Genomic DNA, 57,671 nt, shown 5'->3' on the forward strand with positions numbered 1-57,671 from the left:
TGCCTTATTATTGGCTCCTATTGTCCAAGAAGTTCTATCTACTAAGTATTGATATCCTAAAGAAATTCCAAAGCCTTTTAAGGTAGAATTTTGATTAAAATTATAGTTTAACCAACCATTGGTAATATGTTTAGCGTGTCCTGCAATTCGCGTTCCTACTACGTTTGATATGTTTGATTTTGCGATTTCCACATCTGTGTTAGCATAATTTAATAATAAGTCTAATTCACTTGTAATGTGCGCTTGCATATCAAACTCAAAACCTTTTGATTCTACTTCTCCAAGTAAAATGCTAAACTGACGAGTAGGGTCGGTAGGATCGCTAGTAGTAATGTTGTTTTTATTGATAATATATGCACTTAAAGAAGCGTTTATTTTGCCGTTTAACCAATTGGTTTTTAAACCAGCTTCGTAAATAGTTCCTTCAATAGGGTCAAACCTCTTCCCTGTATTATCAATAGCATCATTTGCTAAAAATGATTGATCATATAAACCGTACGCAGTAATTTGTGGAGTTATATCAGCACTCAAACCAATTCTTGGAGTAAATTTTTTAGTTGTAATATCTCCTTTAGGGGTTAATTGAGTGTACCTACCCGCTAATGTCAAACGTATTTTATTCTCTAAAAATCCTATTTCGTCTTGAGCGTATATAGAGTTTATTTTTGTTCCGTAAGAGTAAGAAGGGGTGCGGTCTTTTAAAGGAGTACTTCTATCGAATACAGGAAAAACACGATCCCCGTAAGTTGGATTGTATATATTAAAAGGATTTGTAGGAGTGTCTACTGCACCACCTTGATAAAAATCAGCAAAATACTCTTTATCCGTATAATCAAACCCTCCCATAACTTTATGGGTTACTGCTCCGGTATTAAATTTACCATTAGCATATAGTTGAAAATATTCACTTTCAGAAATAGCATCCCAAACACTTATAGTTCTAACAACATCACCATTATCTTGTACACCACTTTTCGTATCTATCCATGCAGAAGCGCCTTGTTGAGTATACAACATAGTAACATATTTTGCTTCTACTGACCAATTATTATTAAAGCGATGTGTTAGTTGGTTTAATAAACTAACTTCCTTAATATCAGTGTCAGGAAAATTACTGTCAACCATAGAAAAGTTTTTAGGAAGGCTCCCAAACCCTTTATCTAAAGGAGCAAAAATATAAGCAGATCCCAAAAGAGTGTTTAGTTTTTGAAAAGAAAACTCAGTTAAGAAGTCTGTTTTATCACTTATTTTATATGATAATGAAGGAGCAACACCAATACGTTCACTATCCTCAAATTTTCTATGACTTCCTGTGTTTTGATATAAAACATTTAAACGAGCTAGTAAACGCTTATCACTTGTTAAAGATCCACCAAAATCTGCCGCAGCTCGATATGTATCAAAACTGCCTGCCATTAAGTTTATAGACCCTATTTTTTCTTCAGTAGGTTTTTTTGTAACTACATTATAAAAACCACCAGGTTCACCAGCAGCCATCATAAAGCCTGAAGGTCCCTTGACAAATTCTATACGATCTATCATAAACGTATCTTCAGACAAAGGTCCCCAAGAGTCTTGAATATTTACACCATTCCTAAAAGCAGGTAATCTAAACCCACGCATGTTAACACGTGCGAAATTTCCCCAATGCTCTATGTTACTAACCCCACTTACATTCCTAAAAGCTCCCTCTAGCATATTTGTTACAAGTTGATCTTGTAAAACCTCTGAGCCAACTACCTGAATGTTTTGAGGTAGTTGTTTAATAGGTGTTTGTAAGCGTAAAGAATTAGACACCTTCTTCTTAGCGTATCTGTTTTTTACTCCATTAATGGTGATTTCGTCTAACTCATCGATAGCCTCTTTAAGAAGAATCCTGCCAAGATTTTTAGATTCGTTATTTTTAAGTCTTACTGTAATTGATTTTCTCTCAAAACCAACCATTGATAAATTAATTACATGTTTACCTTTTTTTAAATTTTTAAACTCAAACTCCCCTTTTTCATTACTAATAATTCCATGACTTGTAGAGCTTAAAATTATATTTACAGAAGAGAGTAAATCATTGTTTTCTGATACAATAACACCCTTAATAGAGTTGTTTTGAGCGACTATTGATGTTGTAATAAATAAAAACAATACCAACGATATGGGTATGATTTTTTTCATCTCTTTTAACTTATTTAGATTTAATAAAAATTGTTTTTACGGCGCAAATGTATTCTAGGAAGGTTGAGTATCAAAATTTATTTAGATTAATTTTAAATAAAAAAATCTAAAATTTTGAAATTTAATGAGATATCAACATCTTTTTAATTTTGGTATATTTGTAAAACACAACTAAAAACCTATTAAAATGCATTGGAAAGATCTTTTAGCGCATTTAAAATTCATGATAAAACGGAATCCGGAGTAGCTATTATTGATTAATTTTTAAATCTAGTCACTGCTTACATAAAAAGCAGGGTGAATTGACTAAAGAAAAAAAGAGTTAATTGTAAAATTAACAGATTGTTGAATCATCAAATTAATTAAATATGCCTTTTTATCATAAATTAGGAAAAATTCCACACAAGCGACATATTCAGTTTCGTAAAGAAGACGGAAGTTTATATTACGAACAATTATTTGGTACAATTGGTTTTGACGGAATGTCAACTAATAGTTATCATGAATATAGACCAACGATGGTTAAAGAAATTCGGAAGCAATACTCTATTGCTCCGAAAGTGGCGAAAGAAAATAATATTCAATCATATCGCTTTAGAGGATTTCAAGTTCCACCAGAAAACGATTACTTACAAAGTAGAAAAGTAGTACTTACCAACTCTGACTGTAATATCATCTTATCGGCTCCAAAAGAGTCTACCAAAAACTATTTTTATAAAAATACGGATGCAGATGAGGTAATTTTTATTCATAAAGGAACAGGAAAATTACGTACAATGCTTGGGAACTTAGATTTCAAGTATGGAGACTACTTAGTAATCCCTCGCGGAGTTATTTATAAATTGGATTTTGATATAGAAGATAACAGATTGTTTATTGTAGAATCGTATCGTCCAGTGTACACTCCAAAGAGGTACCGTAACTGGTTTGGTCAATTATTAGAGCATTCACCATTTTGTGAGCGTGATATTCGAAGACCAGAAGAGCTAGAAACACATAATGAAAAAGGAGATTTCATTATCAATGTAAAAAAGCAAAACGAAATTATTGAAATGGTATATGCAACACATCCTTTTGATGTTGTTGGGTATGATGGATATAACTATCCTTATGCTTTTTCAATTCATGATTTTGAACCAATAACAGGGCGTATTCACCAACCACCACCAGTACACCAAACATTTGAAACAGATGCTTTTGTAATTTGTAGTTTTGTTCCGAGGTTATATGATTATCATCCAGAGTCAATTCCTGCACCATACAATCATAGTAATATTGATTCTGACGAAGTATTGTACTACGTAGATGGTGACTTTATGAGTAGAAACGACATAGATGCAGGTCATATTTCATTACATCCAGCAGGAATTCCACATGGACCACACCCAGGGGCTGTAGAAAGAAGTATTGGAGAAACAGTAACCGAAGAATTAGCGGTGATGGTAGACACTTTTAAACCTTTAAAAGTAACCGAAGAGGCTATGAAAATAGCAGATGAAGATTATTACAAATCTTGGCTAGAGGAATAGAATAGAGAAAAAAGAGTAAAGAGAAGAGACAATTCCTAACTATGAAAAGACATAACTATAAAAACCTTAAAATTTGGAATATTGGGATAAATATAGTTGAAGGTGTTTTTAAGCTTACGGACAAGTTTCCTAAGGAAGAAAAGTTTGGGTTAGTTTCCCAAATAAATAGATGTTCAGTTTCGATACCTAGTAATATTGCAGAAGGTTCATCAAGAACAGATAAGTCCTTTTCTCATTTTATTGATATAGCTTTAGGTTCTTCATTTGAATTAGAAACACAACTGATTATAGCCTATAAAAGGAATTATATAACACAACAAGAATTAACATTGATTGAAGAAAAGATAACAGAGTTTCAAAAAATAACGATGGGTTTTCAAAATAAACTCTAAAAGTCTAGATTCTCGTTTCTCTTTTCTCGTATCTAAAAACGAATAAACATGTCAAAAGAAATAAAATCAGTAAACTACGGTTTAGAAAAAATATTTGAAGGAGCGCAAGACTTCTTACCACTTTTAGGAACAGATTATGTAGAGTTTTATGTAGGTAATGCAAAACAAGCTGCTCACTTTTATAAAACAGCATTCGGATTTCAATCATATGCATATAAAGGTTTAGAAACTGGATCAACAGAAGAGGTGAGTTATGTGTTAAAGCAAGATAAAATTAAATTAGTTTTAACAACACCATTAAACAGTAAATCTCCAATTAACGACCATATTGTAAAACATGGTGATGGAGTTAAAGTAGTAGCACTTTGGGTTGAGGATGCAAGAAAAGCGTATGAAGAAACAATTTCTCGCGGAGCAAAATCATATATGGAGCCAACTGTTGAAACAGACGAGCATGGAGAAGTTGTAAGAGCAGGAATTTATACTTACGGAGAAACTGTGCATATGTTTGTTGAGCGTAAAAATTACAACGGAACATTCTTACCAGGTTTTCAAGAGTGGAAATCAGATTATAACCCACCTGTAGCAGGATTAAAATATATCGATCATATGGTTGGTAATGTTGGTTGGAATCAAATGGATGTTTGGGTAAAATGGTATGAAGATGTAATGGGATTTGAAAACTTCTTATCGTTTGACGATAAACAAATTCATACTGAATATTCAGCTTTGATGAGTAAAGTAATGTCTAACGGTAATGGAAGAATTAAATTCCCAATTAACGAGCCAGCAAAAGGAAAGAAACGCTCTCAAATTGAAGAATATTTAGATTTCTATGAAGGTGCAGGAGTGCAACACATTGCTGTGGCTACCGACGATATTATAAAAACAGTAAGCCAATTAAGATCTCAAGGAGTAGAGTTTTTATCAACTCCACCAGAAGCATATTATAAAGCAGTTCCTGGAAGGTTAGAAGAATTTAGTCATGAATTGAGAGAAGATATTGAAAAGCTAAAATCTTTAGGAATTATGATTGATGCTGATGAAGAGGGATATTTATTACAAATCTTCACAAAACCAGTAGAAGATCGTCCAACTTTATTTTTCGAAATTATTCAAAGAATGGGGGCACGCGGATTTGGAGCAGGAAACTTTAAAGCATTGTTTGAATCAATTGAAAGAGAACAACAATTAAGAGGAACTTTATAGACTAAGATAGATAATAGAAAAAAGAGAAAAGAAAATAGATAGTTAGACTGTCTGTTTTCTCTTTTCTCTTTTCTTTTTTCTCAAAAAAACAAGAAAATGAGTAAAGAAGAAATATTAAAAGCAATAGAAGAAAAATACGATAAGTTAGGAGTTCCTGTAGAAGCAATGTTGGAAGGGTTGCTCTGGAGTGAACCTATAACCTATTGGGATTATATACAAACAGATGCACTTTTAGGGTTGCAAATTCCTAGAACTACTTTACCAGATGAAATGGTTTTTATCATGTATCATCAAGTAAATGAATTGTTGTTTAAAATGATATTGTGGGAAATTGAACAAGTAGCAAAATCTTCTGAAATTTCCGCAGAAAAATTTTCAAAGCACTTAATGCGTGTTAGTCGTTATTTTGATATGCTATGTAGTTCCTTTACGGTTATGGGTGATGGAATGGATGTAGGGCAATACTTAAAATTTCGAAATACACTAACACCAGCAAGTGGATTTCAAAGTGCACAATATCGTAAGATTGAGTTCGCATCTACTGATCTTATCAATTTAATAGATGCTCGTTACCGAGATACAATAGATAGAAATTCATCGTTTAAAAACGCCTATGATCATCTATATTGGCAAGCAGCTGGTAAAAACTATAATACAGGTCAAAAAACAACTTTATTAACGTTGTTTGAGAAAAAATATATGGGTGATTTTATTGATTTTATGGAAGATTATAATGATTGTAATCTTTCAAAAAAATTTCAGCAACTACCTAAAGAAGTTCAAGAAAATGAAGAATTAATCAAAGCAATGCGACATTATGATTATACAGTAAATGTAAAATGGGTAATGGCTCACTACAATGCAGCAGGAAAGTATCTGGGAGGAAGTGATGGTGATTTGGAAGCAACGGGAGGAAGCAATTGGCGTAAATATTTGCATCCGAAGTATCAAAGAAGAATTTTCTTCCCATATCTATGGAGTGAAGAAGAATTGAAAAATTGGGGAACTTTTTAATCTCTGATAACAATAAGATAAAAGCTGTTTAATGTTCTGTTAAACAGCTTTTTTGATTTTTGGAACGGTAATTGTCCATCAATTTTCATAAGTTTGAACATTATGAGGAAAAGAATATTGTTTTTTACATTTTTAGTTATTACACAAAGTTTTTTTGCGCAAAGTAATACAAGAGCATACAAAAGCGGAGAATGGCTTCGGTTTGATATGAGCTACAGTGGGTTTTTAAAAGCAGGAACAGCTGTTTTGCAACTAAAAGAAAAGAGTTTAAATAATAAAAAAGTGCTGCATGCCGTGGGTACAGGGAAAACATCAGGAGTTATTAGCTGGTTCTTTAAGGTTGATGATAGGTATGAAAGTTATTTTGGAATTGACAAAGTTGAGCCTTATTTATTCAAAAGAAAAATAGATGAAGGCGGACATAAAAAGAATCGTCATATAACTTTCAATCACGAAAAAAACACAGCGTATGTTCAAGATTTTCGTAAGCAAAAAGATACGTTAATTTCTGTTAGGTCACCTCAAGATATGATTTCTACCTTTTACTTTTTAAGAAGTCAGAATACAAAAAAATTAAGAAAAGGGGATGAAATTAAACTTGATATGTTTTTTGATAATAAAAGCTACCCATTTAAATTACGGTTTTTAGGCTATGAAACAGTGAAAACAAAATTTGGTAAGGTTAAAACACAAAAGTTTAGACCATTGGTACAAGCAGGTAGAGTTTTTAAGGCAAAAGAAAGTGTTACCATTTGGATTTCAGCTGATGATAATAAAGTACCAATAAAAATGAAAGCTTCCCTAGCAGTAGGTTCACTACGTGCAGAATTAGATGCTTATAAAGGGTTAGCAAATCCTTTTGAAGTAATAGTTGATTAAAAAAATGATATAAGCTGTTTAAGAATTGTTAAAGTGGGAGGAAAAATAGTATTTATTTGTACTTTTGCGCATAAACTCAAATCTAAAGCAGCTTTTTTTGAAAAAACTCATTCTTACATTCATTATTTTATGTCTTTTCTTTTCGTGTAAAGAAGAAAAGAAAGTCGTCGTACAAGAACCAGTTAAAGTTGAAAAACCGAAGCCCATTAAAATTTACGGTTTTAATTTAGATAACTATAAGGTCATTAACGACACAATTAAAAGTGGAGAAAGTTTTGGAGTTATTATGGATAGACACCATGTAATGTATCCGAAAATTAATGAAATAGCAACCAAAATTAAAGACACTTTTGATGTAAGGAGAATACGATCAGGAAAGGCGTATACAATTTTAACTTCAAAAGATAGTTTAGATCAAGCCCAAGTTTTTATCTACAAGCATAACAAAGTAGAAGCTACAGTTATTGATTTTAAAGACTCAATAATATCTGCATATAAACATAGAAAAAAGATAAAAACTGTTGAAAAAGAAATAGCAGGTGAAATTTATTCTAATTTATCCATAACAATGGATAGCTTACAGTTAAAACCAACACTAACAAATACGGTTGCAGATATTTATGCTTGGACCTTAGATTTTTACCGTTTGCAAAAAGGAGATACATTTAAGTTAATTTTTGAAGAAAAGTTTATCAATGATACTATTTTTGTTGGTTATGGTAAGGTAAAAGCCGCTATTTTTAAACATAATGGAGAAGATTTGTATGCTTACAGATTTGTTGCTGATTCGATAAGAAAAATTCCTGAGTATTATGACCAAGACGGAAACATGCTACGAAGAGCATTTTTAAAATCACCAATTAAATTTCAGTATCGAATTTCTTCACGATATAATTTAAGAAGAAGGATTAAGTTATACGGTAATAGAGTAAGACCACATAAAGGAACTGATTTTGCAGCTAGGTATGGAACTCCTATTATGACAACGGCAAGTGGAACAATTGTTGAGTCTGCAAGAAGAGGAGGCAATGGGAATTATGTAAAAGTAAAACATAATAGTACTTATACGACTCAATACTTACATATGAAAAGGCGAAAAGTTAGAGTTGGTGAGTATGTAAAGCAAGGAGATATTATAGGTTGGGTAGGTATGACAGGCAACACTAGTGGACCTCACGTTTGTTATCGCTTTTGGAAAAATGGACGGCAAGTAGATCCGTTTCGTGAAAAATTACCTTCTGCAGAACCTTTAGATCCTAAAATAAAACCTACATATTTAGAGTATATAAAACCACTTAAAAGACAATTAGATAGTATAAAGTTACCACAACTTGAACCACTTTCATTTAAAGAAAAAGAAATTTTAGCTACGAATTAATTATGCCCTTACAAAATATAAACCCAACAGAGACCACTGCTTGGGATAAGTTAACAAAACATTTTAATGAAGCGAAAAATTATGAGCTAAAAGAACTGTTTCGTAAGAATAAAAACAGACAAGATGACTTTTCTATTTTGTTAGATGAATTAAGTGTTGATTATTCTAAAAACAGAATAACTCAAGAAACAATCGATCTATTAATTTCTTTAGCTGAAGAAGTTCAGCTAAAAGAAGCTATAGAAAAATATTTTTCAGGAGACAAAATTAATGCTACAGAAAATAGAGCAGTATTGCATACAGCTTTAAGAAGTAGTTCAGATACTCCTATTCTTGTAGAAGGAAAAGATGTAAAGCCTAAAATAAATACAGCTTTACGAAAAATGAAAGCTTTTAGTAATAAAGTTACTTCAGGAAAGTGGAAAGGGTATACTGGAAAATCAATAACAGATATTGTTAATATAGGTATTGGAGGCTCTGATTTAGGACCTAAAATGGTTGTAGAAGCGTTGCAGTTTTATAAAAATAAATTGAATACGCACTTTGTTTCTAACATTGATGGTGACCACGTTTCGGATATATTAAAAACAATAAACCCAGAAACAACACTTTTTGTTGTAGTTTCCAAAAGTTTTACGACTCAAGAAACAATTAACAATGCTAATACTATACGAGATTGGTTTTTAAAATCAGCAACAGTCTTTGATGTATCTAAACATTTTGTTGCAGTTTCATGTAATACCAAAGCAGTTGATAATTTTGGAATTGATAAGAAAAATATATTTCCAATGTGGGACTGGGTTGGTGGTCGCTTTTCACTTTGGTCAACTGTAGGTTTATCCATCTCTCTATCCATAGGTTTTGATAACTTTAAAGAATTACTAAGAGGAGCTGAAAAAATGGATGACCATTTTAAGGCTTCTGATTTTGATAAAAATATACCAGTTATCTTAGCTCTTTTAAGTGTTTGGTATAATAATTTCTTTGATGCGGAAACGGAAATGGTACTGCCTTATAGTGAATACTTGGAAAAACTTCCAGCATACTTACAACAAGCTGTGATGGAAAGTAATGGTAAAGATATTGATAGAAACGGAAATGAAGTTGATTATCAAACAGGGACTATTGTTTGGGGAGGAACAGGTGTGAATTCTCAGCATGCTTTTATGCAATTACTACATCATGGAACTAAATTAATACCTGTTGATTTTATAGGTTTTAAAGAACCCTTACATAGCTTAGAAGATCATCATGAAAAATTGCTTGCAAATTATTTTGCTCAACAAGATGCATTAGCTTATGGTAAAACTAAAGAGGAAGCACATCTAGACTTAAAAACAAATAATCAGTTAAATCAGATTAATAAGCTTTTACCATATAAGGTATTTAAAGGGAATCACCCTAGTAATTCAATACTCTTTAAAAAACTAACTCCTTTTTCTTTAGGAATGCTTTTAGGTATGTACGAACATAAAATTTTTACTCAAGGCGTTATATGGAACATATTTTCATACGACCAATTTGGTGTAGAATTAGGAAAAGAATTAGCCCAAAAAAAACTTATAAACGATTAGATTTTAGTTAATCGTATCTCTTTTATATTTTTTAACCTATATATAGGTTTTGTTAACAAAGCCTTTAACGTGTAAGTTGTTGTAAATAAGAGATTAGATCTCTTTTTTGTATGTATTGTTGTCTTAAATTCTTGTTAAAACTTAACATTAAGTTAATATTAACACTAATGAAAAGCAGGATATTTGCACCTGCATTTAATAACAATTAGATTAAAAAATGAAAACATTTAAAAATGTATTACTTGTAGCTTTGTTCTTTGTAACAGCTACAGTTTTAGGTCAAACAAAAATTACTGGTACAGTAGTTGACGAAATGGGGGAACCATTACCAGGAGCTAACGTTGTAGTAAAAGGGACTACAAACGGTTCGGCTACTGATTTTGATGGAAAATTTATGCTAAACGCTAGTTCTAACTCAGGGGTAGTAATAGTATCGTTTGTTGGGTATACTAACAAAGAAGTGTCTTTTTCTGGAGGATCAGATTTAGGAACTATCGCTTTAGAACCATCTAATGTTTTAGAGGAAATCGTTGTTACTGCATCAGGAGTAATTGACCTAGCAGAAGATAGAAAAACTCCAGTAGCAGTGTCTACTATTAAAGCTTCTGAAATTCAAGCTAAGTCTGGAGCATGGGATTTACCTGAAGTATTAAAATCTACTCCTTCTGTACAGAGCATTAAAGCAGGAGGTTTTGGAGACGGTCAAATGTTCTTACGTGGATTTGATCAAACTAATACGGCTTTCTTATTAAACGGACAGCCTATTAACGGAATGGAAGACGGTAAAATGTACTGGTCAAACTGGTCAGGAGTTATGGATGTAGCTAACGCAATTCAAGTTCAACGTGGTTTAGGTTCTTCTAAATTGGCTATTTCTTCAGTTGGTGGTACAGTGAATATTGTAACAAAGACCATTGATAATAAAGAAGGAGGTTATGTGAGACAAACAATAGGTAACAATGCATACACTAAAACAACTGCATATTATTCTACAGGAGTGTCTGAAAAAGGATGGTCTTTCTCTGGAATGTTTGGTCACTGGCAAGGTGATGGTTATGTAGACAATACTCACGGTCAAGGTCAAACATATTTCTTATCTGTAGGATACCAACCAAATGAGAATAACACATTCAATTTCTTATTAACAGGAGCTCCTCAATGGCATGCTGCTGCTGGAAGAGGAAGTATTCAAACATTCTTAGATAATGGTATTAGATATAATGACTGGAATACTAATAACGTAAATAGCCCTAATACATTAGGAAGTTCTAAAGTATACCCTGGAGGGCGTAACATATATCATAAACCAGTAGCAAACCTTTCTTGGGATTGGACAATTAATGAAAAATCATCTTTATCTACAGTATTATACGGTTCATTAGGTAGAGGCTCTTTCGCTTCTTTAATTACAGATAGAAATACAGGAGAAGCATTATATGCTAGAGGTTCATTTAACAACCATAACTGGTATGGTTTAGTATCTAACTATTCTACAAAATTAACAGATAACCTTGATTTTAATGTTGGTGCAGATGTAAGAGCATATAACGGTATTCATTTTAGAGGTGTAAATGAGTTCATTGGAGTTTCTTCATTAGATGAGTCTAGTGTTTTCTCTGGTAACTATACAATTACTAACTCTTATGGAGGTATAAACCCTTGGTCTGCAGTATTTAACCCAAATTCAGACCACGATCAAAGATTAGGGTATGATTATGAGGAAGATATTACTTATTATGGATTATTTACGCAATTAGAATATTCTAAAAATGCATTCTCTGCTTTCTTCCAAGGAGCTGTTTCAAATCAAGATCACGTAAAAACGGATTATTATAATTTTACTGAGGGAACTGATTCTGAAAAGGTTTCTAATTTTGGATACAATTTAAAAGTAGGAGCAGCATACGAAATAAATGAAAGCCATAAGGTTTTTGCAAACGCAGGTTATTATTCTCGTCAACCATTCCATGATGATCTTTTTGAAGAAATTAGAAATTCAAATATTTTAATTACTCCAGCAGTTAAAAATCAAGAGATTACAGGGTTAGAATTAGGTTACCAGTTTGGTAGTGAGTATGTTTCGGTTAACTTAAATGGTTACTATACTAAATGGGCAAACAGAACATTATTAAGTAATAATGGAGAAACTTTTGATACTCCTGCTTATGAGTCTTACCAAACATTTGGTGTAGCACAGCTTCACTCTGGAGTTGAGTTGGAAATAATGACAAATCCTTTACCAGGTTTAAAATTAGATGGTTATGTGTCTGTTGGGAATTGGGAGTTTGATGGTAATGGAAACCAAAGAACTTTTAACTCAGATGGAAATCAAATAGGAACAGAACAAGAAGTGGTATTAGATGGGTTTAAAGTTGGTGGAGCAGCTCAAACAACTGCAGGTGTTATGGCTAGCTATAAAATACTACCTACTTTATCTATAGATGGTAACTGGAACTTCTATAAAAATCTTTATTCAACAGGTTCTTTAACACAAGCTACAGTTAAATTACCAACTTATAATTTAACTGATTTAGGTTTATCTTTTAGCCCTAAATTAAAAGAAGGTACTTATTTAAAAGGTATTAGCTTTAGAGTTAATGTAGATAACGTATTTGATGAATTATATTTAGAATCTGTAAGCGGAAACACTCAAGCTTCTAATAATCCATTAGAAAACTGGAAAGGTGTAAATACTAGCAATAATGGACGTTTTGGTTATGGTAGAACATGGAACGCATCTGTTAAATTAAGCTTCTAATAATTTTAATTAGAAACAAACTCAAAAACCACCTCACACGAGGTGGTTTTTTTATGCAGAAAATTCAGTACTTTTACAAGTACAAAAAATTAACAAATCATGATGAAAACTTTGCACTCTTATTGGGCATACATTGTATTAGTAGTTTTAATATTTACGGTGGTAAATGCTATTATAGGCTTAATACAAAAAAAAGAATTTACTCATAAAGAGTTTCGTTTAGGGCTGTTTACTTTAATTACAACTCATATTCAACTATTAATAGGTTTAGGGTGGTATTTTATGTCTCCTTGGTATCAAATGTTAAAAGGTAATGTAGGAGAGGTGATGGGCGATTCAGATAAGAGGTTATTAGCTGTTGAGCATCCAGTATTAATGATTATTGCTATTACATTAATAACTATAGGATGGTCAAAACATAAAAAGAAAGTAAAAAGTGAAGCTAAATTTAAAACCTTTGCTATTTTTTATGGATTAGCACTAATAGCAATATTATTAATCATTCCTTGGAAAAATTGGGTTCCAAGTCTGTTTTAAGATAAAATTATAGTCCCGCTTCCGCGGGATTTTCTATTTTTGCGCACTAGTAAAGTTTTAATAATGAAATCGGTATGATTTATAACGATTTTAACCTATTAAATAATAGAACCAAACAAACAACAAAATAACTATATAGAATGAAGGCTTTAAGTTATATACTCTCATCAATCTTTGCATTGGTGTTTTTTTCTTTATTATTAATCTTTCACCCATTACAATGGGTTGGGTTAAAGCTTTTTGGTCAAGAAGGACATCAGAATGTGGTAAACATTATGAACTGGTTTTTGATAAAGTCTTTATTGATTTTAGGAATTAGAGTTCAATTTGAAAATAAACACAACTTACCAGAAAACACAACATTAATTTTTGTAGCAAATCATCAAAGTACATTTGATATTCCGCCAATTATTTGGTATCTTAGGAAACACTACCCCAAATTTGTATCTAAAAAAGAACTAGGAAAAGGAATTCCTAGTATTTCTTTCAACTTAAAACATGGAGGCGCTGCTTTAATTGATAGAAGAGATGCTAAACAAGCCCTGTCAGAATTAGGAAAGTTTGCCAAAAGAATTAATAAGAACAAATGGTCAGCGGCGATCTTTCCAGAAGGAACAAGAAGTAAAACAGGAAAACCTAAGGCGTTTTCTGTAAACGGACTTAAAATGTTAGCTAAATACAACCCAGAGGCCTATGTAGTTCCGTTATCAGTCAATAACTCATGGAAAGTATTTAAATACGGAAAATTCCCGTTAGGAATAGGAAGCCCAATAAAGATAATAACTCACGAGCCAATAAAGGTAAATAGTTTACCGTTTGAGGAGTTAGTTTCTAAGACAGAAGCAGCTGTAAAATCAGCTATATACTAAACAAAAACAAACAACAATAAATATAAACCCTTAACCTAAATTATGTCAATACAAAACATTAGAAAGGAAGTAATGCAAACGCTGGAAAAAAACATTGACAGTTTTGTAGACAGGTTCTTAATGCCAATTGAAAAAATTTGGCAACCGACAGATTTTTTACCCAATTCACAACAAGATTCTTTTATAGAAGAAGTAAAAGAAATTCAAGAACTATCAAAAGAACTTGACGATGATTTTTGGGTGGTTTTAGTAGGTGATACTATTACCGAAGAAGCACTACCAACATATGAATCTTGGTTATTAGATTTAGATGGAGTTACCCAACAACCAGATAATGGTTGGGCAAAATGGATACGAGCTTGGACAGCAGAAGAAAACCGCCATGGAGATGTGTTAAATAAGTATTTATACCTTTCAGGTAGAGTAAATATGCGTGAGGTAGAAGTATCTACACAACACTTAATTGCTGATGGATTTGATATTGGTACTGCTACCGACCCGTATAAAAACTTTATATACACAAGTTTTCAAGAATTAGCAACGTATGTTTCACATAATAACGTAGCTAAAATAGCCAAAAAACAAGGACACAAAGCATTAGCTAAAATGTCTAAAATTATTGCAGGAGACGAAATGCGTCATCACATGGCATATACAGAATTTGTAAAAGAAATTTTTAAGATAGATCCAAGTGAGATGATGTTAGCGTTTCAACACATGATGAAATACAAAATAGTAATGCCTGCAATGCACTTAAGAGAATCATTTGGAGAAAAAGGAAGCTTATTTGATGATTTCTCAACAGTAGCACAAAGAGTAGGTGTGTATACTGGTTTTGATTATGTAGATATTTTGAGAAAATTAAATACTACTTGGGAAATTGATAAGATTACTAATTTAACTCCAGAAGCAGAAAAAGCACGTGATTTCTTAATGAAATTACCAGACAGAATGTACCGAATAACTGAACGTATCTCAGTACCTGATACAAAGTTTAATTTTAAATGGATGATTCCTGCATAAAAATAAAAAAGCAACCGAAAGGTTGCTTTTTTATTGAAGTATAAATTCGTCTCTATCATCTAAAAAGCGAAATCGATTACGGATTTTTGTTTGCTCTTGTTTGTTTAACTCAACAATTAATATTTCCTCAGTTCCTTCACTATTTTTGGCCAAACAATTGCCTAAAGTATCGTAGCAAACCGTATTTCCAGTATATTCATAATTATTGGCATCTACTCCTACTCTATTCACACCAATCGTATAACTCATGTTTTCAATAGCACGCGCTTTTAATAAACTGTCCCATGCTTCAATACGTGGTTTAGGCCAACTCGCTACATATAACAATAAATCATAATCTTCAGTATTTCTAGCCCATATAGGGAAGCGTAAATCATAACAAATCAACGGACAGATTTTCCAGCCTTTGTAATCAACCATAATTCTTTCAGTTCCTGCGGAAAAAGTTTCATGCTCACTAGCCAAGGAAAACGTATGCTTTTTATCATAAAAATCGATTTTTCCTGAAGGATGTACAAATAACAAACGATTGTAAAAAGTAGAGTTCTCACTAATAATGATACTCCCAGTAATGGCAATAGATTTTTTTTGAGATAAATCTTGTAACCATTGCACCGTTTCACCTTCCATTGTTTCAGCAACAGCTGAAGCATTCATAGTAAAACCTGTAGTAAACATTTCAGGTAAGACAACTAAATCGATAGTAGTAGATAACGAGTTAATTTTCTGCTCAAACTGTTTTCTGTTAGTTGTCGGATTTTCCCAAACTAAATCCGATTGAATCAAAGCCACTTGTAAAGTATTCGTTGTACTCATGAATATACGTTGTTTGTTCTATCAAAAATAGGATAAAAATTGTACTTTGCTTACAATAAAATCAAGGTATGCAGTCTTTTATTTCAGAAACATTAGATACTATTTTACAAAACACCAAATCGTTTGAAAACGTTGTGTTTATACTGCCATCTCAGAGAGCAGGGGTTTTTGTAAAAGAAACATTTAAAAATAAAATTTCTGCAGGTTTTTTACCAAAGATTATCAATATTGGTGATTTTGTTGAAGAAATTTCTGAAATGAAAAAAGTAGATTCCGTACAGCTCCTTTTTCATTTTTATACGATTTATAAAGAACAAGAAGAGAACCCAGATTCGTTTGATGTGTTTTCGTCATGGGCATTTACAGTGTTACAAGATTTCAATGAAATCGATCAGCATTTAATTAATACACGAGAAATATTTGTGTATTTACGTGATATCCACCGTTTACGAAAATGGTCAGTAAAAGGAGAGTTTCATGAAACAGAATTGATGAAAGATCATTTTTATTTTATGGAAAAACTGAACAAATATTACGATACTTTTTATCAGTTTTTAGTAAAAAATAACATCGGATATCAAGGAGTTTTGTACAGAGAAGCGACCAAAAAAGTAGCGAACTTTATTAATAAAAATCAACAAAAAAAATATTTTTTCATAGGATTTAATGCCTTAAACGCTGCAGAAGAATTATTGTTTGAACAGTTTTTATTAAACGGAAATGCAGAAGCTTATTGGGATGTTGACAGAACTTTTTATGAAAGTCAGCACCAAGCAGGAAGTTTTTTAAGGAAATACAAAACTCGCTGGAAGTATTATCAGAAAAATCCAATTCAAACTATTAAAGAGTATTTTTCAGAAGAGAAACATATCGAAGTAATTGGAGCGTCCAAAAACATTACGCAGATAAAATACGCAGGCGAAATTTTAGCAAAACTCCCTAATTATAATAATACAGCATTGGTGTTAGCAGATGAAACACTATTGCCAATCACTTTGAACTCATTACCAGCAACTGTAAATGCAGTAAACATTACAATGGGATATCCGCTAAAAGATATTCCGACAACGAGTTTAGTATTTGCCATCTTTCACTTGTTCATCAATCAAGAAAAGTTAGAAAAGAAAGAAAAGAATCTTTTTTATCACAAAGATGTGGTTCGTTTGGTGAAAGATGCAACTATTTATACATTATTGCAGTTAAATGAAGAAACAAATATTGCTGATATAATTTCAGAATCTGTAGCTAAAGAAAATAATACATTCATTAGTCAAGAAAAAATAGTAACATTTTTATCTCCTTTACCAGAGGAAATAAAAAAAGTTATAATAACTATTTTGAACCCATTTTCATCAATTAGTGAGTTTTTAAGTAGAATAATTGAGTTGATAAACTTATTAAAAGAGGGAGCAAATGAGTTAGAAAAAGAATATTTATTTCGTTTTTATACCACATTTACTCAGTTACAAAACTTGCATAATGAATTTGGCTATGTACAAGATTTAAAAACCTTGCATCAATTTTTTAGACAATTAATTCAGTCGGAAAGTTTATCATTTCAAGGAGAACCGTTACAAGGATTACAGCTAATGGGAGTGTTAGAAACACGTGTGTTAGATTTTGAAAACGTAATCATAACTTCAGTAAATGAAGGGATTTTACCAGCTAACCAACAACAAAACACCTTTATTCCTTTTGATGTAAAAATAGAGTTTGGGTTGCCAACGTATAGAGAAAAAGACGCATTGTTTTCATACCACTTTTTCCGATTGTTACAACGGGCTAAAAATATTTACATTTTGTACAATACGGAACATGATGTTTTTGGAAGCGGAGAAAAAAGTCGTTTTGTAACACAGTTAGAAATGATGCGAGATGATATTACAGAAAAAATTATCAGTCCGAAAGTAGTAACGTCGCCTGTTCAGTTAAAAGAAATTGAAAAGGATGAAAAAGTATTAGAACGGTTACGGGAATTAGCAAACAAAGGAATTTCTCCGTCAGCATTGACCAATTATTTGTACAATCCGATAGCCTTTTACAAACAGAAAATTTTAAAAATTAATGAGCTAGAAGATGTTGAAGAAACTGTTGCAGCAAATACTATGGGAACTATTGTACACGATACTTTAGAAGAATTGTATAAACCTTTTGAAGGAAAATTTTTGCATGCAGAAGATGTTGAAAATATGCAGAAAAAAACGAAAGAACTGGTAAGTTTTTATTTTTCGAAGCACTTTAAAAACGGAGATCTAACCACAGGAAAAAACCGATTGATTTTTGAAGTTGCAAATCGTTTTGTAGAGAATTTTTTAGCAAAAGAGAAGCACTTGTTGAAAAATGAAAACAATCAACTGAAAATAGTAGCTACAGAGCAAGAGTTGTCCTCAGAAATTAAGGTAGAAGGAATTGACTTTCCTATAAAAATAAAAGGAATTGTTGACCGAATTGATGAGTTAAATGGCGTTACCAGAATTATCGATTATAAAACAGGAATGGTTGATAGTACAAACTTAAAAGTGCTCGACTTTGAACTTATACGCGATTTAAAATATCACAAAGCTATTCAGGTAATGTTATACGCTTTTTTATATACCCAAGACACACAATTTAATTTTGAGAAACCATTAGCAGCAGGAATAATTTCGTTTAAAAACTTAAAAAGTGGTTTTTTACAAATGAACTTTTCATCCAACTATCGAACTCCAGATAATGCAATAACAGAAGAAAAATTAGAGGAGTTTATGACAGAAATAAAGAATCTATTAACAGAATTGTACAATCCAGTAATCAATTTTGTGGAGCCTGTTGATTTACCGTATTAAATAGTGGAGCATATCGGAGTCGAACCGATGACCTTTTGACTGCCAGTCAAACGCTCTAGCCAACTGAGCTAATGCCCCAATTAAAATTCTTATTTCCAAATATACTATTTTTAAGGATGTGCATTTACCCAAACCTCTCCATCTTCAAAAAATTCTTTTTTCCAAATAGGCACTGTTTCTTTTAAAGTATCAATAGCATACTGACAAGCATCAAAAGCCGCTTTTCTATGAGGAGAAGAAACTGTAATAATCACTGGAATATCACCAATAGCTAACAAGCCTTCTGCATGGTGAACGGCAATTTTTTTTATATCAAACTTATCCAAAGTAGCATCTGCAATCTTTTGCATTTCCTTAAGTGCCATAGGTTTGTATGTAGAAAAATCAAGCTGTGTAACTTCCTTGTTTTGAGTAGCGTCTCTTACAGTACCCACAAAAACAGCAATTCCGCCGCAAGAAGGGTCAGTTACAAAATCATAACACTCTTGTAAATTGAGTTTTTCAGATGTTATTTTTATAGAGGTTGTATTCATACTGTATGTAAGTTTAACAAAGATATAAGATTGAAAGCTCAAAAAGAATAGAAACCAATCAGATTTAAATAATTATTTTTGTTTGCTGAAACAAAGAACACAACTTAGATGAAAACATTGAACGATTTCAATTTCGAAAATAAAAAAGCGTTAATCCGTGTAGATTTTAATGTACCCTTAAACGATACTTTTGAAGTAACTGACAATACAAGAATTCAAGCAGCAAAACCAACCATTATTAAAATACTAGAAGATGGAGGTAGTTGCGTTTTAATGTCACATTTAGGGCGCCCGAAAGGAAAAGAAGATCAATTTTCGTTACGTCATATTGTTAGTAGTGTAACAGAAGTATTAGGTGTGCAAGTGAAATTTGTGGATGATTGTGTCGGTTCAATAGTTGAAGAAGCTGTGGCAAACTTAAAAAGCGGAGAAGTTTTATTGTTAGAAAACTTACGTTTTTACCCAGAAGAAAAAACAGGAAATGTTGCTTTTGCTGAACAGTTATCTAAATTAGGAGATGTGTATGTAAATGATGCTTTTGGCACTGCTCACAGAGCCCATGCATCTACCGCAATTATTGCACAATTTTTTCCAGAGAATAAATGTTTCGGAAATTTGTTAGCAACAGAAATTGAAAGCATTGATAAGGTATTGAACAACTCAGAAAAACCAGTAACTGCTATTTTAGGAGGAGCAAAAGTGTCGTCTAAAATAGGAGTGATTGAAAATATTATTGAAAAAGTAGATCATATTATTGTAGGTGGTGGAATGACGTTTACGTTTATCAAGGCTTTAGGAGGAACGATAGGGAATTCGTTAGTGGAAGATGATAAATTAGAATTAGCGTTAGATATTTTAGCGAAAGCAAAGGAAAATAATACAGAAATTCATTTACCAGTAGATGCGATTATTGCAGACGCTTTTTCAAGCGATGCGAATACACAAGTGATAGATACTAATGAAATTCCTGATGGATGGATGGGATTAGATTGTGGACCTAAAACCGCAGAAAAATTTGCAGAAGTTATCGCAAAATCTAAAACTATTTTATGGAACGGACCTTTAGGGGTTTTTGAAATGGAAAAGTTTGCACAAGGAACGATTGGCTTAGGAAATGCAATTGTAGAAGCTACTAAAAATGGGGCATTTTCGTTAGTAGGCGGAGGAGACTCAGTTGCTGCAGTAAAACAATTCGGGTTTGCGGATAAAGTAAGTTACGTTTCTACAGGAGGAGGAGCGATGTTAGAAATGTTAGAAGGAAAAACCTTACCAGGAATTGAAACGATTTTAAAATAATTTGTCATTCCGAACGAGGTACGAGGAGGAATCTCATTCAACATAGTAACTTACGTTTTTAAGATTTTTCACTTTCGTTGCATTTAAGTTCGAAATGACCGTTGTTGTTTTGTTAAACAAATCAATAATAACACCTTTAACAATTACAGAATATTATGAAATATACAACACTACCAACTACAGATATTAAAGTTTCTAAAATTTGTTTAGGAACTATGACGTGGGGAAGACAAAATACCGAAGCAGATGGTCATGAACAAATGGATTATGCCTTAGAACAAGGGGTAAACTTTTTTGATACTGCAGAATTGTATTCTGTTCCTGCGACTCCAGAAACGTATGGTGCAACAGAGAAAATCATTGGTTCTTGGTTCAAAAAAACAGGCAACAGAGAGAAAGTAGTGTTGGCTTCTAAAATTGCTGGAGGAGGTGATTATACGGCGCATATTAGAACAGGTGGTTTTAATAGAAAGAATATCGGCGAAGCAATTGAAGATAGCTTAAAACGTCTACAAACAGATTATATCGATTTATACCAATTACATTGGCCAGATCGTGGGGTGAATTGTTTCGGAGTACGTGATTATCCGTATAAGACTTCAACAGAAGAAGCTGAAAAGCATTTAGAGATTTTAGAAACCTTGAATGACTTTGTAAAACAAGGAAAGATAAAACACGTTGGTTTATCTAATGAAACACCTTGGGGAACGATGAAATATTTACAAACAGCAGAACAACATGATTTGCCTAGAATGGTAACGATTCAAAATTCGTATTCGTTAATTCATAGAGGGTATGAAGTGGGAATGTCTGAAGTCTCTATGCGAGAAAATATTGGTTTGTTAGCGTATTCTCCGTTAGCACAAGGAGTATTAACAGGAAAGTATATTGATGGAAAAACTCCTGAAGGAGCGAGAGGAACCTTATTTCCACGCTTTATTGCACGATATAAAAACGAAGGCTCAGAAAAAGCGGTTTTAGAGTATCAAAAAATAGCAAATAAACACGGATTAACGTTAACAGAGTTATCGCTAGCATATATTAATCAGTTACCATTTGTAACGAGTAATATTATTGGAGCTACTAAAATGAGTCAGTTAAAAGAGAATATCAATTCAATTAATATAGAATTGTCTGATGCTATTTTAGCTGAGATAGAAGCTGTGCACAAAGCAATTCCAAATCCAGCTCCTTAATTTATAAGAGATATGAGATAAAAAAATCCGAAGTAAGCTTACTTCGGATTTTTTTATCTGTTTTCTAAACTTTGTATCTAAAATCTATTCCTCTATTATTTTAAAAGAGGTAGCTTTAAATCTTCCGTTTTCAACTTTTCCAGTAACTTCTGCTTTTCTAACTACATTACAGAAACCAATATTTTTATCGTGAGCATCTCCAAAATCATCTATGTGAGCACCATCAATAAAATAAGCTTTTTCGTCAATTTTCACGGCTAAATCACACCCTTGTTGGCTGTCTAAACCAAGTTTACATTGACCACATGAGGCTTCTACGATTTGTTTCTTTTCCTTAGGAGAGTTGCAAGCAACAATTCCAAAAAATGCAAAAATTATCATTTTTTTCATAGGTTAAATATACATAAATAAGCGTAAAAAACCCAGAATAAATCTATTCTGGGCTTAATTAATTATGGTATTTAAACGTCCTAGCTCTCTTCTTCACCAACAAGTTCTCCTTGTGTGGTTACAGAGCCAGTAGTTGCGTTTCCGTAAACAGGAGTTTCATTTCTTAGAATGTCAATCACTCTTGCGAAATTATCTGCTGTCATATATGGAGTTTCCTGTCTTTTCCCCTGAAATGTCGTAAAGTAAAATTTACCTAAATCAATTTTAGGATCCCATAAAGCTTGATAGCCTTTTAATTTTGTCCATCCTGTTGTTCCTTGTGCATAATGTGGCATAATATGTTAGTTTGGGTTAATAGTTGTGTAAAGTTATCAAAAAACACAATCTAATAGGGTTACCTATTTCCCATTTTTAACAGGGATACATTCCTAATTTTTTAAGGATAGAAGGACTTATCTATTAAGGGGGGTATATCTAATTAATATCCTATTTTACCTCGAACTCTTTGTAGTACATCTTTTGCAATTACACGAGCTTTTTCTGCTCCCACAGCTAAAGCTTCGTCAATTTCATGACGGTTTTCCATATAGTGACTATACTTAGCACGAACATCAGCAAATTTATCAATAATTAGTTCATAAAGTGCTTGTTTAGCATGTCCATAACCATAACCACCATTTTCATAATTCGCACGCATTACGGCAATCTGTTCTTCTGAAGCTAATAATTTATATATGGCAAAAACATTGTCAGTATCTGGATCTTTTGGGTCTTCTAAAGCTTTACTGTCTGTTTGAATAGCCATAATTTGTTTACGTAACTTTTTATCTGGTAAGAAAATATTGATAAAATTATTTCGAGATTTGCTCATTTTTTCACCATCAGCTCCCGGAACTAGTTTCGTGTTTTCATTTATCTTAGCTTGAGGCGGAACTAGAGTTTCTCCAACAATATTGTTAAACCTATTGGCTACATCACGAGTCATTTCTAAATGTTGTAACTGATCTTTTCCAACAGGAACAACTTCAGCATCGTATAATAAAATATCTGCAGCCATTAACATTGGGTAAGTAAACAAACCAGCATTTACGTCAGCTAAACGATCAGCTTTATCTTTAAAACCATGTGCTAAGGTTAAACGTTGAAAAGGAAAAAAGCAACTTAAGTACCAGGTTAACTCGGTAGTTTCAGGAATATCACTTTGACGATAAAACACGGTTTTGTTAATGTCAAGACCACAAGCAAGCCAAGTAGCCGCAACACTATAGGTGTTTTCTCGCAATTCGTTTCCGTCTTTAATTTGGGTTAAAGAATGCATGTCGGCAATGAAAATAAATGATTCGTTTTTTGAATCATTTGCCATTTCAACTGCAGGTAAAATTGCTCCTAATAAGTTTCCTAAATGTGGGGTTCCTGTACTTTGTACTCCTGTTAAAATTCTTGACATAAGTCTGTTTTGAAATGTTTTTAAATAAGTGCTTGCTTAAGTGAGCAAAAATAAGCTTAAAATTTATCAAACAAAAGAAATTACTACATTCGCATATTAGAGGAACCTTGTTCTTAAAGTTTTCTTGAGAAAAAGAAGTATAAGGTTAGGTAGTTGATTGTAATTTAAAAGATTTGAAGTATATATTTTTTCCTGTTCGGTTTATTTGGCGTGTTTGGTTCTATGTGTTAATTGTAATTTCAATATTGTTAATGGCACCTTTTATGCTGGTTTTAACTTCAGATGAAAAATATTATCCAGTTTTTTGGAAAGTAGTGAGAGCTTGGGCCTTCTTTTTAATTTATGGGATGGGGTTTCGATTAAAAGTTGAAAAAGAGCAAGAACTAGATCGAAATAAAAGTTATATGTTTTGTGCTAACCATGCGTCGTTTATAGATCCATGGATTTTAATAGCTATGAGTAAAAATCCAATAGTTTTTGTAGGAAAGAAAGAATTAGCAAAGTTTCCAATTTTTGGTTTTTTTTATAAAAAAGTAGTAATTGTAGTTGATAGAAGTGATTTAGAAAGTAGAAAAAAAGTCTATGAACAAGCCCATAGCAGATTAAAAAATGGAACAAGTGTTGCTATTTTCCCTGAAGGGTTAGTACCTGCTGAAAATATCGTTTTAGCACCGTTTAAGAATGGGGCATTTAGTTTAGCTATAGAACATCAAATACCTATTGTACCACAAGTGTATTATGATGGAAAACGTTTATTTTCTTGGGATTTTTTCAAAGGCAGTCCAGGAACACTAAGAGTTAAGCAATGTAAATTTATAGAAACAGAGAACTTAGCTACTGGTGATAAGAAAAAGCTTAAGGAGCAAACATATAATGTGATATACAATGAATTGGTAAATGATGAGTTGTATATGAAAGACACCAATCGACTAAACAATGAGCGAGAGTTTAAATCACCATTATAGTGAAAAAGAAGAAAAGTTAAATATACTCACCCACGGATTTGGGTTACTGCTTAGTATTGTAGCTTTTCCTTTTCTTGTACAAAAATCACTTAGTTATCATAGCTTCTGGAAAGTAGCTAGTTTTTGTATTTACGGATTGAGTTTAGTAATTCTATATGCAGCATCTACTTTTTACCATGCTTCTAAAGAACCTAAACTTAGACGGAGGCTTAATATTTTTGATCATGCTGCTATTTATGTATTAATTGCCGGAACGTATACGCCCTTTTGTTTAGTTGTACTGTCACCAAAGCTGGGTTGGTATATGTTTGTTTTTGTGTGGTTATTTGCTGTTACTGGTGTTATATTGAAGCTTTTTTTTACTGGACGGTTCGATAAATTGTCAACAGCTTTATATCTGTTAATGGGGTGGCAAGTTATTTTTATAATAAAGCCTTTAATGGAAAACTTATCAAAAGAAGGGTTGTTGTATCTTTTTCTTGGTGGGGTCTTTTATACTGTTGGAGCGATTTTTTATTCCATAAAAAAAATGAAATATAACCATGCAACCTTCCATGTTTTTGTGTTATTAGGAAGTTTAAGTCATTTTTTAGCGGTTTTTTATATTGATTAATTTTGTTTTACTGTTAAAAAAAAGAAATATCTGTAAATTTAAAGTTAAAATAATACTAATAGGTAATTTACTGTCTGTATTGGTTAGTATTGTATTAAATTGATTTGTTTTATAACTGTAGGTTTGTTTTAAGTAATTTAAAATCAATCAATTATGAAACAAAAAATTATTTTGTTACCCTTCTTCTTTTTGTTGTTTTTCTGTGTTGAAGCTATACTGGCTCAAGACTGTAAGGTTACAAGTGAAAATCAAAAGGTATTTTTAAAATACCCTGAATCAAAAAAAGAATTTGACAAATTTAATAACTACACAAAAAATGTAGTTAGAAAAAAACAAACTTCGCTTTTAAATAGAGCAGAAGAGACCTATACCATTCCAGTGGTTGTGCATGTTTATGGTTCAGTTCAACATGGACAAACCGTAACTTATGAAAAAATAGAAGTTGCGTTAGATAAACTGAACGAGGATTTCAACGGGCTTAATGATGACTTCAATACTGTTGATCCCATTTTTTCAGGAAGACGAGGTACTCTTAGTATTCGATTTGCTTTGGCAAAAATAGACCCTAATGGAGGTAGTACCAATGGTGTTGTATTTCATCCAGAAAAAGCTGGATATGGAAATGGTTCAGGTTATGATGCCCAAATAGCAGCCGATGCTTGGGATAACTATAAGTATATGAATGTATACATTATGGGAGATTTGTATGCTGATGGAAGTGCGACAAACTCTGGAGTTGCATGGTACCCTAATACAGCGATGTCTGATAATAATACCGCTAGAGTGGTTTATAATGGGCGTTATATTCATGGTAATACAAATAAAGAATTTGCTTCGGTATTAACACATGAATTTGGTCATTGGTTAAACCTTATACACACGTTTGAAGGTGGATGTAACGACCCAAATGGAGACTATGTAGACGACACACCAAAAGAAGATTCTAATTCTGGAGATGATGGCTGTACCGTTGGTGCTAGTGATTGTGGTAATTTAATTAATTATGAAAATTATATGGGCTATGACGCCGCTGCTGGCTGTGGAAAAATGTTTACTCAAGGACAAATAGATAGAATGCTCACGGCATTACAACATCCAGCACGTAAACCTTTATGGCAACCAGCTAACTTAACATCTACAGGGGTAGATTTAACAGGAGCGTCTTTAGTCGTAGATAGTCCAATAGTGGAAGAAGCATTATCAAACAATGGAGCGATAGTTAATGAAGCTAAAAATGTTACGCTTCAAGGAGGTGCTTTTACCGTTAGTTCTGGAAGTTTATTTGAAGGAACACATTTTGATACAAGTCTACCTCAAGGGGTATCAGCACAAATTACGGTAGTAGATAATCAAAAGTTAAATGTAAAATTTACAGGTCAAGTATTAAATCATGCTAAAGCTGATAATTCAACAGGTACAATTACCTTTAAAAATGCAGCAATTTCAGGAGGAACGCCCTCTTTAAATTCTGATAAAGTAACGTTTAATTTCTCTTTTTATGATCCTTATAAAGTGGTGTATTTTGATAATCAAGATTACACAGCTAACTCAGGAAATACATGGACATTTTTTACAATAGATGGTGCTAGTAATAATAGATTTGGAACGTTTTATGAAAATAATTCATTGATATTAGAGACGTATAAAAAAGCATTAGTATGTCAATCAGGAACTAGAAATGTAAAACCAGTTGACCTAAATACAGTAATTGATGAGCAAAGTTCTTGGGTAGACGGAGGAGGATATCCTGATTTGCATGTAATTAGAAATGCTAGTTACACTTCCTGGGATGGTAAAACCGCTTACATAGGTTTTCAATTAGAGTTATACCCTGGAAAAACTAATTATGGTTGGTTCAGAGTTAGTGTTAACAACAATGGTACTTCGTATAGTTTATTAGATTATGCATATAGTACAGAGCCTTATGGAGCCATTAAGGCAGGAAGCAAAGTTTGGGATGGAGGATCAACTTGTAATGATGGCATTCAAAATGGAGACGAAACAGGAGTTGATTGTGGTGGTTCATGTGAGCCTTGTGTAATAACCTATTGTGATTCTAACGGTAAAAGTGTTAATGATGAATTTATTAGCAACGTGCAGTTAAATACGATTAATAATAGTTCTTCTGGTTCAAATGGAGGATATGCAGATTATACATCTACAGTGTCAACTAGTTTATCAAAAGGAGGTGACTATTCAATAACCATAACACCAAGTTGGAGTAGTACTATTTATTCTGAAGGATATAGTGTTTGGATCGATTATAATCAAGATGGAGATTTTACAGATTCAGGAGAGCAAGTTTGGAGCAAAACTGCTTCTAAAGACACTTCGGTAACAGGAGAGTTTACCGTGCCTAATTCAGTAATTTCTGGAGAGACTAGAATGAGAGTGTCTATGAAATACAATGGAATTGCCACAGCTTGCGAATCGTTTAGTTATGGTGAGGTGGAAGACTATAAAATCGTTATAGGAAGTGGAGTAGTTACGTGTAACGATGATATTCAGAATGGAGACGAAACAGGAGTTGACTGTGGAGGTTCTTGTGAATCGTGTAACACAAATGATGATATAGTATATGTTGATATAGATGATTTAACGGTCACACCAAATGATGTTTGGAAAGTTTTTAAAATTGAAACAGGCGATAATACAGATTATGGAGCTTGGTATACTAGTAATTCAGTACGATTAGAAACCTATAATAAAGATATTGTTTGCGAAAGTACGACTAGTAATATATCCTATTTAGCAGAAGGTGTTTCTGTTGGAGTTCCAAGTAATTTTGTAGCAAACTCATATCCTTATACGGTTAGTTCTTCTGATTATACATCGTGGAATGGGAAGACTGGCTTTATTGGGTTTACTTTTAAAATAAATGGAAATCCGCACTATGGATGGTTCCATATTTCGGTTGCAAGTGATGGGCAATCTTATACGTTGACAGATTACGCTTACAATAAAACGGCAAATGCGGCAATTACAACAGTAACAAGAAGCGGAGTTGTAGGGGCTAACCATGAAAAGTTAAATGATAGTGGAATTATTTCTGCAACACCCAATCCATTTATATCACAAACTAAAATTGATGTTTCTAGTCTTTCTAAAGATGGAGCCATACGATTAGATGTATATGATTTACTGGGAAGGCATATACACAGTAAAGACATTCAATCACCATCTACATTTATACTAATTGATGATAGTGTAATTAAAAGAGAAGGAATGTATTTATTAAAAATCCAATCAGGAAAACAAATAAAAACTCTTAGTATTCTTAAAAAATAAGAAAAGAGTTTTGTTAGGGGAGTAAAAACTGTTTGAAATATTTTCAAGCAGTTTTTTTACCATTTATTATAAGGGAACTTGCTTAAGTTAGAATTGTAGTATTTGGAAATTCCAGTAACTTCCTCACCTAGCCACTCAGGTTTTGTAAAGTGTTCGTTTTCGTTTTCTAGTTCTACTTCGGCAACTAATAAACCGTTGTTTTCTCCCAAAAAATCATCTACTTCAAAAGTATGACTGTCTACTTTTACTAAATAACGGTACTTTTCAATAATTCCTTTTTCACATAAATTAAAAAGAGCATCAGCTTCCTTTTTGTCAATTTCTTTTTCCCATTCAAAACGAGTAGTTCCGTTAGTGTTAGAAGCTCCTTTGATAGTTAAAAAACCTGTGTTGTCTTTAATTCGAACTCGTACTACGCGCTCTTTATCTGAATTTAAAAAACCTTGCTTTATGTAGTTTTTTTGAAAAGCTTTTTTCTTAAAACCTGTGGATTTAACTAAAAACTTTCGCTCTATTTCTATAGTCATACAAAACGGAATCAAATTTATACGAATGTACCATTTTTGTTGATATTATTGAATATCTTTGGTTAATGATTTTAACAGTTAAACATAATTAAATGGCTGTAATTACTACAAAAGCCATTGTTTTAAGCTCTCTTAAATATGGCGATACCAGTTTAATTGTAAAATGTTTTACTTTACAAGAAGGAGTAAAATCGTACATGATAAAAGGAGTGTTAAAATCAAAAAAAGGAAAATTAAAGCCAGCACATTTTCAGCCACTAACACAACTAAATCTTACCGCAAACCACAGCAATAAAAGCTCATTGCATTCTATTAAAGAAGTACAAGTAATTCACCCGTATGAAACTATTCATACTTCCGTAGTTAAACAAACCATTGTGCTTTTTTTATCAGAAGTGTTATCGTATATCCTTCAAGAGGAAGAAGAAAACAATTCTTTATATAGTTATATTGAAACCTCTTTAATTTGGTTAGATACACATGGTGAAGTAGCAAACTTTCATATATTGTTTTTATTGAATTTATCTAGGTATCTTGGCTTTTATCCAGATACGACCAATATTGATAGATTAGCCTTTAATTTATTAGAAGGAAGGTTTACTAATACTGAATATGAAAAGTTAACGCTTTCAGGCAAAGAGATAATGTTATTTAAAAGCCTGTTAGGCATAAATTTTGATGCAATTAATTCAATTTCTTATTCGAAAAAAGAAAGACAAATTATTCTCCGAATTATAGTTCAATATTATGAATTACATTTGGAGGGATTTAGAGAACCCAAATCATTAGATGTTTTAGAAACCGTATTTAATTAATATGAAGCAAAGAATTACTGTATTTTTTTTATTATTTATTACCACAATTTTTTCTCAAACTATTACTGTTATTGATGCTGAAACAGGTAAGCCTGTAGAGGCTGTTGCAGTGTTTAATAAAAGTAAAGTAACATCGGCAGTAAGTGATGAGTTTGGGAAAGTAGATGTTTCTAATTTTAAAAAAAATGAGTTGCTTACGTTTGCACACGTGTCGTATGCAGAATACCAAGAAAAAAAATCAGCAATAAAAAAGAATAACTACCACGTTTATTTATCAAAAAACTCTGAGCAGTTAGATGAGGTAGTTGTTTCAGTTTTTAAAAATAGAGAAAAAACCAATCGAATTGCAGAGCAAATAGCAGTGGTGTCTTCAAAAGAAATTGAGAAACTATCTCCACAAACTTCAGCAGATTTATTAGCAAGTGTACCAGGGATTAAAGTTCAGAAATCACAGTTTGGAGGAGGAAGTCCTGTTTTGCGTGGAATGGAAAGTAACCGAGTGCTTTTGGTGGTTGATGGTGTTCGTATGAATAATGCTATTTATAGAAAAGGACACTTACAAAACTCAATTACAGTAGCTCCAAATTTATTAGATAGAACAGAAGTCGTTTTTGGTCCGTCATCAGTAATTTACGGTTCTGATGCATTAGGTGGAGTAATTCACTATTATACCAAAACTCCGAAGTTATCAGAAAAAGGAAGTGAAATTAAAGGAAATACATTTTTACGATATAGTTCAGCAAATAATGAAATAACAAATGTAGTTTCTGCCGAACTGAGGTTTAAAAAATGGGCATCTTTTACAAGTGTAGCTCATAGTAATTTTGGAGATTTAAAAATGGGAGAAAATCGTTCTCACGGTTTTGATGATTGGGGAAAAGTTCCTTTTTACTCTAACAACACGAATACTTTTTACAATGATACACCAGTAGCCAATTTTAATGAGAATTTACAAAGAAATACAGGCTACAGTCAAACAGACGTGCTACAAAAATTTTATATTCCTTTTTCAAAAAACACTGATTTTAAACTAAACTTACAGTATTCAACCTCTTCAAGCATCCCGCGTTTTGACAAGTTAACTGAGTTGAAAAGTGGAAACTTAAAGTTTGCTGAATGGTATTACGGTCCACAAGAACGTTTGTTAATATCTCCGCAGTTAATTATCAATCCTAAGAAAAAATGGATGGATAATGGTACAATAACTTTAGCGTATCAAAACATAAAAGAAAGTCGTATACAACGAAAGTATGGAAGTTTAGATAGGTCTTACAGAAATGAAAGTGTAGATGTTTTTAGTTTGAATGGAGATTTTACAATACCCTTAGCTAAAAGAAGGAATTTAGGGTATGGAGTAGAAGTTACTTACAATGATGTAGCATCAAATTCTTATGGAAAAACATTGCGTGTTAATGGTAATAAAATTATTGGTTTTGATGATGATTTTACCGTGCAATCTCGATATCCTGATGGAGGAAGCAGTTATTTAAGTTCAGCTTTTTATGTAGATTATCGTCAAGATATTAATGATAAATCAACATTAAACACAGGAATTAGAGGTACCAATACTGTGTTGAAAGCAAAATGGCTTGATGAAACGTTTATAGATATTCCTCAAAATGATATAAAACTAGATAATCAATCGCTAACAGCAACTATAGGGTACGTATATAAACCAAATAAAACTTGGCAATTAAATACGGTGTTATCTTCTGGTTTTAGATCACCAAATATTGACGACGTAGGAAAAATAAGAGAGAAAAATGGAAAAGTAACAATACCCAATATAAAATTAAAACCAGAACATGCATATAATGCTGAAATCGGAGTTCAAAAATACTTTAATAATAGAAAGTTTAGAGTTGGAGCTAACGTGTATTATACTTTGTTGAATAATTATATTTATAGAGAGAGTTTTGAGTTGAATGGAAGCTCAACTATTGAGTATGATGGAGAAGAAGGAACTATGGTAGCAAATGTAAATAAAGGAACAGCTTATGTTACGGGTGCTACGGTGAGTTACCAAGGGAAGCTACATAAGAACTGGAATACTTCTGGATTTATTACCTATACACATGGCGAAGCTTATGACACAAACGAACCATTATCATCTATTCCGCCATTATTTGGTCGTTTTGATTTAAGCTACGTTAATAATAAACTTGAAGGAGGAGCTAATCTAGTTTTTAATGCTAAAAAAGATATTTCAGATTATAACATAACTGAAGGGATTGATAACCATGAACAGACGCCAATTGTGAATCCTAATGCAACTGAAGATGTTAACAAATATTATGGAACTCCTAGTTGGATGACTGTTGGATTGTATGGGAAGTATCAGTTCACAAAAAACATCGCTTTGCAAGCACAATTGTCTAATTTATTTGATGAGCATTATAAAGAATTTGCGTCGGGAGTTTCAGCTGCAGGACGTAATATTTCAGTATCTTTGCTAACCAATTTTTAAGTAAAATACAAATGATTAATTTTTTCAAGTTAGTAAGTTTATTAGAAGGGATATCTTACATTTTATTACTTTTTATTGCTGTGCCAATTAAATACTTACAAGGAAATCCAGAGTATGTTAAAATGCTTGGTATGCCTCACGGATTATTATTTGTTGGCTATATCGTATTGGCTATTATGTTAAAGTACGAGCTAAATTGGAATGGTAAAACTTTCGGAATTGTTTGTTTACTTTCTATTTTACCTTTCGGAACATTTTTCGTTGGTAAATACTTAAAAAAGGCAGAAGCTTAATATTTTACTTTATTGAGAAAAATTACCCTCCGCTAACAGGAGGAATAATTGCGATTACATCATTTTCTTTTATGAGTATATCGTCTGTAGCGTAACTTTCGTTAATAGCTACAGCATACGAACTCATTTTTTGTAACTCAGGAAATTCTTCTACAAGAAACTCTTTAAAGCTAGCAACAGTACTTTTGTTAGGAAGTTCAATTTCTAATGTAGAACTATCAACTAAGTCTGTGGCCATACCGAAAAATAGAATGCTTATTTTCATATAACAAATCTACAATTTTATCCCGAAAATGACTCTGTTTTCATGTTTTCCGTTAAAGTAAGAGCGAGCAAAATCTACACGTAAAAAGCGCCATTTTCCAACGCCAACATTATCTAAACCAATAGCAAATTCAGAATAAGGTTTGTTGCCTGCTGTAAATAGTCCTTTTGTTCCAGTAACTAGATGAAAGTTAAGTTTATTTAACAAAGGAACCTTGCTTAATAATGCTCCTTTAAAATTATATTCTCCATGAAGTTCAGCGTATTTATCATTAGAGCTTAACTTATAATACGGAAGCATGTAAAAGTTGTCCAAATAGTTATCTTTTGGAGCTATTAACAAGCGATTTCCGTTAAAATGAGCATAATCTATAAATGGAACATCTTTTTTTTCTAAAAACATGCCTCCTTTCGCTTTGTAAGCAAATTCACCCCAGTTGCCTAAGTTTATTTGTTGATATAATTGAGAAAAAACTACATCTGAATTCCATTCAGAATTCCCAGATCCGAAGTTTTTTTGATAACCAATATACAGCGACGGATACTTACTATTAGGAACGCTATATTTTCCATCAGGATATGATAAATATTTTTGTCCAAAATTTATGTTCGCTCCTAAAGAAAAAGTCCACATTTGATGCGGCGTAAAACCTGTTGAAAAATCAGCAGGATTTTGCGGATTGTTAGAAGTATAATCTACATCATTTTGTGGGAACATTACATAATCAGTTGTATTAAATAATGGTTTTCTATCTGCAAATTCCAAAGAAGAAAACATACGTATTCCGTTCGTTACTTCTTGCGAAAAGGTTGTTTTGGCAAATGTCTTTTCATAAATTTTTAAATAATTTCTTTCAAAACCAATAGAACTTATTGTGTTCCAAAACTTAGAAATAGGCTGTTTTGGGTTGAATTGTGACGTGGCAACTCCTCCAGAAATTGTTAAAACAGGTCGTGTAGTATTGTTCCAACGATAGTTAAAGTTGGCTGTAGGACGCACTTTTTTCTCTGAAAAACCATAATTAACATCAGCCCCAATACTAAAACGTTTTCCTTTTTTGTTCAGTGATTTTCGGTAGTTAACACCTAAAGAAGAATTCCATCCTTGTACAGTATTAAAATTAAGATTTTCAATAGGCGAAGAAGTGCTTATCGACCACTTGTTGTAAGAGTCTTGGTAAGTGTAACCAGAAAGAATATCTAAGGGTTTAAACTTGTTATTTTTGGTGTCAATAGAGTCTAGATATTTCTTCGATTTTCGAATGGTTTTTATACTGTCTTTTAATTTGTAATCCGATATTTCTTCAGAAGTTAACGTAACAGGACGAATTTTATTCCAATATGTTGAATCCTTTTCTGTAGCATTTTCAGCAAATGAAAGCACTTCGTTACCAAAAGTATCTTCAGTAAAGTTGGGACTGAAATTATAGTTAGAATAAGCAGCAGAAAATCGACCGTTAAAATGAAAACCAAACAAACCAGCTTTAAAATCTATAGTTTGTGTAACGGGTACCCAAGCTTTGTTTTTAGTAGAGAAATTATAATTCTGTTTAATATGTAGTGAATCTACAATAGGCAAGCTTATTTGTGCGCCAGTAACAATAACATCCGCACCATAAATAGCCCAATCATCTTCAACTATATAGATGAACCCACTAAAAACCCGATCGTTTTTACGTTTTGGTAAAAGTTGAATTTTGTTAATTAGTGTTCCGTTTTTATCATAAAAAACACCAGTTAGTTTATAGTTGTAATAACCAAAAGCACCATTTGCAATAGGAGAAATAACTTTAACATCAGCCAAATCAAAAGAGTTTTCATAAAAGTTAAAATTTACTTCTTCAGCTTGATTAAAACTAATTCCGTTGTCTTGTCCACTAACTTTTGAAGCAATAATATACTCTTTAAAGTTCTTAGGTTTTTTCTGAAATGCGATTTTAGACACAGTTTCAGAAAGGTAAACGATGCCTGTTCTGGTTGAATCTAATCCACCACCCATATCACCAATATCCTGTCCTAAAAACTTTTTTGGTAAATCTTTTACCTTAAATAAACCACGAGAGTAAAAATCAGCAGTATACTCAGCAAACTTATCCGTGTTTTTTGCCTTGCTAGCAATGGTATTTCTAATAATTTTGTTAGCAGGATTTTCTTCAGAAGAAATGACAACTTCATCCAAAGTAACCTCTTCTTCGGGTAATGTAACATTTAAAGTAAAAGGGAAAGAGGTAATTTCAACAGTTTTTTTTAGAGTCTTATACCCTAGCATTTGAAATATTAGCGTGTGCTTTCCTTTTGAGTTAAATGCTAGTTCGTAGTCACCATTTGTATTGGTTGTGGTACCTGTAATAGTGTTTTCTAAATATACACTTACAAAAGAAATCGGTTGGCTTTTGGTATTTGTAACTTTTCCTTTAATTTGAGAAAAAGTAATTGAAGAGCATGCTAAAAATAAAAATGTAGTTATATTTTTCATAATCAGTTAGTTGTTGTTAACAAACATAAAAGAAGAACTTTGTAAAGTGTATTTAAGAAGTGTTAAATAACTTACAAAGTTCTCTTAATATAAGTAAGACTATGAAGTAGAAAAAATGTTACAAAAGATTACTTAACAGTGTCTTTTTGTTGCTTTTTCTTCTTTTTTCCGAATAAACCACCTAAAACGTCTGTTACCTTTTTAACAGTTTCTTCCTTTTTACTGGTTGTGCTGGTACTATCTTTCTTTTTATTTCCTAATAATCCACCTATAGTATTGTTAACTAACTTGTCTTTTTGTTGCTGAACCAATTTCTGACTCAACTTAGTAACCGATGAAGATAAATCGGTTTTTACAGAAGGATTAGTCATATTTCCAGCAATACTTGCGGTAATAGGAACAGTAATGTTTTGTTGATCTTTTGCGCTTAATTTTGAAAGTAACCCTTGTGCTTCATTACCTAAATATTTAGCAGGAACATTAAGAGTAACGTTGTAGTTCATTGTTTTATCAAATCCATGGCTACCTCCTACAGTAATACCAATATCTTTATATTTTAAATCAAATGGTTTTACAATTACTTTACCTTCTTTAAAAGATAAGTATGTTTTAATATCAGATAAATCTAGTTTTTTTAAATCAATAAAAGATAATTTATCGTTTAATAAACTAAGTGCTTTTGTTTTTTCAGGATTAATACTGGTTGTTAATAACTCAGCTAAAGCATTACCAGAAACTGAGGTAAGGTTTGGAGTAAAATCATCATTCAAGTTTCCTGATAAATCGATGTCTGAATTTAATTTACCATTCATAGCTCCAGCAATAGGACTTAGTGACTGTAGTAAATCTAAGCTAGTGAAAGATTGTGCAATATCAAAAGACTTAATACCTAATTTCATATCGAAAGTAGGTTGTTTTTTTTGAGTGTTAACCTCTCCATTCAATGCGATTCGACCATTAAAAATACCAGCATTCATATTTTGTAGTATGGCTTTTTCATCCTTTAAAAGAAGCGTTCCCTTTACATTTTGCAAGGTTAAGTTATCATAGTGTACTGTTTTGGCGTTAGCAGAAACAGCGCAGTCTAAAAATGCAGGAATTTTTAAAGCTTCTGTTGGAGTATCTTTTTTAGATATTTCTTCTTTATTTTCAGCGGCTTCAGTATTTTCTTGCATAAAATCACTCACATAAAAAGTGTTTGAATCTACCTTAAAGTTTCCTTGCAATTTTTTATCAGAAAGTAAAAAGCCTAACAAGTTTTTAATTGTCCCTGTAGCTTTTAAATCACTTTTTCCTGAGGTAGCATCAAACTTACTTAAGGTAATGGTGCCTGGTGTAAAATTAACTTCAGTGTTTTTGATATGAAATGGATTTACAACATCTTCTGAAGAAAAAACAAAGTTACTCACTTCCATTTTTCCATTGTTTTTAATGCGACCTAAAGTGTTGTTTTCAATCGCTTTCATGTCGAATTCCGTATGCAAATCAGCCTTTAAAATCCCGCTTAATTCATTTTCTAAATCAATAGGATATGCTTTGTTAATATTGGCAAGGTTTAAAACACCTTTTAAACTAGCGTTTATTTTTGGATTAGAAGTTAGGTTATAAATATTTCCTTTTCCAGAAAAAGTATCCTGATCAATCTTAAAAGAAAGACCATTAATAGTAACAAACGTATTTTCGGTTTTACCAGTGGTGTTTTTTATTTGAGCATCAATGTTAATATTTTGAACACTTTTTGGTAAATCAGGGTATTTAAATGAAGCATTATTAGACTTCATGGAAATATCTAATTTTGGAATATGTTTGTCATCAATAATTCCATTTACTTTTCCGTTTACACTAAAATTACCAGTAGTGCTTACTCCAGCAATACTTTTAGTGTAGGCTTCAGGAATTAATCCTAAAAAGTTTTTAAAGTCTGATGAAGGAGTTTTAAAATTAATGTCAACTTCTTGATTGTTCTCGTTTATTTGAACAAAACCATCAAAAACCAATGGAAGATTATTTAGTTTAGCTTCATTTTTTAAGAAAGAAAACTTCATGTTGGTTAAGTCCATTCCTAAAATAGCATCTAACTCTATTTTTTGATCCTTAGCATACGAGTTTCCATCCATTCCAAAAGAAACTAAAGTTGAAGTTTGGGTGTCTAATTCTGTATTTGATTGAGAAAAGTCACCACTTCCGCTATGATTTAATTCAGTAAGCTCAAGATTTAACTTACCTTGTTTGTCATTATATTTTATCGTAGCATTGTTAATAGCGTACGAATTAATTGATAATCCAAAAGTTGATGGTTCTTCATTTTTATTCTCTTCTGTTTCTGAGGGCTTTGCAATGTCGTAATTGGCATTTCCTTTTTCATCAACTAATACACTTACCAAAGCATCATCTATAGAAAAAGATTTGATGTTTAATTGATCAGAAGAAGCTTTAAAAAGCTCTGTAAGTTTTAATGCTAAGTTTACCTCTTTCGCATATACCAAGGTGTCACCTTCAAAAGGAGCTTTGTTAATAACCGTTAGGTTTGATAATTGAACAGATGCGTTTGGAAAGTTTCTAAGTAAACTTAGGCTAGAGTCGCTAAAATCAACTTGTGCATTTACGTTGTTGTTAATTGTAGTTTTTACTAAGTTCATCACTTTATCTTGAAATAACAGGGGAATGCTAATCAAAAGGATGAAGAAAAAAATTACAACACCTAATACTATTTTATATATCTTTTTCATTATGAATAAAGTTTGTCATGTAATACTAACGAACAAAGTTCAGGATTTATTTGTAAATAGAAAGTGAATAAAATTATAATTTTTCTTTTGGTAATTTTGCACTTATAAAACTATTTATTTTGAACAGAAGAAAGCAGTATTCATCCTTTATTAAAGAGCAGGCAAAACGTTTGGGGTTTTTAGGTTGCGGTATTGCAAAAGCTGACTTTTTAGAAGAAGAAGCTCCTCGTTTAGAAGAATGGTTACAAAACGGATATCATGGTGAAATGCGTTACATGGAAAATCACTTTGATAAACGTTTAGATCCTCGTTTATTAGTTGACGGTGCAAAATCGGTAATTTCTTTATCCTATAATTATTTTCCTTCGGAAGTTCAGGAGGAAGGAAGTTATAAAATATCGAAATATGCTTATGGTCAAGACTATCACCACATTATCAAAGATAAATTACGAGAATTATTACAATTAATTAATGATGAAATAGGAGAAGTGTCTGGTCGTTGTTTTGTAGATTCAGCACCTGTTTTGGAGCGTGCTTGGGCTGAGAAATCAGGCTTGGGTTGGAATGGAAAACATTCGTTGTTAATTCAAAAGCAACAAGGGTCATTTTTCTTTTTAGCCGAATTAATTATTGATTTAGAATTAGAGTACGACGAACCTTTTAAAACAGATCATTGCGGTAGTTGTACTCGCTGTATTGATGCTTGCCCAACACAGGCTATTTTGCCTAATAATACAGTTGATGGAAGTAAGTGTATTTCGTATTTAACTATTGAATTAAAAGATGCAATTCCATCAGAGTTTAAAGGTGAAATGCAAGACTGGATGTTTGGTTGCGATGTGTGTCAAGATGTATGTCCTTGGAATCGTTTTTCACAACCACACGAAGAAAGTTTGTTTACACCGCAAGAAAGTTTATTGCAAATGACAAAACGTGATTGGCAAGAGTTAACACAAGAAACCTTTAGTAAGGTGTTCAAGAAATCGGCAGTAAAGCGTACTAAGTTTTCTGGAATATTAAGAAATATTGATTTTATAAAAGAATAAAACCGCTTTTTAAAAGCGGTTTTATTTATGCTTTTGAAGGTTATTTAGGATTTGTTTCTCCAAAGAAAAACCAATTAAGTCCTTTTTTAATCATTCCACTTTCTTTTACTACAGCCTTTTTTTCTGCTTCTTTTAAGTTAGCAGTTTCTCCTTCAAATAGGTTTACAACAAATTCGTCATATGAGGCGTTAACCTCTTCTTGTAAGAAAGAATTGAAATATAACTCACTTGCTTTTTCACCTTTAACTTTTTCAATTTCTAATAGCGTTTTGTATAAAGGTTCTATTTTCTTTACAACATTTTCAGGTAAAGACTTTCTTCTTCCAGTATATCCAGTGATTTTTCCATTATTATCTTTTTCTACATCAAAATCAGTAATAACCCAGTAGTATCTACCTGTTCTTGTTAAGTTTTTAACAATAGCATGGAAATTGTTCCCTTGTTTTAGGTTGTCCCATAATACTTTGAAGACTACTTTAGGCATATCAGGATGCCTAATAACATTGTGAGGTTCTCCAATAAGCTCTATCTTATTATACTCCGAAGCTTCTTCGAAAGTGTCGTTCATATATAAAATAGTTCCTACAGGATCTGTTTTGCTAATAATTGTTTTAGACTTGTCCCATTTTACTTCCTCATTTATGGTTTTGGAAGGTCTAAGAGCATTGTTTGTGTCCATTCCTTTTGTTTTAATAGTTTTTCGGGGTGGTTTACTTAAAAATAATCAGCAAATATAAGGTTTTTGGTACGGGAGTGTATTTTGATTTGGTTTTTAGTTGAGTTAAAAGTTGTTAAAAACAAGTAATTTTTATTTAATCTAAAATAGTAGTTTTTAAATAATTGTATTGTGTTATTTTTTCTTTAAAAATAACAGGATAGTGCTGTTTTTAAAGTAAGAGTGTACAAAGAAAATTAATGTTAAAAGAAAAAGGAACGAAACATATGTTTCGCTCCTTTAGAAGAATGTTTTTAAGAGGATTATTGAGGATGTAATCTATTTTGGATTAGTTTCTCCGAAGAAAAACCAGTTCAACCCTTTCTTTAAAGAAATTGCTTCACTCTTAACTTTTTCAGCTTCTTCTTTAGAAAGTTCTTCGTTAAATAAGTCAACGACAAAATCATTATATGTTTTACCAACTTCTTCTTTTAAGTAAGCTTGAAAATACATTTCACTAGCTTTTTCACCTTTTAGTTTTTCAATATCTAAAAGTGTTTTATATATAGGTTTAATTTTCTTTACAACACCATCAGGAACTGCTTTCCTTCTAGCTGTGTATCCAACAATTTTGTCTTCCTCGTCTCTATCAATAGTAAAGTCAGTAATAACCCAATAATATCTACCTGTTCTTGTTAGGTTTTTAACAATTGCATGAAAGTTCTCGCCTTTTTTAAGAGCGTCCCATAAAACTTTAAAAGCTACTTTTGGCATGTCTGGGTGTCGAATAATATTGTGAGGTTCACCTACTAATTCGATAGTGCTGTATTCACAAGTGTTAGAGAAAACATCATTAGCATACAAGATGGTTCCGTAAACATCAGTTTTACTTACAATGGTTTTAGTTTTGTCCCATTGTACTTCTTCGTCAATAATGTGTCTTTGTGTAGTTTCCATTTTTTTATTTGGTTTAAGGTTCGAGCAAAATTCAGGAAATTTTTAAAGATGAAATATGACTTTTATCAGGTTACAAATTCTTTTTACTTCATAACAAAATGTATATTTGTAAGTTCAAACAAACAAGAACGAACCTATGAGAGATTCTAGAAAAAGGCATGAAGCACTACTTTATCATGCTAAGCCGAAGCCCGGAAAAATAGCAGTAGTACCTACCAAAAAATATGCAACTCAACATGATTTGTCGTTAGCATATTCACCAGGAGTAGCTGAGCCTTGTTTAGAGATAGCTAAAGATAAAAACAACGTTTATAAATATACCTCAAAAAGTAATTTAGTAGCCGTTATATCAAACGGAACAGCAGTTTTAGGACTAGGAGATATTGGTCCTGAAGCATCTAAACCAGTAATGGAAGGAAAAGGGTTGCTGTTTAAAATTTTTGCTGATATTGATGTTTTTGACATTGAGGTAGATGTAACAGATGTAGATAAATTTGTTGAAACTGTTAAGGCAATAGCGCCAACTTTTGGAGGAATTAACTTAGAAGATATTAAAGCTCCTGAAGCTTTTGAAATAGAAAGACGATTAAAAGAGGAGTTAGATATTCCTGTAATGCACGATGATCAGCATGGTACAGCAATTATTTCTGCAGCAGCCTTAAAAAATGCATTAGAAATTAATGAAAAGAACATTAAGGATGTAAAAATTGTTGTTAACGGAGCAGGAGCCGCAGCAATTTCATGTACACGTTTATATTTAGCTTTAGGAGCTAAACGTGAAAACGTAGTTATGTGTGATAGTAAAGGAGTTATTAGGAAAGATCGTGATAGCCTAACTTCACAAAAGGCGGAGTTTGCTACAGATAAAGATGTGAATACTTTAGAAGAAGCGATGCTAAACGCAGATGTATTTATTGGTTTATCAAAAGGAAATGTGGTTTCTCCTGAAATGTTGCTGTCAATGGCGAAAAATCCTATTGTTTTTGCAATGGCAAATCCAGAACCAGAGATAGAATACGATTTAGCAATTGCTACAAGAGATGATATTATCATGGCTACAGGAAGATCAGACCATCCTAATCAGGTGAATAATGTGTTAGGGTTTCCTTTTATTTTCCGTGGGGCATTAGATGTTCGTGCAAAGAAGATTAACGAAGAAATGAAGATGGCAGCGGTACATGCTTTGGCAGATTTAGCAAAGCAATCAGTGCCTGAACAAGTAAATATTGTATATGATGAAGTAAGTCTTTCTTTTGGGAAAGAATACATAATCCCTAAACCGTTTGATCCTAGGTTGATTTATGAAATTCCACCAGCAATTGCGAAAGCAGCGATGGACTCAGGAGTAGCTCAAGAACCAATTGATGATTGGGATAAGTATCGTGAAGAGTTAATGGATCGTTCAGGGACAGGAAGTAAAGAAGTACGATTATTACATAACCGAGCTAAGAAGAACCCAAAAAGATTAGTGTTTGCTGAAGCAGATCATTTAGATGTGTTGAAAGCAGCACAAAGAGTGTATGAAGAAAGAATTGGTAAGCCAATTTTATTAGGGAGACGAGAAGTTATATTAGAATTAAAAGAAGAATTAGGTTTTGATGCTGATGTACCAATTATAGACCCAAAAACAGATGAAGAAGAGGAAAGAAGAAATCGTTATGCTGAGGCTTTTTGGAAAACTAGACAGCGTAAAGGAGTAACTTTTTTAGAAGCTCAAAAATGGATGCGTGAACGCAACTACTTTGCTGCGATGATGGTGAATTCTGGTGAGGCAGATGCTTTAATTACTGGGTATTCAAGACCTTATCCATCGGTAGTAAAGCCAATGTTAGAGTTGATTGAAAAAGATCATGGAGTAACAAGGGTGGCGGCAACCAATATGATGTTGACTAAACAAGGACCTATATTCTTAGCAGATACAACAATCAATATCAATCCAACAGCAAAAGATTTAGCTAAAATTACACAGTTAACATCAGTATTGGCTAAAATGTTTGGAATGAAACCTCATGTTGCAATGTTAGGTTTCTCAAACTTTGGATCATCAAAATCAGAAAGCTCAACTAAAATTAGAGAGGCGGTTTCTTACATTCACCGTCATCATCCAAATGTTGTGGTAGACGGTGAGTTACAAGCAGATTTTGCTTTGAACCCTGAATTATTGGCAAAAGAATTCCCTTTCTCTAAATTAAATGGAAAAAGAGCAAACGTATTAATTTTCCCTAATTTAGAGTCGGCAAACATTACCTATAAGTTAATGAAAGCCGTTGATGAAGTAGAAACGATAGGGCCAATTTTACTAGGAATGAGTAAACCAGTACATATTTTGCAATTAGGAGCAAGCGTTGATGAAATGGTGAATATGGCTGCGGTAGCAGTTGTAGACGCTCAAAACAAGGAAAAGAAAGCTCAAAACAAGATTTCTCAATAGCTAAAAGAGAAATTTTTTTAAAAGATAATTTTGTCTATTTTAGACAAATAGAAAAAATAGCTGGATGATAACACAAATAAGGGGAAAGCTTGTGGAAAAAAATCCTACATACGCAGTTGTTGACTGTGGTGGAGTAGGATACTTAATGCATATTTCTTTAAACACATATTCATCATTACCAAACGATGAATATGTGTTGTTGTATACACACTTATCTATTAGAGAAGACGCACATACACTATATGGATTTTCAACGAAAATTGAACGAGAAGTTTTTCGATTGCTAACTTCGGTTTCTGGAGTAGGACCTAGTACTGCACGAACAATGTTGTCTTCAATGACTTCAGAAGAAGTTTCGCAAGCAATAGCTTCTGAAAACGTGAAACTAATTCAAACAGTTAAAGGTATTGGAGCTAAAACAGCACAACGAGTTATTGTTGATTTAAAGGATAAAGTTTTAAAAACTTTTGATGTAGATGAAGTTTCTGTGGTTCAGAACAATACAAATAAAGAAGAAGCGTTATCTGCTTTAGAGGTTCTTGGATTTGCGCGGAAGCAAGCTGATAAGGTAATAGGGAATATATTAAAAGAAACACCTGATGCAAGTGTTGAAATACTGATAAAACAGGCGTTAAAAAACTTATAAAAAAGGTTGGAAAAAGCAGTTATGAATAGATTACTTACAGCACTTACTGTTTTGGTAAGTGTTGTTTCGTTTTCACAAAGCACTCAAAAGGATAGCATTAATCCTGTTAAAAAAGATACTGTAATTCCCCTTAAATATAAATTTAAATACAATCAAAACGGAACACTTTACTTAAATAACCCTACTCAAAAAGTAGTTACTTATGATAAGGCATTGAATAAGTTTATGGTGGTCGAAAAAATAGGAGACTATTATGTTGGAACCCCTATTTTTATGACTCCTAAAGAGTACGATGAGTACCGTTTAAAAAATGATTTAAAAAATTACTTCAAAGAAAAAGTAGATGCTACTAACCCTAAAAAGAAAGGAAATGAAGCAGCTCGTAAGAACTTACTACCCAAATACTATGTGAACTCTAAATTTTTCGAATCTGTTTTTGGAGGTAATACTGTTGAGGTAAATCCGACGGGGCAGATAAATATTAAGCTTGGAGGAGTATATCAAAATAATGAAAACCCTCAAATTTCTGTAGAAAACCAAAGTAGTTTTACTTTTGATTTTGATCAACAAATTAGTGCAAGCTTACAAGCAAAAGTAGGTAAGAGATTAAAGGTGACAGCAAATTATGATACCCAATCTACTTTTGATTTTCAAAATATTATTAAGTTAGAGTATACTCCAACAGAAGATGATATCATTAGAAATATAGAGGCAGGTAATATTAGTATGCCTATTAAGAATTCATTAATTAATGGTGCACAATCGTTATTTGGTGTAAAAACTGAATTACAATTTGGAAAAACACATATAACAGCAGCTTTTTCACAACAGAATTCACAATCTAAAACGGTAGTTGCCGAAGGAGGAGCAACCATTGAACCTTTTGAATTACGAGCTTCTGATTATGATAATGATCGACATTTCTTCCTATCACAATATTTTAGAGAAAATTACAAGAAAGCTTTAGATAATTACCCGTTAGTTAATAGTCCTATAAATATTACAAGAATTGAAGTATGGGTTACGAATAGGAATCAAAATGTAAGTGATTACCGCAGTATTGTTGCTCTTGCCGATTTAGGAGAATCAGATGATGCAAACGAAGTAAATCCATCAGAAATTACAACAACACCTGGAGCCATATCAGTTAACTCTAATATTATACCATATAATGGGGTGAATAATTTGAGTTCCCTGTTAGCAACAAATTCAGGAGGAATTAGAGATGTTGCAACCATTGATGCTGCTATTAATGGTATTGGAGTTCCTGCACGACAAGGGTTTAACTACACCTATTTACAAAATGCTCGTAGGCTACAACCTAATGAGTTTAAGCTACACTCACAGTTAGGTTTTATCTCGTTAAACAGAAGACTGAACGATGGAGAAGTTTTAGCGGTGGCTTTTGAATATACTGTGGTAGGAGCCTCTAATAGTGAAACAGTATTTAAAGTAGGAGAATTTTCAAATGATGGAATTGTAGCTCCTGCAAATATTGCAGTTAAGCTATTGCGTAGTGAAATTTTAAATACTACAAGACCTGGAGATGATACAGAAGCATTTCCAACGTGGAGACTGATGATGAAAAACGTATATGCTTTAGGAGCTTTTCCATTACAACGAGATGGTTTCCGTTTTGAGTTATTATATCGTGATGATGAAACAGGAACCTTACAAAATACGTTGCAAAAAGCACAAACTCCTGGGATAACGGATAAACCATTACTACGTATTTTAAATTTAGATAAATTAGATCAAAGTGAATATGCAGTTACCAATGGAGATGGTTTCTTTGATTATGTTGAAGGGATTACAGTTAACTCTGAAAGAGGATACATTTTGTTTCCCGAACCAGAACCATTTGGTAATGACTTAAAAGATGAACTTACAAATCCTTCAGATCAAGATAAATATGTATTTGAAGAATTATACTTAACTACAAAAATTCAAGCAAAAAACGAATATCAAAATTTAGATAAATTCTTTTTAAAAGGATATTTTAAATCAGAAACAAGCAGAGGAATTTCTCTTGGAGCTTTTAATGTGCCTAGAGGTTCGGTACGAGTTACAGCGGGGGGGAGACAACTGGTTGAAGGAATAGATTATGTGGTAGATTACCAGTTAGGTCGTGTGCAAATTTTAGATCCAGGTTTAGAAGCATCTGGAATTCCAATTAACGCATCGGTAGAAAATAATACATTCTTTAACCAACAACGAAAAACATTTATAGGAATAGATGTTGAGCATCGTTTTTCTGAAGATTTTATTTTAGGAGGAACTTTTTTAAATGTTAGTGAAAAACCAATTACACCAAAGGTTAATTTAGGAGGAGAGCCTATAGATAATATCATGTTAGGTTTCAACTTAGACTATTCTTCAGAAGTACCCTATTTAACAAAACTAGCAAATAAATTACCTTTTGTTGAAACAGAAGCACCTTCAAATGTTTCGGTTAGAGCAGACATGGCATATTTGTTACCAGGATCTCCTAGTGGAATTAATGTAGATGGTACAGCAACTTCATATTTAGATGATTTTGAAGCATCACAAATACCAATTAACTTAAACTCACCACAACAATGGTTTTTAGCCAGTACACCAGAATCTCAAGGATTTGATGGAGGTACTTTTGGATTAGAGTACAATTACAAAAGAGGAAAATTAGCTTGGTATAATATTGACCAATTATTCTACGGAAGTGGAAATAGACCAGGTAATATTGACGAAAATGAACTATCGAGAGATGAAGTACGTCAAATACGTTACAATGAGTTGTTTCCAAATACTGACTTAGATATCACACAGCAAAATTTAGTAAGAACTTTAGATTTAGCTTACTATCCAGCTGAAAGAGGTCCGTATAACTATAATGAGAATGCAAATACTGTAACATCTGAAGAACGTTGGGGAGGTATTATGCGATCATTAACCACAAACAATTTTGAACAAGCGAATGTTGAGTACATTCAGTTTTGGTTAATGGATCCATATGAAAACTATTCAATTACAACAGAAGAAGGTTTGCCATCAGGAGTAAATCCAAATGATCCAACTAATCAGGTAGGGAAATTATTTATAAACTTAGGTAATGTTTCCGAAGATATTTTAAAAGACGGAAGAAAACAGTATGAAAATGGACTTCCCGCTGATGGACAAAAAGCAGATGGAGGAAACGTTCAAACCTCTATTTGGGGAGATACGCCAATTAATCCATCAATTTTATATGCTTTTGACTCTAGTAATGATGCAAGAACTAATCAAGATATTGGTTTAGATGGGTTAAGTGATGAAGAAGAAAGAATAAAATTCCCAGCATTTGCAGGACTAGATGACCCAGCAGGAGATAACTTCCAGTTTTTTAGAGGAGGGGCTATTGAGAGTACAGATCCATCAGTTTTATCTCGATATAAAAACTTTAATGGAACAGAAGGAAACTCACCAACTGCCAGTCAATCTGGAGAGTCGTACCCAACATCATCTACTACATATCCAGATACGGAAGACATCAATAAGGATCAAACAATGAATCCTGTAAATAGTTATTTTGAGTACGAGGTTTCATTAAATAAAACAGATTTAATAGTAGGACAAAATCATATTATTGATGAGAAAACACAAAATGTAACCCTGTTAAATGGAGCAACAAGAACTACCAAGTGGTATCAATTTAGAATTCCTGTAAGAAACGTTACTGATGCTCAAAAAATTAATGGAATTACCGATTTTAACAGTATCCGTTTCATACGAATGTTCTTAACACAGTTCAAAATGCCAGTAGTACTACGTTTTGGTGAGTTAGAATTAGTAAGAGGAGACTGGAGACGTTATACAAAAACATTACCAGATACAAGCATTCCTCCTGAAGATTTGGATGCAGACGAATTAAACAAATTTGAGGTAGGAGTAGTAAGTATAGAGCAAAACCAAGACCGTTATAAACTGCCACCTGGAATTCAAAGAGAACGTTTACAAGGAACAAACAGAATTCAACGTCAAAATGAGCAATCAGTTACCTTAAAAGTAACTGATTTAGAAGCAGACGAGGTTAGAACTATTTATAAAAATATTAGCATTGATATGCGTAGGTATAAAAAGCTACGTATGTTTTTACATGCTGAAAATCAAAATAACGCAACAGGTGCCAATGATGATGAAATGGTAGCTATTATACGTTTGGGTACCGACCTAAACGATAACTACTATCAAGTAGAAAAACCTTTGAAATTATCTACTTCAAACGCATCGTCTTTAGATGTTTGGCCTAAAGAGAATAATTTAGATATTCCTTTAGAAGAATTAGCAAACTTAAAAATAGAAAGGCCAACAGGTAGTAACCTTACTGATGTATATTCATCAACAAGCTCTAATGGATTAAAAATTTCTGTGAGGGGTAATCCAACTTTAGCACAAGTAAGAACGGTAATGTTAGGAGTAAAAAATACTGTTGCTGATGATAAAACTGTAGAAGTTTGGTTTAACGAATTACGTGCCATTGGATTCGATAATAAAGGAGGTTGGGCAGCTGTGGTAAATGCAGATGCTAATATGGCCGATGTATTAGATGTATCATTAGCAGGGAGAATGTCAACCATAGGTTTTGGTAATGTAGAAGATCGTGTACAACAAAGAAGTATTGAAGAAATAAAACAATATAGTGTAGCTACTAACATTCAATTAGGTAAAATGATGCCTAAAAAATGGAACATGCAAGTACCGATGAATTATAGCTATGGAGAAGAGTTTAGAGACCCAAAATACGATCCACAATTTCAAGATGTAGAATTAGAAGACGCTATTGATAAAAACCCTAATAGTAAAAATGCTCAAGACTATACACGAAGAAAGAGTATTAGTTTTATCAATGTAAAAAAGAATAGAAACCCAGAGAGTAAGAAGAAACCTAAGTTTTATGATGTAGAAAACTTCTCTGCTTCGTATGCACACAGTGAAGAGTTTCATAAAGATTACAATATTGAGAGCTATGTGAATACAAATGTAATGGCTGGGGCTAGTTATAATTTCACTTTCGTTCCTTTTAGTATAGAACCATTTAAAAAATCAGAAGGATTTAAAAGTAGATACTTACAATTTATTAAAGACTTAAATTTTAACCCAGTACCAAAAACAATAGCATTAAACTCACGAATTAATAGAAATTATAATAGTCAACAATCAAGGAACTTAATTATTGACCCTGTAAACCCTTTACCTGCACAACCTGAATTAATCCAACGAAGGTTTTTATTTAATTGGGATTATACAATTGGTTTCGATTTAACAAAATCACTACAACTAAACTTTAATGCTGCTAACAATTACATTTATGATAGTTTTGGAGAAGATGAGAACTTAGAAGTGTACGATCAGTTTTTTGATATAGGAAGGCCAGATAATTATCATCAGAAGTTAAACGCTACCTATAAGTTACCACTAGATAAGTTTCCTTTTTTGAACTTTATAAATGCAGATTATGGGTATACAGCTGATTTTGATTGGAAAGCAGGATCACAAAGTTATGTTGAACAAGTTGGAAACATGATTCAAAATGCCAATACACATAATTTAAACACGAATATAGATTTTGGCCGCTTTTATAAAATTGTAGGAGTAGATAAACTATTGTTAAAGGGAACAAAAAAACAACCTACTCAAAGGGGAGCAGCTACCTTAGGAGGAAATCAAGTAGCACAAAAAGCAAAGCTTAAAAAGAAAGCTACTTTTGGTCAGAAATTAGGGAAAGGGGTTTATGATGTATTAACATCGGTAAAGAGAGCAAAAATTAGTTATTCTCAAAATAACGGAACCTTATTACAAGGGTATAAACCTTCGGTTGGTTTCTTAGGAAGAAATAGTTTTGATGGAGGTTTAGCTCCAACCTTAGGGTTTGTATTTGGTAGTCAAACAGATATTTTAAACACAGCAATTGAAAATGGCTGGTTAATTACTAGAAATTCAGGAGATGAATATTATAGTAAGAATTATGCTAAAACAAGGTATAAAAAACTAGACTATAACGTATCTGTAAAACCTTTTAGAGATTTAACTATTGATTTACGAGGAAATAGAATTCAAACAAGCAATTTAACACAACAGCTAGATGTTGTTTCAAACGGTAGTGGAGGTTTTGAGCAAGATCCCAATATTAAACCTTTTGAAACAGGTAATTATAGCATTAGCCATTTTATGTTAGGAACTATTTTTACTGACAATGAAACACTATATCAAAACTTTTTAGACTATAGAAGTACCATTTCAGGAAGAATAGCTAATGAGAAAGGAATAACTGCGAACGATGTTGACCGCGGCAATAATAACCCAGGTTTTAAAGAAAATGGGCAACAAGCAATGTTACCAGCATTTATTGCGGCATATTCAGGGAATAGTCCGACTTCAGTAAGTACAGGCATCTTTAAAAATATTCCAATTCCTAACTGGACATTACGTTTTAATGGATTTATGAAGTATAAATGGTTTAAGAAAAACTTTACTTCGTTTACCCTGTCCCATGGCTATAAATCGTCGTATACAATAGGTAATTATACCAATAATTTACAGTACGATTCAAATGCACCAACAAATACAAATACTTCTGGTAATTATCAATCAGAACTCTTAATTTCGTCCGCAACTTTAATTGATGAATTTTCACCATTAATAAAAGTAGATTTTAGAATGAAAAATTCAGTTTCATTCAAAGGAGAGGTAAGAAGAGACAGATCGTTAACATTAAATTTTAACAACAATACTTTAACAGATATAAAAGGAACAGAATATGTTTTAGGATTTGGATATAAGATTAGAGATGTTAAATTTGTCACCAGATTTACAGGAAAGAAAGAAACCTTAAAAGGAGATATAAATTTAAGAGCTGATATTTCGTTAAGAGACAATTTAACGTTGATAAGAAGTGTAGATGAAGAGAATAGTCAGATTACAGGAGGCGAGACGTTATTTGGATTAAAATTTATTGCTGACTATAATTTAAGTAGCAATTTAACAGCATCCTTTTATTATAATCACCAAACGTTTGAATATGCAGTTTCTACAACTTTCCCAAGACAATCTATTAATGCAGGAATTAATTTAGTATACAACTTAGGAAATTAAAACAAACACAATAAAAAATAATTACAATGAACATTCCATCAGAATTAAAGTACACCAAAGACCACGAGTGGGTTAAAGTAGAAAATGGTGTAGCAACTATTGGTATTACTGATTTTGCACAAGGAGAGTTAGGAGATATCGTATACGTTGATGTAGATACATTAGATGAGGAATTAGACGCTGAAGAAGTTTTCGGTTCAGTAGAAGCAGTAAAAACAGTTTCAGATCTTTTTATGCCCTTATCAGGAGAAGTAGTAGAATTTAACGAAGCATTAGAAGACGAACCAGAATTGGTAAATTCAGATCCTTATGGAAATGGGTGGATGATAAAAATAAAATTATCAGACGATTCACAAGTAGCAAATTTATTAAGTGCTGAAGCATATCAAGAACTTATTAAAGGATAAACTAACCATAATAGCAATACTAATAACCATAAGTATTGCTATTATTAGTTTAATCAAACTAGGAAAAGCACCTATACAAATTAACCATTTAGATAAGCTAGAGCATGCTTTCGCTTATTTTGTGTTAAGTTTGGTATGGTTATTAGCTTTAAGAACAACAAAAATTAATAAATATATTATAGTTTTTTGTTGTTTTTTTTACGGCATAATTATTGAGACTCTACAAGTTACAACCACGTCATATAGATCAGGAGAGATTTTAGATATATTAGCAAACACGACGGGTATTTTAATAGCTTTCATTGTTTATAACTCTTTTTTTAAGAAAAATAAAGCTATTTAAAGATTAAGCTTGTAAAAGTTGAAATAAATTAATTAAATTAGCGAACTATTAAAAACATTTAGGATGGAAATCAAGAAAAATCCAAAATCAAACTTAGAAAACTATAGTAAACTATTTATGCAAATAGGTTTGGTTTTAGCTTTATTTGTAACGTATGTTGCTATTGAGAATAAGACATATGATAAAGAGTATGGAGAGTTAGGTATGGCTAACATGGCTTCTGACATTGAAGAAGAAACTATTGAGCTTCAAATTGAGCCACCAAAGCCAAAACCAAATACACCACCACCACCAGCTCCTGAAAAAATTGAAGTAGTAGAAGACGAGGAAGAAATAGAAGAAACAGTTATAGAATCTACTGAAACAGATGAATCTGAAGAAATCATAGTTGAAGATATTCAAGAGGTTGAAGAGGTTGAAGAAGTAGTAGAAGATGTACCTTTCGCTATTATTGAAGAAGTTCCTGTATTTCCAGGCTGTAGTGGAACAAAGGCTGAAAAGAAAGCATGTTTAAACAAAAAATTGCAGAGACATATTCAACGTAATTTTAATGCAGAACTAGCTAATGAGTTAGGATTATCTCCAGGAAAGAAAAGAATCTATGTTCAGTTTAAGATTGATAAAGATGGTTCTATCACAAATGTAATGGCTAGAGCTCCGCACCCAAGGTTAAAGAAGGAAGCAGAAAGAGTTGCTAGAAAGATACCTAAAATGAAACCTGGTAGACAAAGAGGTAGAGCAGTAAGAGTAGGTTATACATTACCAATTACATTTAATGTAGAATAGTAACAACCACTTTAATAAAATAAAAAAAGAGCAATCCAATTCGGATTGCTCTTTTTTTTATTGGCACGTTTCTTGTTTTTAACAAAGCATTAACATAAAAATATAGTACTATGAAAACACCTAAGAAACATGCTAAAAAGCAATTAGAAAAATTCTCAACTATTTTTACTCAACTAGGCTTAGTATTAACGTTGTTTGTAGTTTTTCTTGTTTTAGAACACGAAACAGCGAAAGACGCAGCAATAGTTGAACCTACTAATGCACAGGTTTATGAGAAAGTTTATACTTTCGATACCCCTGTTATTATAAAAAGAGAAGTAAAAGAAATTGAAAAACCCAAGAAAGAGCGTGTAATTAAAGAGGTATTTAAACCAGAAGTGGTGGATAATAATGCGAAAGTTACTACCGTAATAGATTTGCCTACAGAAGCAACACCTCTTGATATTGATAAAATTCCAGAGTCAAAAGAAATAGAAACTATAAAAGATAGTGATGACCCAGTATCAATTAATAATGTACAAAATACTCCTGTTTTTAAAGGGTGTGAAGGATTATTGGAAGCAGAAAATAAGAAATGCTTTGAAAGAAAAATGCAACAGCATATACAACGTAATTTTAACTCAGAACTAGCACAAGAAGTAGGATTAAACTCAGGAAAATATAAAATAATAACTCAGTTTATTATTGATAAAAAGGGAGACGTGGTAGATGTTAAAATTAGAGCTCCACATTTTAAACTAAAAAATGAAACTGATAGGGTTGTAAACAAAATACCAAAGTTTACTCCAGGAAAACAGAATAATAAAGAAGTAAAAGTAAAATACACGTTACCAATTACTTTTAAAGTAGAATAAAAAGTAAAAACTCAACCAACTGGTTGAGTTTTTTTACTTTTGTTACATATGGATACAAATAAAACGTTTTTTGCGCACGAAACAGCAGTTATTGATGACGGTTGTAAAATTGGAAAAGGAACCAAAATATGGCACTTTAGCCATATTATGCCAAATTGCACTATTGGAGATAGTTGTAATATTGGGCAAAACGTTGTGGTATCACCTCAAGTTGTTTTAGGAAATAATGTAAAGGTTCAAAACAACGTTTCTATATATACGGGTGTTATATGTGAAGATGATGTGTTTTTAGGACCTTCAATGGTTTTTACTAATGTAATAAACCCACGTAGTGCGATTAAAAGGCAAAATGAATACTTAAGAACCGTTGTGAAAAAAGGAGCAAGTATTGGGGCTAATGCAACAATTGTATGCGGTAATAATATTGGAGAATATGCTTTTATAGGAGCAGGAGCTGTAGTAACCAAAGAGGTACAACCCTATGCTTTAGTTGTTGGAAATCCATCAAAACAAATAGGATGGATTAGTGAGTATGGACATCGGTTAAATTTTGATGAAGATGGTTTTGCCATTTGCCCTGAAAGCGGAGAAAAATACAGCTTGAAAAACAGTAAGTTAAGAAGGCTTTAAGTTAAAGTTTGAAAAATGTAAAAAATTTTCAAAAAAAGTATTTGAGAAAAGAAAAATCTTATTTATATTTGAGCAGTGGTTTAAAAGCCACTTTCTTTTTCTTTTTCATAGCAATTTTTCCCACTCAATATTGAGTGGGTTTTTTTATGCCCAATTCCCAGATAAGAAACGAATATAAAAGCACATATTCTAGAGCAACAAACCAAAGGTTTTCTTTCCATGGAGAGTTGGCATAGGCTTGATAGCTTAAGATAACTACTAAACTCCACAATACAGTATAACGATATTGAGTAAATACCGATAAGATTAAAAGAGTTGCTATATACCAAGGGTGCATTGTTGTTGTAAAAAAATAGTAGAATGATAAAGCAAAAAGCATGCTTACAATTAACTGCTTTATAGATTTGTTTCTTCTGAAAAAAGTAAGAGTTAGTAAAAATAAAATAGTAAGAATGGGTATTGTTTTTCCAATGATAGCAATTTCATTATAGCCTCTAAAGAGATAACCGATTTCTCTAGCGACGTAATAAAAACTGGCATTAAATTCAAAGTTTCTGAACCATAAACCAACAGAGTTCATATAGTTTGAAACCAACTCAGAGGTATAAAAAGGAATAAAAAGTAAAACAACGGTCGAAATTACAACTAAATAAAAGAGTGTTAACTTTCTTACCCCTTTAAAAACAGAAACGTCACTTTTTACAAAACATTGAAAGAATAAAGGTAAAAAGAGAAATGGAATTAATTTTACCGAAATTGAACAAGCTAGTAATACAGCTGACCAAAACCATTTTTGCTGGTATAGCTTGTAAATAGCCCAAATCAGAAAAAATAACATTACAGGTTCAAAATGTAAATTGCCAGTCAATTCAATTATTACAAACGGATTTAAAATATACCAAAAGATATTTTTAATAGGTAATTGTAATCTTTCTAAGAGCTTCTTTCCGAAGTGTAAAATACCGATGTCAGCTAAGATAATCAGTACTCGCATTACAACAACACTTCCTATAATACTGTTTTTAGCAAAGAGGGCAGCTATTAAAAAGCATAACTGATTAATTGGAGGGTAGTTGGTGTAATGACTTCCGTTTAAAGCTCCCATTCCTTCATACAGTTCTGTAGCTTGGTTTATAGGGTAATTGTGTTGCTCAATAAATGTTTGAGGCAATGATAAATAAGGGTTTAATCCTTCAAAAATCATACGACCATCCCAAATAAACCGATAAAAATCTTGTGATAAATTCGGAATAGCAAAAAAGAAAATCAATCGAAATAAAATAGCAATTCCAGCTAAATAAGTAAACGATAATTGTTTACTACGTAAGATGAAGAAATAAGAAATAAATAACCCAATCCAAAGAAAAAGTAACTTATTAAACTCAGTACGTTCAGTAGTATAAGCAAATAAAAAATAAAGAACGACACTAACTAAAGTTAGTATAATTGAGCTGTATTTTTTAAGAAAAGACATTTATGCTTTTGAGAAAATCGATTTAAAAAATACATATCCGAAACCAACAAATAACATTAGGTGAAAAGGAAATAAACCAAAATCGCCTCCTTGATCTCCAACAGTAAAAGCACTATACATTCCAAAAGCAAAATAAAGCGCTAATAAACCTTCTATGATTACATGTAAAGAAGGTCTTTTACGGATGTATTTATTGTTTTTCCAGCTATCTTTTAAAGACTTAATATTGAATTTGGGTGTTCTTACGAATTCACTTTTTTTACCTAAATGACCTTCTAAAACAGCAATTGTATTGTGTAAAGAAAAGCCCATAGCGATAGAGAAAAAAGCAAAAAACGCACCTATGTATTTGATAAAGTTCCAAAAACCACCACCATAAGTTCTTTTATACATAAACCAATAACAGACAAAGAAAATAAGAGTACTTACAATGAAAAAGCTCATTACTAAAAAATAAATTTTTAAATGGGCATATTCATTTTTAATATATAACATAGGTATGCTTAAAACAGCGACTAGAAAGATACAGGTAAACATTGAACTATTTAGCAAATGTAGTGTTCCATGAAGCTTTGTTTTAAAGGGAATATTAGTACTTGTAATTATTCTCTTTAACATTTTTTGAAAATTCTCTGCTCCACCTTTATTCCATCGAAACTGTTGTGAACGAGCAGCACTAATAACCACAGGTAATTCAGCAGGGGTAACCACATTTTCTAGGTATTTGAATTTCCAGTTTTTTAATTGAGCGCGGTAGCTTAAATCCAAATCTTCAGTTAAGGTGTCACCTTCCCAGTTTCCAGCATCGTAAATGCATTTTTTACGCCATATACCAGCAGTACCATTAAAGTTTATAAAATGTCCTTGACTATTTCTTCCTACTTGCTCTAAAGTAAAATGAGCATCTAAAGCAAAGGCTTGAATTTTTGTTAAGGTTGAATAGTTTCTATTAATATGTCCCCAACGAGTTTGAACTACACCTATTTCAGGATTTTTAAAAAAGGGAACAGTTTCTAATAACCAGTTTTCCTTAGGTAAAAAATCGGCATCGAAAATAGCAATGAACTCACCTTTTGCTGTTTTCAACCCTTCTTTTAAGGCACCTGCTTTAAACCCTTGGCGATTTTTACGTCTAATATGTTGTATGTCTAAACCTGTTTTTTGAAGTTTCTTAACCTGTATAGCTGTGCTTTTAACTGATTCATCGGTGGAATCATCTAACACTTGAATCTCTAACTTTTCACGTGGATATTCTAGCTTAGCAATATTGCTTAACAAACGTTCCATTACGTACAACTCATTATAAACAGGTAACTGTATGGTTACATACGGAACATTTTTAATGTCAGATAAATGTAGTGTAGGTACATTTTCCTTTTTTTTCTGAGCTTTTAAATAATTGATAAGTAGGTTTAACTGTGCTATGGCATATAGTAATATGAGTACTAATGATATGGTGTATAGCGTAATTATTATGTATTCTAAAACCATTATTTAAAACTATATTTAAAGATCCAACCTAAAATTTTTACGCCGGCTAATATACTACCTTTTACAGTTCCTGAAACTTTTGAAACTCCAATTCTATTTCTGTATTTCATAGGGATTTCTGTATACGTTAATTTTTGTTTTAAAGCTTTTAGCTGCATTTCTACTGTCCAACCATACGTTTTATCTTCCATGTTTAAAGCAAGTAATTTATCATACTTAATAGCTCTAAAAGGACCTAAGTCGGTAAAAGTTGCACCAAAAAATAATTTCATTAAAGAGGTTGCTAACCAATTACCAAAAACTTGTTGAGGAGTCATAGAACCCTTTTCACGTAGTCGTTGTACACGAGCACCAATTACAAAATCAATATCATCATTTATTATTGGAGCTATAAGTTCGGTGAGTTGTTCAGGGTAATCAGAATAATCACCATCTAAAAAAACAACAATATCTGGTTTGTTGTTTGGGTTATTAATTGAAGTTGAAGCGATGCATTCCATTCCTTTTAAACAAGCATACCCATACCCTTTTCTATCTTCGGTTAGTACTGTAGCTCCTGCGGTTTTAGCATTA

The 57,671-nt window shown here is 32.3% G+C and carries 44 protein-coding genes and 1 tRNA gene (2 of these 45 only partly in view); 29 read left to right on the forward strand and 16 right to left on the reverse strand.

Features of this window, described 5'->3' with window-relative positions:
- Nucleotides 1-2,169, reverse strand: the 5' portion of a protein-coding gene (locus tag C7448_RS02415; protein ID WP_115899756.1) for a TonB-dependent receptor domain-containing protein. 189 nt of this gene lie to the left of the window's left edge; only the first 2,169 of its 2,358 coding nucleotides appear in the window; its start codon is at nt 2,167-2,169; its stop codon lies beyond the left edge, outside the window.
- 368 nt (nt 2,170-2,537) lie between these two features.
- On the opposite strand from C7448_RS02415, the gene C7448_RS02420 reads away from it, so the two are divergent.
- The 11 genes from C7448_RS02420 (at nt 2,538) to C7448_RS02470 (ending at nt 15,331) form a co-directional block, all read left to right on the forward strand.
- The gene (locus C7448_RS02420; protein WP_115899757.1) at nt 2,538-3,698 is read left to right on the forward strand and encodes a homogentisate 1,2-dioxygenase; all 1,161 of its coding nucleotides are present in this window, start codon (nt 2,538-2,540) and stop codon (nt 3,696-3,698) included.
- A gap of 41 nt (nt 3,699-3,739) precedes the next feature.
- A complete protein-coding gene (locus tag C7448_RS02425; RefSeq protein ID WP_115899758.1) occupies nt 3,740-4,090 on the forward strand; it encodes a four helix bundle protein in 351 nt (116 codons plus the stop codon).
- A gap of 48 nt (nt 4,091-4,138) precedes the next feature.
- Nucleotides 4,139-5,299 carry a 4-hydroxyphenylpyruvate dioxygenase gene (hppD, locus tag C7448_RS02430; protein ID WP_115899759.1) on the forward strand — a complete coding sequence of 387 codons (1,161 nt, stop codon included), beginning with the start codon at nt 4,139-4,141 and terminating at the stop codon, nt 5,297-5,299.
- 96 nt (nt 5,300-5,395) lie between these two features.
- A complete protein-coding gene (locus tag C7448_RS02435; protein WP_115899760.1) occupies nt 5,396-6,313 on the forward strand; it encodes a tryptophan 2,3-dioxygenase family protein in 918 nt (305 codons plus the stop codon).
- A gap of 102 nt (nt 6,314-6,415) precedes the next feature.
- Nucleotides 6,416-7,192 carry a DUF3108 domain-containing protein gene (locus C7448_RS02440; RefSeq protein ID WP_115899761.1) on the forward strand — a complete coding sequence of 259 codons (777 nt, stop codon included), beginning with the start codon at nt 6,416-6,418 and terminating at the stop codon, nt 7,190-7,192.
- A gap of 97 nt (nt 7,193-7,289) precedes the next feature.
- Nucleotides 7,290-8,570: a peptidoglycan DD-metalloendopeptidase family protein gene (locus tag C7448_RS02445; protein ID WP_115899762.1), complete on the forward strand. Its 1,281-nt coding sequence runs from the start codon at nt 7,290-7,292 to the stop codon at nt 8,568-8,570.
- A gap of 2 nt (nt 8,571-8,572) precedes the next feature.
- Nucleotides 8,573-10,144, forward strand: a complete 1,572-nt coding sequence (gene pgi / locus C7448_RS02450) for a glucose-6-phosphate isomerase (protein WP_115899763.1) — start codon at nt 8,573-8,575, stop codon at nt 10,142-10,144.
- A gap of 217 nt (nt 10,145-10,361) precedes the next feature.
- Nucleotides 10,362-12,902 carry a TonB-dependent receptor gene (locus C7448_RS02455; RefSeq protein WP_115899764.1) on the forward strand — a complete coding sequence of 847 codons (2,541 nt, stop codon included), beginning with the start codon at nt 10,362-10,364 and terminating at the stop codon, nt 12,900-12,902.
- A 102-nt stretch (nt 12,903-13,004) separates the two neighbouring features.
- Nucleotides 13,005-13,439 carry a hypothetical protein gene (locus C7448_RS02460; protein ID WP_115899765.1) on the forward strand — a complete coding sequence of 145 codons (435 nt, stop codon included), beginning with the start codon at nt 13,005-13,007 and terminating at the stop codon, nt 13,437-13,439.
- A 140-nt stretch (nt 13,440-13,579) separates the two neighbouring features.
- Nucleotides 13,580-14,308 (forward strand): lysophospholipid acyltransferase family protein, encoded by a 729-nt coding sequence (locus C7448_RS02465; protein ID WP_115899766.1) that lies wholly within the window; start codon nt 13,580-13,582, stop codon nt 14,306-14,308.
- 42 nt (nt 14,309-14,350) lie between these two features.
- Nucleotides 14,351-15,331, forward strand: coding sequence for an acyl-ACP desaturase (locus C7448_RS02470; protein WP_115899767.1), 981 nt, complete (start codon nt 14,351-14,353; stop codon nt 15,329-15,331).
- Between the two features lie 30 nt (nt 15,332-15,361).
- Here the strand turns inward: C7448_RS02470 and C7448_RS02475 are convergent, their stop codons facing one another.
- Entirely contained in the window at nt 15,362-16,147 is a 786-nt protein-coding gene (locus C7448_RS02475) for an amidohydrolase (RefSeq protein WP_115899768.1), read from the reverse strand.
- 68 nt (nt 16,148-16,215) lie between these two features.
- Here C7448_RS02475 and C7448_RS02480 point away from each other — a divergent pair, with 68 nt between their 5' ends.
- A complete protein-coding gene (locus C7448_RS02480) occupies nt 16,216-18,972 on the forward strand; it encodes a PD-(D/E)XK nuclease family protein (protein ID WP_115899769.1) in 2,757 nt (918 codons plus the stop codon).
- Between the two features lie 4 nt (nt 18,973-18,976).
- Here C7448_RS02480 and C7448_RS02485 read toward each other — a convergent pair.
- Together C7448_RS02485 and C7448_RS02490 are read right to left on the reverse strand one after the other, a co-directional pair.
- Nucleotides 18,977-19,050, reverse strand: a tRNA-Ala gene (locus C7448_RS02485).
- Nucleotides 19,051-19,082: 32 nt separating this feature from the next.
- A complete protein-coding gene (locus tag C7448_RS02490; RefSeq protein ID WP_115899770.1) occupies nt 19,083-19,505 on the reverse strand; it encodes a molybdenum cofactor biosynthesis protein MoaE in 423 nt (140 codons plus the stop codon).
- 108 nt (nt 19,506-19,613) lie between these two features.
- Here C7448_RS02490 and C7448_RS02495 point away from each other — a divergent pair, with 108 nt between their 5' ends.
- Together C7448_RS02495 and C7448_RS02500 are read left to right on the forward strand one after the other, a co-directional pair.
- The gene (locus tag C7448_RS02495) at nt 19,614-20,801 is read left to right on the forward strand and encodes a phosphoglycerate kinase (RefSeq protein WP_115899771.1); all 1,188 of its coding nucleotides are present in this window, start codon (nt 19,614-19,616) and stop codon (nt 20,799-20,801) included.
- Nucleotides 20,802-20,956: 155 nt separating this feature from the next.
- Complete coding sequence (locus C7448_RS02500; protein ID WP_115899772.1) at nt 20,957-21,997, forward strand: NADP(H)-dependent aldo-keto reductase; 1,041 nt, start codon at nt 20,957-20,959, stop codon at nt 21,995-21,997.
- A gap of 84 nt (nt 21,998-22,081) precedes the next feature.
- Here C7448_RS02500 and C7448_RS02505 read toward each other — a convergent pair whose 3' ends face one another.
- The 3 genes from C7448_RS02505 to trpS all read right to left on the reverse strand — a co-directional run bounded on the left by C7448_RS02505 (nt 22,082) and on the right by trpS (nt 23,834).
- Complete coding sequence (locus C7448_RS02505; RefSeq protein ID WP_115899773.1) at nt 22,082-22,387, reverse strand: DUF6370 family protein; 306 nt, start codon at nt 22,385-22,387, stop codon at nt 22,082-22,084.
- An 80-nt stretch (nt 22,388-22,467) separates the two neighbouring features.
- The gene (locus C7448_RS02510) at nt 22,468-22,722 is read right to left on the reverse strand and encodes a hypothetical protein (RefSeq protein ID WP_115899774.1); all 255 of its coding nucleotides are present in this window, start codon (nt 22,720-22,722) and stop codon (nt 22,468-22,470) included.
- 143 nt (nt 22,723-22,865) lie between these two features.
- Nucleotides 22,866-23,834, reverse strand: coding sequence for a tryptophan--tRNA ligase (gene trpS / locus C7448_RS02515; RefSeq protein ID WP_115899775.1), 969 nt, complete (start codon nt 23,832-23,834; stop codon nt 22,866-22,868).
- A gap of 173 nt (nt 23,835-24,007) precedes the next feature.
- Here trpS and C7448_RS02520 point away from each other — a divergent pair, with 173 nt between their 5' ends.
- From C7448_RS02520 to C7448_RS02530, 3 genes are all read left to right on the forward strand, one after another.
- Complete coding sequence (locus tag C7448_RS02520; RefSeq protein ID WP_394342456.1) at nt 24,008-24,799, forward strand: lysophospholipid acyltransferase family protein; 792 nt, start codon at nt 24,008-24,010, stop codon at nt 24,797-24,799.
- Nucleotides 24,771-25,412 carry a PAQR family membrane homeostasis protein TrhA gene (trhA, locus tag C7448_RS02525; protein ID WP_115899777.1) on the forward strand — a complete coding sequence of 214 codons (642 nt, stop codon included), beginning with the start codon at nt 24,771-24,773 and terminating at the stop codon, nt 25,410-25,412. The genes C7448_RS02520 and trhA overlap by 29 nt, the downstream gene beginning before the upstream one ends.
- 153 nt (nt 25,413-25,565) lie before the next feature.
- Nucleotides 25,566-28,700: a M43 family zinc metalloprotease gene (locus C7448_RS02530; RefSeq protein ID WP_115899778.1), complete on the forward strand. Its 3,135-nt coding sequence runs from the start codon at nt 25,566-25,568 to the stop codon at nt 28,698-28,700.
- A gap of 56 nt (nt 28,701-28,756) precedes the next feature.
- Here the strand turns inward: C7448_RS02530 and C7448_RS02535 are convergent, their stop codons facing one another.
- Nucleotides 28,757-29,227 carry a CYTH domain-containing protein gene (locus C7448_RS02535; RefSeq protein ID WP_115899779.1) on the reverse strand — a complete coding sequence of 157 codons (471 nt, stop codon included), beginning with the start codon at nt 29,225-29,227 and terminating at the stop codon, nt 28,757-28,759.
- 92 nt (nt 29,228-29,319) lie between these two features.
- Here C7448_RS02535 and recO point away from each other — a divergent pair, with 92 nt between their 5' ends.
- From recO to C7448_RS02550, 3 genes are read left to right on the forward strand one after another with little or no spacing between them, the layout of a single operon-like run.
- The gene (gene recO / locus C7448_RS02540) at nt 29,320-30,042 is read left to right on the forward strand and encodes a DNA repair protein RecO (protein WP_115899780.1); all 723 of its coding nucleotides are present in this window, start codon (nt 29,320-29,322) and stop codon (nt 30,040-30,042) included.
- A gap of 1 nt (nt 30,043) precedes the next feature.
- Nucleotides 30,044-32,509 carry a TonB-dependent receptor gene (locus tag C7448_RS02545; RefSeq protein WP_115899781.1) on the forward strand — a complete coding sequence of 822 codons (2,466 nt, stop codon included), beginning with the start codon at nt 30,044-30,046 and terminating at the stop codon, nt 32,507-32,509.
- A gap of 11 nt (nt 32,510-32,520) precedes the next feature.
- Nucleotides 32,521-32,802 (forward strand): DUF3817 domain-containing protein, encoded by a 282-nt coding sequence (locus C7448_RS02550; RefSeq protein ID WP_099214785.1) that lies wholly within the window; start codon nt 32,521-32,523, stop codon nt 32,800-32,802.
- 22 nt (nt 32,803-32,824) lie between these two features.
- On the opposite strand, the gene moaD is transcribed toward C7448_RS02550, so the two are convergent.
- The 3 genes from moaD to C7448_RS02565 all read right to left on the reverse strand — a co-directional run bounded on the left by moaD (nt 32,825) and on the right by C7448_RS02565 (nt 38,271).
- Entirely contained in the window at nt 32,825-33,067 is a 243-nt protein-coding gene (moaD, locus tag C7448_RS02555; protein ID WP_115899782.1) for a molybdopterin converting factor subunit 1, read from the reverse strand.
- Between the two features lie 9 nt (nt 33,068-33,076).
- Nucleotides 33,077-35,542, reverse strand: a complete 2,466-nt coding sequence (locus C7448_RS02560) for a DUF5686 family protein (protein ID WP_115899783.1) — start codon at nt 35,540-35,542, stop codon at nt 33,077-33,079.
- 128 nt (nt 35,543-35,670) lie between these two features.
- Nucleotides 35,671-38,271 carry an AsmA family protein gene (locus C7448_RS02565; protein WP_115899784.1) on the reverse strand — a complete coding sequence of 867 codons (2,601 nt, stop codon included), beginning with the start codon at nt 38,269-38,271 and terminating at the stop codon, nt 35,671-35,673.
- 119 nt (nt 38,272-38,390) lie between these two features.
- On the opposite strand from C7448_RS02565, the gene queG reads away from it, so the two are divergent.
- On the forward strand, nt 38,391-39,317 hold the full coding sequence (gene queG, locus C7448_RS02570; RefSeq protein WP_115899785.1) for a tRNA epoxyqueuosine(34) reductase QueG: 927 nt from the start codon (nt 38,391-38,393) through the stop codon (nt 39,315-39,317).
- Nucleotides 39,318-39,357: 40 nt separating this feature from the next.
- Here queG and C7448_RS02575 read toward each other — a convergent pair whose 3' ends face one another.
- Both C7448_RS02575 and C7448_RS02580 read right to left on the reverse strand, forming a co-directional pair.
- Nucleotides 39,358-39,996: a PAS domain-containing protein gene (locus C7448_RS02575; protein WP_115899786.1), complete on the reverse strand. Its 639-nt coding sequence runs from the start codon at nt 39,994-39,996 to the stop codon at nt 39,358-39,360.
- Nucleotides 39,997-40,311: 315 nt separating this feature from the next.
- Nucleotides 40,312-40,929, reverse strand: coding sequence for a PAS domain-containing protein (locus C7448_RS02580; RefSeq protein WP_115899787.1), 618 nt, complete (start codon nt 40,927-40,929; stop codon nt 40,312-40,314).
- A gap of 136 nt (nt 40,930-41,065) precedes the next feature.
- On the opposite strand from C7448_RS02580, the gene C7448_RS02585 reads away from it, so the two are divergent.
- From C7448_RS02585 to C7448_RS02620, 8 genes are all read left to right on the forward strand, one after another.
- Nucleotides 41,066-43,360 carry an NADP-dependent malic enzyme gene (locus tag C7448_RS02585; protein WP_115899788.1) on the forward strand — a complete coding sequence of 765 codons (2,295 nt, stop codon included), beginning with the start codon at nt 41,066-41,068 and terminating at the stop codon, nt 43,358-43,360.
- A gap of 64 nt (nt 43,361-43,424) precedes the next feature.
- Nucleotides 43,425-44,006, forward strand: a complete 582-nt coding sequence (ruvA, locus tag C7448_RS02590; protein WP_115899789.1) for a Holliday junction branch migration protein RuvA — start codon at nt 43,425-43,427, stop codon at nt 44,004-44,006.
- Nucleotides 44,007-44,027: 21 nt separating this feature from the next.
- Nucleotides 44,028-51,113: a T9SS outer membrane translocon Sov/SprA gene (sov, locus tag C7448_RS02595; RefSeq protein ID WP_115900121.1), complete on the forward strand. Its 7,086-nt coding sequence runs from the start codon at nt 44,028-44,030 to the stop codon at nt 51,111-51,113.
- 26 nt (nt 51,114-51,139) lie between these two features.
- Complete coding sequence (gene gcvH / locus C7448_RS02600) at nt 51,140-51,520, forward strand: glycine cleavage system protein GcvH (RefSeq protein ID WP_115899790.1); 381 nt, start codon at nt 51,140-51,142, stop codon at nt 51,518-51,520.
- Nucleotides 51,486-51,863: a VanZ family protein gene (locus C7448_RS16075; RefSeq protein ID WP_262510978.1), complete on the forward strand. Its 378-nt coding sequence runs from the start codon at nt 51,486-51,488 to the stop codon at nt 51,861-51,863. Before gcvH ends, C7448_RS16075 begins: the two co-directional genes overlap by 35 nt.
- 63 nt (nt 51,864-51,926) lie before the next feature.
- On the forward strand, nt 51,927-52,649 hold the full coding sequence (locus C7448_RS02610) for an energy transducer TonB (RefSeq protein ID WP_115899791.1): 723 nt from the start codon (nt 51,927-51,929) through the stop codon (nt 52,647-52,649).
- 110 nt (nt 52,650-52,759) lie between these two features.
- Nucleotides 52,760-53,503, forward strand: a complete 744-nt coding sequence (locus C7448_RS02615) for an energy transducer TonB (RefSeq protein ID WP_115899792.1) — start codon at nt 52,760-52,762, stop codon at nt 53,501-53,503.
- A gap of 48 nt (nt 53,504-53,551) precedes the next feature.
- A complete protein-coding gene (locus C7448_RS02620; protein WP_115899793.1) occupies nt 53,552-54,133 on the forward strand; it encodes an acyltransferase in 582 nt (193 codons plus the stop codon).
- Nucleotides 54,134-54,257: 124 nt separating this feature from the next.
- Here the strand turns inward: C7448_RS02620 and C7448_RS02625 are convergent, their stop codons facing one another.
- The 3 genes in view from C7448_RS02625 to C7448_RS02635 are tightly spaced (each overlapping or abutting the next) and all read right to left on the reverse strand, a layout consistent with a single transcriptional unit that may run on beyond the window.
- On the reverse strand, nt 54,258-55,607 hold the full coding sequence (locus C7448_RS02625; protein ID WP_115899794.1) for a mannosyltransferase: 1,350 nt from the start codon (nt 55,605-55,607) through the stop codon (nt 54,258-54,260).
- Entirely contained in the window at nt 55,608-57,098 is a 1,491-nt protein-coding gene (locus C7448_RS02630; protein ID WP_115899795.1) for a cellulose synthase family protein, read from the reverse strand.
- Nucleotides 57,098-57,671 carry the 3' portion of a glycosyltransferase family 2 protein gene (locus tag C7448_RS02635; RefSeq protein WP_115899796.1) on the reverse strand. It continues 134 nt past the right edge of the window, so the window shows 574 of its 708 coding nt (coding positions 135-708); its start codon lies off the right edge, out of view; it ends in the stop codon at nt 57,098-57,100. The genes C7448_RS02630 and C7448_RS02635 overlap by 1 nt, the downstream gene beginning before the upstream one ends.

Source organism: Tenacibaculum gallaicum, from assembly GCF_003387615.1.
Taxonomy (GTDB): Bacteria; Bacteroidota; Bacteroidia; order Flavobacteriales; family Flavobacteriaceae; genus Polaribacter; species Polaribacter gallaicus.

What these genes read in the sequence shown, in the direction of transcription:
- C7448_RS02420 (WP_115899757.1), top strand. Translation starts at nt 2,538, where the DNA reads ATGCCTTTTTATCATAAATTAGGAAAAATTCCACACAAGCGACATATT.
- C7448_RS02425 (WP_115899758.1), top strand. Translation starts at nt 3,740, where the DNA reads ATGAAAAGACATAACTATAAAAACCTTAAAATTTGGAATATTGGGATA.
- hppD (WP_115899759.1), top strand. Translation starts at nt 4,139, where the DNA reads ATGTCAAAAGAAATAAAATCAGTAAACTACGGTTTAGAAAAAATATTT.
- C7448_RS02435 (WP_115899760.1), top strand. Translation starts at nt 5,396, where the DNA reads ATGAGTAAAGAAGAAATATTAAAAGCAATAGAAGAAAAATACGATAAG.
- C7448_RS02440 (WP_115899761.1), top strand. Translation starts at nt 6,416, where the DNA reads ATGAGGAAAAGAATATTGTTTTTTACATTTTTAGTTATTACACAAAGT.
- pgi (WP_115899763.1), top strand. Translation starts at nt 8,573, where the DNA reads ATGCCCTTACAAAATATAAACCCAACAGAGACCACTGCTTGGGATAAG.
- C7448_RS02455 (WP_115899764.1), top strand. Translation starts at nt 10,362, where the DNA reads ATGAAAACATTTAAAAATGTATTACTTGTAGCTTTGTTCTTTGTAACA.
- C7448_RS02460 (WP_115899765.1), top strand. Translation starts at nt 13,005, where the DNA reads ATGAAAACTTTGCACTCTTATTGGGCATACATTGTATTAGTAGTTTTA.
- C7448_RS02465 (WP_115899766.1), top strand. Translation starts at nt 13,580, where the DNA reads ATGAAGGCTTTAAGTTATATACTCTCATCAATCTTTGCATTGGTGTTT.
- C7448_RS02470 (WP_115899767.1), top strand. Translation starts at nt 14,351, where the DNA reads ATGTCAATACAAAACATTAGAAAGGAAGTAATGCAAACGCTGGAAAAA.
- C7448_RS02475 (WP_115899768.1), bottom strand. Translation starts at nt 16,147, where the DNA reads ATGAGTACAACGAATACTTTACAAGTGGCTTTGATTCAATCGGATTTA.
- C7448_RS02480 (WP_115899769.1), top strand. Translation starts at nt 16,216, where the DNA reads ATGCAGTCTTTTATTTCAGAAACATTAGATACTATTTTACAAAACACC.
- C7448_RS02490 (WP_115899770.1), bottom strand. Translation starts at nt 19,505, where the DNA reads ATGAATACAACCTCTATAAAAATAACATCTGAAAAACTCAATTTACAA.
- C7448_RS02495 (WP_115899771.1), top strand. Translation starts at nt 19,614, where the DNA reads ATGAAAACATTGAACGATTTCAATTTCGAAAATAAAAAAGCGTTAATC.
- C7448_RS02500 (WP_115899772.1), top strand. Translation starts at nt 20,957, where the DNA reads ATGAAATATACAACACTACCAACTACAGATATTAAAGTTTCTAAAATT.
- C7448_RS02505 (WP_115899773.1), bottom strand. Translation starts at nt 22,387, where the DNA reads ATGAAAAAAATGATAATTTTTGCATTTTTTGGAATTGTTGCTTGCAAC.
- C7448_RS02510 (WP_115899774.1), bottom strand. Translation starts at nt 22,722, where the DNA reads ATGCCACATTATGCACAAGGAACAACAGGATGGACAAAATTAAAAGGC.
- trpS (WP_115899775.1), bottom strand. Translation starts at nt 23,834, where the DNA reads ATGTCAAGAATTTTAACAGGAGTACAAAGTACAGGAACCCCACATTTA.
- trhA (WP_115899777.1), top strand. Translation starts at nt 24,771, where the DNA reads ATGAGCGAGAGTTTAAATCACCATTATAGTGAAAAAGAAGAAAAGTTA.
- C7448_RS02530 (WP_115899778.1), top strand. Translation starts at nt 25,566, where the DNA reads ATGAAACAAAAAATTATTTTGTTACCCTTCTTCTTTTTGTTGTTTTTC.
- C7448_RS02535 (WP_115899779.1), bottom strand. Translation starts at nt 29,227, where the DNA reads ATGACTATAGAAATAGAGCGAAAGTTTTTAGTTAAATCCACAGGTTTT.
- recO (WP_115899780.1), top strand. Translation starts at nt 29,320, where the DNA reads ATGGCTGTAATTACTACAAAAGCCATTGTTTTAAGCTCTCTTAAATAT.
- C7448_RS02545 (WP_115899781.1), top strand. Translation starts at nt 30,044, where the DNA reads ATGAAGCAAAGAATTACTGTATTTTTTTTATTATTTATTACCACAATT.
- C7448_RS02550 (WP_099214785.1), top strand. Translation starts at nt 32,521, where the DNA reads ATGATTAATTTTTTCAAGTTAGTAAGTTTATTAGAAGGGATATCTTAC.
- moaD (WP_115899782.1), bottom strand. Translation starts at nt 33,067, where the DNA reads ATGAAAATAAGCATTCTATTTTTCGGTATGGCCACAGACTTAGTTGAT.
- C7448_RS02560 (WP_115899783.1), bottom strand. Translation starts at nt 35,542, where the DNA reads ATGAAAAATATAACTACATTTTTATTTTTAGCATGCTCTTCAATTACT.
- C7448_RS02565 (WP_115899784.1), bottom strand. Translation starts at nt 38,271, where the DNA reads ATGAAAAAGATATATAAAATAGTATTAGGTGTTGTAATTTTTTTCTTC.
- C7448_RS02575 (WP_115899786.1), bottom strand. Translation starts at nt 39,996, where the DNA reads ATGGACACAAACAATGCTCTTAGACCTTCCAAAACCATAAATGAGGAA.
- C7448_RS02580 (WP_115899787.1), bottom strand. Translation starts at nt 40,929, where the DNA reads ATGGAAACTACACAAAGACACATTATTGACGAAGAAGTACAATGGGAC.
- C7448_RS02585 (WP_115899788.1), top strand. Translation starts at nt 41,066, where the DNA reads ATGAGAGATTCTAGAAAAAGGCATGAAGCACTACTTTATCATGCTAAG.
- ruvA (WP_115899789.1), top strand. Translation starts at nt 43,425, where the DNA reads ATGATAACACAAATAAGGGGAAAGCTTGTGGAAAAAAATCCTACATAC.
- sov (WP_115900121.1), top strand. Translation starts at nt 44,028, where the DNA reads ATGAATAGATTACTTACAGCACTTACTGTTTTGGTAAGTGTTGTTTCG.
- gcvH (WP_115899790.1), top strand. Translation starts at nt 51,140, where the DNA reads ATGAACATTCCATCAGAATTAAAGTACACCAAAGACCACGAGTGGGTT.
- C7448_RS02610 (WP_115899791.1), top strand. Translation starts at nt 51,927, where the DNA reads ATGGAAATCAAGAAAAATCCAAAATCAAACTTAGAAAACTATAGTAAA.
- C7448_RS02615 (WP_115899792.1), top strand. Translation starts at nt 52,760, where the DNA reads ATGAAAACACCTAAGAAACATGCTAAAAAGCAATTAGAAAAATTCTCA.
- C7448_RS02620 (WP_115899793.1), top strand. Translation starts at nt 53,552, where the DNA reads ATGGATACAAATAAAACGTTTTTTGCGCACGAAACAGCAGTTATTGAT.
- C7448_RS02625 (WP_115899794.1), bottom strand. Translation starts at nt 55,607, where the DNA reads ATGTCTTTTCTTAAAAAATACAGCTCAATTATACTAACTTTAGTTAGT.
- C7448_RS02630 (WP_115899795.1), bottom strand. Translation starts at nt 57,098, where the DNA reads ATGGTTTTAGAATACATAATAATTACGCTATACACCATATCATTAGTA.